This is a genomic window from Anaerococcus sp. NML200537 (assembly GCF_026131715.1).
Lineage (GTDB): Bacteria > Bacillota > Clostridia > Tissierellales > Peptoniphilaceae > Anaerococcus > Anaerococcus kampingae.
Map to the genome: position 1 here is coordinate 1 of NZ_JAMXSL010000009.1, position 57,671 is coordinate 57,671.

Genomic DNA, 57,671 nt, shown 5'->3' on the forward strand with positions numbered 1-57,671 from the left:
GTAGGAATAGTTTGTTATTTAATATATTATTTTATTAAAAATTATAAAAATAATCCTCTCATATTAAATGTAGCCCTTTCATTTATTATATCAGGAGCTTTGGGTAATTTTTATGATAGAGCCTTTAATGGTTATGTTGTAGATTTTATAGAGATCTCTTTTGTAAATTTCCCAATATTTAATATTGCAGATATCTTTGTCACAATAGGTTGTGGCTTATCAATAATATATATACTTTTTATTCATGAAGAGAATTAAAAACATTATAGGAAATGATTGGGATGAAATATTAGAAGCTGAATTTGCTAAGCCTTATTTTAAAGAAATAACTGATTTTTTAGAAGAATCTTATAAAGAGAACACTATAGTTCCTCCAAAAGATGAAATCTTTAATGCTCTTAGACTATCCTCTTATGAAGATACTAAGGTTCTTATTTTGGGCCAAGATCCTTACTATAATTTTGGCCAGGCAAATGGATTAGCTTTTTCAGTTAATGAAGGTGTAAAGATACCGCCTTCACTTAAAAATATTTATAAGGAATTAGAATCAGACTTAGGCATTCCAATCGCTGATACTGGTTCACTAGTTTCTTGGGCTAAACAAGGAGTGCTTTTACTTAATACAAGTCTAACAGTTGTGGAAAAGAAACCTAATTCTCATAAAAATATTGGTTGGCAAATTTTTACAGATGAAATTATTAAGATACTAAATAAGAAAGAAAGTCCATGTGTCTTCATTCTCTGGGGAAATAACGCCATAGCTAAAGAAAAATTCATAACGAATCCTAAACACTTAATTATAAAATCATCACATCCTTCGCCTTTATCAGCAAGGAGAGGATTTTTTGGATCAAAAGTTTTTTCAAGAACAAATCAATTTCTAAAAAAGAATAATGAAAAAGAGATTGATTGGAAAATAGAGACTCCAGATAGTTTATAGGCTATCGAGAGTCTCTATTATTTTTTTCGCTAAAGCTAAGAGATTTTTATAATTATATAAAAAATCTTGTCTGATAATTAAGAGATTTTCGTTAATTTCAGTATTTGAATTATTTGTAATATTTAAAGTATTAATTGCAACATGACCATTTGACCCATCTGGGAAATTTCCGTATAGGACGAATAGGTTGAGTCTTATCAAATTATCTTTTATTACTATTTGATAGTTGTCTTTAACCAAATATGTTTCATTCAGATTTTTATCTGATATAAATTCTATATTTGCTATGTCTTTATTAATATTAGCATTAGAGATGTAAATATTACCAAACTTTGTAGCAATTCCTAATTTTTCTTTAAGTATTTCTTTTATATCGGCAAGCTCGGCCGTAGCTATTAAATCATTCTCATTGTGCTTTAATATAGGATAAGGCTTATCTCTTTTTTTAAGGTCATCTTTTAGTTTAGAAATTACCTTGTATCTACTTGGATCATTTCTATTAATACCGATTAGTTTTTCTATATCGATAAGCTTCATAGAATCAAAATAGATAAATTTTGAACTTCTTTTAATTATCCTATAAATGTCGAAACTATCATCTACTATTATTGGAAATTTCTCATGAGCTAATAAACGTGAATTTAAAAATTCGAAGTCAAATATTTCCCCATTAAAGCTAATAACTCTTTTATCTTTAATTTCTCGTAAATATATGTTAAGTAATCTTTCTTCCTCACTATCATCTTCTGCAAAATATTGAAAGATATATGTTTTATTATTTATAAGTTTCACAAGACCAAGCAAAACAAGCTTATCCCTTTTAAAATCTAAGCCAGTAGTTTCAATATCCAAAACAAGGTCGTGACTTGTTATTTTATTTGATTTTAAATATTTTTTAATTGTAATCATAACATTATTATACTATAGATTTGTAATCTAACTTACTTCTAATATAATAGAAATATTAAGGAGTATGTATGATCTATTTAGATAATGCTGCGACTACAAAGATGTATGATGAGGCAATAAAAGCGTATGTAAAAGCTCAAGAAGAGACCTTTGCAAATCCAAGTGCCCTCCATTCATTTGGTATGGAAGCAGAAAATTTAATAAAAAAAAGTAGGAAATATATAGCTAGTGTTATCTCGTCTGCCGAGAGTGAAGTATTTTTTACAAAATCAGCTAGTGAATCAAATAATATAGCCATCAAATCTTTTGATGGGGTGGCGTTAACAAGTAAAATAGAGCATTCTTCAGTGTACGAAGCTTTTAAAAAATCTGATTTTGATAAAGTCATTTACCTAGATAACGATAAATATGGTTTTATTGACCTTAATGATTTAAAAAAACAATTAAACAATGATATCAGTTTTGTATCAATAATATATGTAAATAATGAAATAGGTTGTATTCAAGATATTAGAAAAATTTCTAAAATTATAAAATCTTATAACAAAAATATTATTTTACATGTTGACGCAACGCAAGCTCTAGGGAAGATAAACTGTGATGTTAAGTCACTAGGTGTTGATATGATGAGTTTCTCCGCCCATAAATTTCACGGTCCGAAACAAATGGGTGGACTTTATATAAAGAAGGATATAACCGCAAAGGTTAAACCTATTTTGGATGGAGGCTATCAAGAAATAATATCATCTGGAACAAGCGATGCCCCATCAATATATGCTATGGCGATTGCCCTAAGAAAACAAATTGAAGCTAATGAGTATGAATATATTAAAGAAATTAACTTATATTTTAGATCTTTAATAAAAGATAGTATTGATGATTACTATATAATTTCTCCAGAAGAAAATTGTTCTGCATATATTCTAGATGTTGCTTTTGCAAATATTAAGGCTGAGGTTTTACTCCATATGCTGGAAGAAGAGGAAATTTATGTATCAAGCGGCTCTGCCTGCTCAAAGGGTGATGATAGCAGGATTTTATCTGCTATAGATTTAGATGAAAAATATATGGATGGGGCAATTAGATTTTCTTTCAGTGGAGAAATAAGCAAAGAAGACCTTGATTTTACAATAGATATTCTAAAAAGAAGTATTGAACTAATAAGGATGGTAATATAATGGAATGGATGATTGCGGTTAGCTTTGGCGAAATATTTTTAAAGGGTAAAAATAGAAATATTTTCTACAAACAAGCAATTAATAATATAAAAAGAAATATAAGAGAAATCAAACACGGCAAGATTTATACAGAATCTTCAAAACTCTATATTGAAGCTGATAGGCAAGATTTCGACAAATTAAAGGAAAATATCTTAAAGGTATTTGGGATTTCTTATCTTGCCTATGTTTTAAAAACAAATAAAGATCTTGATTCTATATATGAAGCAGCAAAAGAGGTTGTTGAAAACTCATATGCTGACAATAAATACACTTTTAAGGTAGAAAGTAGAAGAACTGATAAAACTTTTAAGCTAAAAAGTCCTGAATTAAGTGCAAAAATAGGTGGATTTATGCTAAGGGATTTCCCAAACCTAAGGGTGGATGTTCATAATCCTGATTTTAAGCTTTATATAGATGTAAAAGAAAATGTTTATGTATATGCCGATAGGTTTGAGGGCTTAGGAGGCCTTCCAATTGGTTCTTCAGGAAAAGGTCTATTGCTCTTATCCGGAGGAATTGATTCACCAGTGGCTGGGTTTATGGTGGCAAAAAGAGGAATGAAGATTGACTGCTTACATTTCCATTCATATCCTTTTACTTCAAAAAGAGCCTTGCAAAAAGCGATTGACCTAGGAGAAATTTTATCTGCATATACAGGCAAAATGACAATATATTCGATAAATTTAGCTGATATTTATAAGGCAATAAATCAAAACTGTGATAGGAGGGAAACGACCATCTTATCTAGGAGGTTTATGATGAGGATTGCCAATAAAATTGCTGAAAATAAGGAGTATCAAGCTTTAATTACAGGTGAAAGCTTAGGCCAAGTAGCAAGTCAGACTATAGAATCTATTTCTGTAATAAATGATTCATCAGAAAGGCCGATTTTAAGACCACTAGTTGCTATGGATAAGAAGGATATTATTGATATATCATATAAGATAGGCTCCTATGAAAAGTCTATAGAACCATATGATGATTGTTGTTCAATATTTGCCCCTGATTCTCCACTCACAAAACCTAAGTTAAAATATATAAAGATGTCTGAAGAAAATCTAGATATAGAAAAGTTAGAGAATGAAGCTATTGAGAAGATGAAAATAATAGAAATATCTTGACAAAACTATTAAACAGAAGTAGTATATATGAGTAGACCGCTCAGCTAGGGCTCTGATCCCCGAATGCTGGCGAGAATTTAAGAAATAGGAGGATTTCCATGTACGCAATAATCAAAACAGGTGGAAAACAATATAAAGTATCAGAAGGTGACTTGGTAAGAGTTGAAAAACTTAATTACGAAGTTGGTGAAACTGTTGATTTTGAAGAAGTTTTATTAGTATCTAACGATGGAGATATCAAAGTTGGTAGCCCAGTTGTTGAAGGTGCAAAAGTATCTGCAACTGTTGAAGATCAAAATAAAGCTAAAAAAATCGTAGTGTTTAAATATAAACCTAAAAAACAATATAGAAAAAAACACGGTCACAGACAACCTTATACTTTAGTAAAAATTAATAGCATAAGTCTTTAATGATTAATGTTGATTTATTAATCGCTAATAAGGACGAAATAGTAGGATTTGAAATCAAAGGTCATGCTGAATATGATGAATATGGCAAAGACCTTGTATGTTCAGCTGTAACCATACTTGCCTATACTTGTGTAAATAGTCTTGATAAATATGCTGATGATGTGATTTTTACAGATGATGAAGTTATGATGTCTGTAAATATTACTAGTCCAAATAGGGATACAGATGTTATATTTGATTACTTTAAGACTGGTATAGAAACACTTTTAGGTAATTATAGCAGCTATGTAAAATTAAAATATAAGGAGAAATCATGATATTAAATATTAATTTACAAAGATTTTCAAGTAAAAAGGGAGTTTCATCTTCAAAGAACGGTAGAGACTCAAGAGCTAAAAGACTTGGCGTTAAAAGAGCAGATGGTCAATTTGTAAACGCTGGAACAATCATTGTTAGACAAAGAGGAACAAAAATCCACCCAGGTAACAATGTCAAAAGAGGTGCTGATGATACTCTTTATGCTTCATGTGAAGGTGTTGTAAAATTCGAAAGAAAAGGCAAAAGCAGAAAACAAGTATCTGTTTATGCACAATAGTTAAGAAAAATTAAGCTTGCCTTTGGCAAGCCTTTTTTTATGAAAGGATAAATATGATAGATTTAGCAAAAGTAAGCTTAAAGGCAGGCGATGGTGGTAATGGCGCAGTAGCCTGGAGAAGGGAAAAATATGAACCAACTGGCGGACCAGCTGGTGGTGATGGAGGAAATGGTGGCTCAATAATTATAAAAGCCACAAGGAACCTCTCAACCCTTGATGAATTTAGATATAAGAAAAAATTCCATGCAGAAAATGGTGAACAAGGCGGAAAAAATAAGAAATTTGGGAAAAAGGGTGAAAATTTAATAATCCCAGTTCCAGTAGGAACCATTATAAGAGAAGAAGAATCAAATATTATAATAAAAGATTTAAACAAAGATGGTGAAGAATTTTTAATTGCCAAAGGTGGTAGAGGTGGTAGAGGTAACGTCCACTTTAAAAACTCTATTAGACAAGCTCCAAGGTTTGCTGAGTCAGGAAGAAAAGGTCAAGAAATCAATGTAATCTTTGAGTTAAAAGTACTAGCTGATGTAGGACTTGTAGGCTTACCAAATGTAGGTAAATCAACTCTTTTATCCGTAATAAGTAAAGCAAAACCAAAGATTGCTAATTATCATTTTACAACAATTGATCCTAATCTTGGGGTAGTCCAAGTTGATAGTGAGAGAAGTTTTATAGTTGCAGATATTGCTGGTCTAATCGAAGGTGCAAATGAAGGACAAGGTCTAGGTCATGATTTTTTAAAGCATGTAGAAAGATGCAGGATACTAATTCATGTTGTAGATATAGCAGGACTTGAAGGAAGAAATCCAATTGATGATTTTAAGCTAATTAATAAAGAATTAGAACTTTATAATGACGATTTAGCTAAAAAACCAATGATAATCGCCCTTAATAAATCAGAATTAGATTCTAATAATAATGCCGAAGAGTTTATAAAAGAATTTGGAAATTCTTATAAAATTTTCAAAATATCAGCTGCTACCACTCAAGGTATAAAAGATATGATTGATTATGTAGCTTTTGATCTAGATAAGAGAAAAGAAGAAGAGTTTGCTCTTATGGAAGAAGTAGACGAAAACTTCTTAGATGAATTTTATAATAAAGAAATTGATTATGATCTAAACTTTACAAAAGAAGATGATATTTATATAGTTTATGGAAAAAGAATTGATAATCTAATAAAAAAAATAGATATAGATGATTATGATTCTAGAATGTACTTTGAGTCAACTTTAAGAGAGATGGAAGTATTTGATAAACTAAAAGAAATGGGAATAAAAGATGGAGACAGTGTTGCAGTAGGCGATATTGTTTTTGAGTACTATGAATAGGAGGAAAAATGTTAACAGGAAAGCAAAGAGCTATGCTTAAGCAAGAAGCTCATGATTTTAAACCAGTGATAAATATAGGTAAATTTTCAGTGACAGATCAATTACTAGAAGCAATTGATGAAGCTTTAGAAGCTAGAGAATTAATAAAAATTAAAATATTAAATAATAATCTAGATGATGCTGATGAAATTATTGATACTATAATTAACAAATTAAATTGTGAGTTTATTTCACATATAGGATCAATAATTACAATTTACAGAAAAAACGAATCAAATTCTTATAACTTATAATGAGGATAGGACTTTATGGAGGAACATTTGACCCAATACATTTAGGTCATCTAATAGTGATGGAAAATGTGATTAATTATATGAATCTTGATAGAATTATCATATTACCTTCATCTAATCCTCCTCATAAAAAAGATAAGAAGATTACAGAAGTCAATACTAGAGTTGAAATGGTAAGCGAGGCTATTAAAGACAATGATAAGATAATCTTATCTACCTTTGAATCTACTGATCAGGTAATCAGGTACACCCACGATACAATAAAATATTTTACAGATTCTCTAAAGGAACATGAAATATTTTATATAATGGGCGAGGACTCATTTATGACTATAGATACTTGGAAGAATTATAAATATATATTAGACTCCAATATAATTGTTTTTTCCAGGGAGGGTATAGATCCACATAGCAAACTTGTTGACAAAGTAAAAAAAATCAGGAAAGATAATCCGAATATATCCTTAGTAAATAGTTTAAGTATCAATATATCCTCAACTCTAATAAGGTCTTTAGTAAAGGATGAGAAAAGTATTAAATATCTTGTAAAAGATGAAGTTGACTACATTATAAAACAGAGGAATTTGTATGCATAATCTTGATTATATTAAAGAAAAAATATTAGAAGATATAGGCGAAAAAAGATACAACCACAGTCTAAGAGTAGCTAAAACAGCAAGTAATTTAGCAAGGGTCTTTGGAGTAGATGAAAACAAAGCTTATCTTGCAGGAATCCTACATGATTGTGCAAAATACAATGAAAAGAGAATTATAAATAAGCTAGGAATTGATATTAAAAAGTATCCAGTTAGTTCAGAAAATGACCCAGTTCTTCATTCGTTTTTAGGAGCGGAATTAGCAAAAAAAGTGTATAATATTAACGATGAGGATTTATTATCAGCAATAAGTTTTCATACTACTGGCAAGAAAAATATGACCAAATTAGAGAAAATAGTATTTATTGCTGATGCTATAGAACCTAATAGGGATTTTAAAGGAATTGAAGATATTAGAAGAAAATCGGTTGTTGATTTAAACGACACTATGCTTATGCTGCTTGACAGCAGTATAAAGTTTTTAATATCAAAAAAATCAATTATAAATCCACTAAGTATTGAAGCAAGAAATTACTTAATAGAGGAGAAAAATGCAAAAACTAGACATAATAGTTAAAACACTTGAAGACAAATTAGCCGATGATATAAATGTAATAAAATTAGAGGACTCTTCTGTAGCTGATTATTTTGTTGTAGCCACAGGTAACTCTGTAAATCAAACTAGAGCCTTAGCTGATTATATAGAAGAAGCCTTGGCAAAAGAAGGCTATGACGTCTTATCGAACGAAGGATTAAGAGAAGGTGAATGGATTTTAATAGATGTAAGTGATGTTATTGTCCATATCTTCACTCATAAACAAAGAGAGTTCTATGATATAGATAATCTATGGGAGAATTAACCCCATAGATTATTAGGAGTAAGTATGCCTAAAGATAGAAAAGACAAATTTATATTTGCAGCTATCATAGCTTTAGCCTTTTTAGTAGCCAATGTTTTTTCAGATAATAGTATAATTGATAAATTTACTAAAAAGGAAGAAAGCATAATTGTAGAAGAACCTGACCAGAAAAATAAAGAACAAAAAGAAAATGCAAATGAAAAAGATGTAGACTCAGATTTAGAAAATCTTGATAAAAAAGTATACATATCTGGAGAAGTATTACATTCTGGTGTTTATGCTATAGAAGATGGTGATAGATTAGATGATTTAGTAAAAAAGGCAGGTGGGCTAACAGAAAGGGCAGATATAAATGCGATAAATCTAGCCTTAAGGTTAGAAGATCAGATGAAAATATACATACCTAATATTGATGAGAATCAAAACATAAATGCTGATAACCCACAAACATTAGGGCAAAGTCAATCTATTTCCAATCAAAGATTACAGGCTAAAATTAATATAAATATTGCCAGTAAAGAAGAACTTATGACCCTACCTAACATAGGTGAAAAAAGGGCGGATGCTATTATAGAATATAGGAAGCAGAAGCGATTTGAGAAGATTGAAGAGATAAAAAATGTTAGTGGCATAGGTGATAAATATTTTGAGGCAATGAAAGATTTGATAACAGTATAGGGGTATATATGAAATTATCAACAAGAGGCAGGTATGGGCTTAGAGCAATATTCTATATAGCAGAAAATGAAAATAAGGGCTATGTACCTGTTTCTGAAATTAGTGAGAATTTAAACTTATCAGAAAATTATTTAGAACAATTAGTAAGAATGCTAAGAAAAGATGACTTGATAAAATCAAGCCGTGGCCCAAAGGGCGGATACAAGATAAGTAAGCCACTTAAAGAAATTTCCATTGGTCAAATTCTAAGGAGCTTAGAGGGAGACTTAACAATGAGTGAATGCGTAAGTGGAAAAGTTGAGTGCGCTGAAAAATGTGATGCATATGATGTATTTACAAAATTAGACAGTCTAATAAATGAGGCTGTCGATTCCATAACTTTGGATAATATTGTCAAACATGAAATTTAAGGAGAACAGATGAAAAACTTAGGAATGAATGAGCTTAGGAAAAGCTACTTAGAATTTTTTGCAAATGAAAAAAAACATACACTTTTAAAATCATTTCCATTAACACCAATTGATGATGATACTCTTTTATTAATAAATGCTGGTATGGCACCTCTAAAGAAATACTTTACAGGTGAAAAAAAGATGAAGAACAACAGAGCCACTTCATCTCAAAGATGTGTTCGTACTGGTGACATAGAAAGAGTAGGAAAAACTGAGCGTCACGGTACATTTTTTGAGATGCTAGGTAACTTCTCTTTTGGTGATTATTTTAAGAGAGAAGCAATTAGCTGGGCTTATGAATTTCTAACTGATAGATTAGGTATAGACAAAAATGATTTATGGGTAACTGTGTATAAAGACGATGATGAAGCCTATAATATTTGGCATGACGAAATAAAAATGCCAGCTGAAAGAATTCTTAGACAAGGAAAAGAGGATAACTTCTGGGAATTAGAAGTAGGACCTTGTGGACCATGCTCAGAAATCTTTGTTGATAGGGGAGTTGAAAGAGCTATTGATGAAAATGACAACATGCCTGGCAACGATGATTCAGATAGATTTATGGAAGTATGGAATCTTGTATTTACACAATTTAATAAAGATAACCAAGGCAATTATACAAATTTAGCACATCCAAATATCGATACAGGCATGGGTCTAGAAAGAATTGCAATGGTTCTTCAAGGAAAAGATAATATTTTTGAAATTGATGTAATGACAGAGATAATATCTGAAATTGAGAAATTATCTAACAAAAAATATAAAGAAAATAAAAAAGACGATGTATCAATCAGAGTTATAGCAGATCATGCTAAGGCAATGACATTTTTAGTTTCAGATGGGGTTATTCCATCAAATGAAAAACGTGGATATGTTCTAAGAAGACTTATAAGAAGAGCTTACAGACATGGTAAATTATTAGGTATTGAAGGCTCATTCTTAAATAAAATTGTTGACAAGGTAGTAGAAACATATAAGGCTGAATATGATGAATTAGTAGATAATCAAGATAATATTCATAAAGTTATAAGTGATGAAGAAAATAGATTCCAAAAAACAATAAACCAAGGATTGGATATACTTAATGATCTTATAGCTACAACAAAAGCAAACGGACAAAAGGTATTAGATGGGTCAGATGCTTTCAAATTATATGATACTTATGGATTCCCACTTGATCTTACAAAGGAAATACTTGAGGAAGAAAATCTTGAAGTAGATGAAAAGAAATTTGAAGAAGAGATGGAAAAGCAAAGAAATCTTGCAAGAAATGCTCGTAAGGTTGACAAGGGTTCAAACCATGATAATCTAATTACAGATCATATTGAAAAGACAGAATTTGTTGGTTATGATGAATTTGACGTCAATGCTAAAATAATAGCAATATTTGTAGATAATGAAGAAAAAGAATCGATAAAAAATTCTAACAAAGGTATAGTAATAAGTAATAAAACTTCGTTTTATCCAGAAGGTGGCGGACAAGTAGCTGATACCGGATATATATTAACAGATAATGGTAAGGCAAAAGTCATAGATGTACAAAAGAAAAATGATATAATTTTCCACTATGTTGAAATTGTAGAGGGTGAGCTTGTTGTTAATGACGATGCAGAATTCAAAATTAATTTGGAAAGAAGATATGATATTCAAAGAAATCACTCTGCAACACACTTACTTGATCAGGCATTAATCGATGTTTTAGGAAAGGATATAAAACAAGCGGGTTCTTTAGTTGATCAAAATAAACTTAGATTTGATTTTTCACATAATAAAGCATTAAGCAATGAGGAAATTTTACAAATAGAAAAAATAGTTAACGAAAAAATTAGAGCTGAACTTCCTGTTAAGAAGGAATACATGGATTATAAAAAATCAGAAGAAATCGGTGCTATTGGACTATTTGAAGATAAGTATAAAGAAACCGTAAGAGTTGTATCTATGGGTGATTATTCTAAAGAGCTATGTGGTGGTTGTCATGTTAATAACACATCTGAAGTCTTAATCTTTAAGATAGAATCTGAATCATCTGCAGCAGCTGGTGTTAGAAGAATCGAAGCTATCACAGGAAGAGCTGTTTATGATTTAATATTAGCTCAAGAAAATAAATTAAAGAGTATTGCTGATAGCTTAGATACTAAGGTTAATAATATTGAATCTAAAATAAAATCTATTAAAAATGCTCTGGATAACAAAGATGATGAGATTAAGAGATTAAAATCTCAATCAAATAAAGATTTATTTGGAGAGTTAAAAGAAAAAATCGAAGAAGTAAATGGCATTAACCTATTAGTAGCTAAATTTGATAATGTAAGCGTAGATGAATTAAGAGATTTGGAAAATAGGATTAAAAACCAATATTCTAATTTAGTCATTGTATTTGCAACTGTTACAGATAAGATCATATTCACTGTATCAGTAGATGATAATTTAACAGACAAATATAATGCAGGTCAAATTGTAAAAGAAATGGCAAAAGTTGCCGGCGGTAATGGTGGAGGAAGGAAAAACTTCGCACAAGCTGGTGGAAATGACATATCTGCATTAGATAAAGCCTTAGACAAGGCTTGTGAATTAATCAAGGAGTAATTTTATGACTGATAATAATAAGTTTAATGAAACTATGCTCTTTAAGAGAGAAGATGTAGAGAAAAATGATATTAGAGAAATATTAACTACAGTATATAAAGCTCTTGAAGAAAAGGGTTATAAGCCAAATTCTCAAATAGTTGGATACCTATTATCTGGTGATCCTACTTATATAACAGCACACAACGGCGCTAGAAAGCTTATTAGAGCAGTTGATAGAGATAAGATATTAGAAGAATTATTGAATAATTACATCAATGACTAGAATAATGGCTTTAGATGTTGGAGATAAGACCATTGGGATTGCTCTAAGTGACCCAATGCTTATTACTAGCCAACCATTAGAAACAATAAAAAGAACAAAAGTAAAATTCGATATCGATAGGATAGAAGAGCTTGTTAACGAAAATGAAGTTTCTACGTTAATAGTAGGACTTCCTAAAAATATGAACAATACTATTGGCCCTCAGGCTATGCGAGTTATAAGCTTTGTTGATCTTATCAAGAAAAGATTAGATATAGAGATAATATATCAAGATGAAAGAATGACAACGTTAGAATCTGAGGCAGTTCTTATTGATATGTCTGTAAGACGTGAGAATAGAAAGAAACATATTGATAAAATCGCTGCTAGCTTTATCTTACAAAGCTATTTGGATAGGAGAAATAATGGATAGCATCTTTTTACTGGATGAAAATAATAATGAAGTTGAATTTAATATAGAAGACACTTTCGGAATTGATGATAATAATTATGCAGCTTTAAAAAATCCAATAGACGATATGATATTAATTGTAGAAGTAATAAATGAAGCTGATGAAGTTATATTTAAATCCATAGAAGATCAGAATCAATTAAATGAAATAATTGAATTTTATGAAGAGATGAAAAGAGAAATTAATGAACATTGAACAAGTAAAGAAGATTTTTGAGAATAACAACCAAAAATTTACTAAACAAAGACAGCTGATATTTACTGTTTTGAAAAATTCTTCACAAAAGCATTTAACACCCGAAGAACTTTTCTCTATTGTTCATCAAGACCATAAGCAGGTTGGAATTGCAACTATTTATAGAACTTTAAATATATTTGAAGAGTTGGGTATAGTTAATAAACAAGAATTTACCGACCAAGCTTATACTTATGAATTAATAGACCCAGAAAGTGATCACCATGATCATATCATTTGTACAAAATGTGGGAAAATATTAGAAGATGAGTTTTTATCCGTGGATGAAGTAAAAAACTCATTGAAAGAAAATTATGACTTTGATTTGTCTTATTATTCTTTGAGGATTTATGGAGTATGTTCCGATTGTCAGAAAAATGAGGAGAAATAATGACAAATGAAAAGAAATTAAGAATAATCCCAATGGGGGGATTACACGAAATAGGAAAAAACTGCACAGTGGTAGAATATGGAAATGACATGATTATGATTGACTGCGGTCTAACATTCCCAGACAGCGAAATGTTAGGTGTTGACATAGTTATTCCAGACTTTACCTATGTAGAAGAAAATAAAAATAAATTACGAGGTATATTTGTAACCCATGGTCACGAAGACCATATAGGTGCAATCCCATACTTTCTTAAAAATGTTGATACAAATGTCTATTGTTCTAAGTTGACTAAAGGACTTTTAGGAAACAAATTTAAAGAGCACGGCTTAAATACAAACAAGATTAAAATGGTAAATGTAAATAATACAGTTAAGGCAGGAAGCCTAAGTGTAGAATTTATAAGAGTAAGTCACTCTATACCAGATGCTTGCGCTATAGCTGTTAAGTCACCAGTAGGAACAGTAATCTTTACAGGGGACTTCAAGATGGATTTCACTCCAATTGATAACGATCCAACAGATATACAAAGGCTTGCTGAACTTGGAAGAAAAGGTGTATTAGCCCTATTTGCTGACTCAACAAATGTTGAAAGAGAAGGATTTTCTGTAAGTGAAAAGACAGTAGGAGAAACCTTTATAAAAATATTTGGCCAAGCTAAGTCAAGAATTATAGTGGCTACCTTTGCATCAAACCTTCACAGAGTCCAACAAATCATTACAGCAGCAGAAAAATACAATAGAAAAGTTGCCCTATCAGGTAGGTCAATGTTAAATAACGTCAAGATTGCAACTGAGTTAGGTTTCCTTAAGATTAAAAAGAACACCTTAATAGATATGAAAGCAATTAAAAAATATGCTGATGATGAGCTTGTAATCCTATCTACAGGAACCCAAGGTGAACCTCTCAGTGCCCTAACAAGAATGGCAAATAAAGAACACAGACAGATTAGTTTAAACGAAACTGACACAGTTATTCTATCTTCATCACCTATTCCAGGCAATGAGATGGCAATTAATACAACAATTAACAACCTTACAAAAATTGGGTGTAAGATAATATATTCTTCTCTAGCTCAAGTCCATGCATCTGGGCACGCTTGCCAAGAAGAAATTAAACTTATGTACCAGTTAGTTACACCAAAGTATTTAATCCCTGCTCACGGTGAGATAAGAATGCTTAAAAAACATGCTGATATCGCAGTAGATATGGGCCAACCAAGGGAGAACATCTTTATAGTTGAAAATGGGGATGTAATCGAATTTAGTAAAAAATCTGCCCAAATAAAAGGTAAGGTTCAAGCAGGAAATGTACTTGTTGACGGATCAGGTATAGGTGATGTTGGAAATATTGTATTGAAAGATAGAAAGCATCTATCTGAAGATGGGCTAATGGTTGTATCCATAACCTTTGATAAACATACACAAGAATTACTGGCAGGACCTGAGATAGTATCACGTGGTTTTGTTTATGTAAAAGAAAACCAAGATATAATCGAAAATGCAAGAGATATCGTGTTAAGATCTATAGACAAATGTAAAAAAGACGATATTAAGGCCTTAAGTCAAATAAAATATCAGATTAGAGAAGACCTAAAATCATATATTTACAATGAACTAGGTAGGGATCCAATGATATTACCCGTAATATCTGGAATAGAAAATGGGAAATATTAACTATAAATACAGCTCCCAATTTATAGAAGATTTGCTTGAAGATGTAGATTTTATTGAATTAAGAAAATATGCCAAGGAAAATAGAGTTCCTATTATGAATAGCCAGACAAAAGAATTACTGGTAAGTCTAATAAAAATTGCTAAGCCTAAAAAAATACTTGAAATAGGTACAGCTATAGGATATTCTTCCTTAATATTTTCTAAGTATTCTGATGCACAGATTACAACAATAGAAATAGATGAAGAGACTGCAAAAATAGCAAATAATAATTTTAAGAAATATAAAACAAGCATCAACTTGATAAATAATGATGCTATGAAAGCCTTGAGAAGTATTGATCAAGGCTTTGATTTTGTTTTCATAGATGCTAATAAGTCTAGATACCTAGACTATTTTAAAATAACAAGCAAATTATTAAATGAGGGAGGGATCATTGTTGCAGATAATGTACTTTTTAGAGGTGAAGTTTGTAATGATGATCTGATAGAAAAACGAAAGATAACTTTAGTTAAAAATTTAAGAAAATTTTTAGCCTATATAACAAATAACGAGGATTTCATAAGTTCAATTATCCCCATAGGTGATGGACTTACAATCAGCGTAAGGAGATAAAATGGAAAATAAAAAAGTAGAACTACTTGCCCCCGCGGGAGATTTTGAAAAACTACAGACTGCTATAAAATTTGGGGCGGATGCAGTTTATCTTGCCGGAGATAACTTTGGTTTAAGGGCAAATGCAAAAAACTTTAATGATGAAGAATTAAAAAAAGCTGTAGAATATGCTCATTCTAAGAATGTCAGAGTGCATGTTACTATGAATATAATGCCCCATGATGGTGATATGACAGGTATTGTCCAATACCTTGAACACTTAAATACAATCGGTATTGATGCCTTAATAATATCTGACCCAGGTATATTTAATTTAGCTAAAAAACATACAGATATTGATTTACACATTTCAACCCAGGCTTCTGTAACAAACTCAGCTACTGTTAATTTTTGGTACGAAATGGGTGCTAAAAGAGTAATTTTAGCTAGAGAACTATCTTTAAAAGAAATAACTGAGATTAGAGCGAATACTCCAAAAGATATGGAAATTGAATGTTTCATACATGGGGCAATGTGTATATCTTATTCGGGAAGATGCTTATTATCATCATATATGACTGGAAGAGATGCTAATAGGGGAGATTGCGCCCAACCATGTAGGTGGAAATACTCTCTTCAAGAAGAAACCAGACCTGGTGAATATTATCCAATAGAAGAAGATGGTAATGGTGGTACTTTTATCATGAATTCTAAAGACCTATGCCTAATTGAGGAAGTAGATAAATTAATAGAAGCTGGTATAGATAGCTTTAAAATAGAAGGAAGAATGAAGACGCCTTTTTATGTTGCAACCGTAATTAGGTCATATAGACAGGTAATTGATGCATATTATGATGGCAATTTTTCAAAAGAATTAGCAGAAAAATATTTTAAAGAAATAAACAAAGCAAGCCATAGGCACTTCACTAAAGGATTTTTCTATAATAAACCAGATGAAAATGATCAAATTTATGGTACATCTTCTTATATAAGAAATTATGATTTTATAGGTCTTGTCAAAGCTTATGATAAGGATACTAAAATTGCAACAATTGAACAAAGAAATAGGTTTTTCAAAGGTGATCATATAGAAATATTTGGTAATAGTAAGGATTTCTATGATTTTGAAATTGATTATATGGAAGATGAAAATGGCGAAGAAATTGAAGTTGCAAACAAGCCAAAACAGTTAATTAGAATTAAAATCGACTTACCTTTAGAAGTAGGAGATATTTTAAGAAAAGAGATAGAAAAATAAGATAATTTTCATATAAACATTAAAAAAGACGAGGTTTTGTTTCCTCGTCTTTTTAATAATAAGTATCCGCTATTAATCTTCAGAAGGATTTTCTGAAAAATCTGCTCTTGTTCTTCTTGCTTCAACACCAACGTTTGAATTTTCATCAGCTTCATCAGAAATTGATCTAAGATTTTCTTGGTCAGGACTTAGTTTTTTATCTAAAGATTCACCACCGGTTTCTTTGTTTTCTTCTCTAACTTTTTTATCTAGTTCTTTGTTGCCTTTGTATTGGTTGTCATTTGTAACTTTGTTATCTGCCATAATATCTCCTTTTTTATCTACATTAAGCATTCTTATATTAATATGATAACACATTTAAGAAAATTTTACAATCATTTTCCTAATATGACTTCTCTATTAATTTAATAATTTCGACTATAACATCACTTGCTTTTTGCATATGTTCAATTGGTATATGCTCATAAATGCCGTGAAAATTCATGCCACCAGTGAAAATATTAGGTGTTGGTAGTCCCATAAAAGAAAGTTTAGATCCATCCGTACCGCCTCTTATTGGACTAACAAGTGGAATGATATCTAGATTTTCCATGGCATTTTTAGCAATATCTACTATATCCATATGATTTTTTATAACATCACCCATATTATAATAAGAGTCTGATAGATTTACATCGATAATATTACCATATTTCTTGTTTAGGTAAGAAGCATTATCTTTAATTTCTTCCTTCATTTTTTCAAAAGTATCTCTATCGTGATCACGAATAATATAGTGCAGTTTAGTAATTTCTGTTTCACCCTTTATATCTAATAAATGGAAGAAGCCCTCATATCCTTCAGTATGCTCAGGACGTCTAACATCACCTAATAGTCTATCAAATTCATTTGCAACGCTTATAGAGTTAATCATAGTGTTTTTAGCAGAACCAGGATGTATAGATTTACCTCTTATAGTAATTTTTGCGTCTGCAGCATTAAATGATTCGTATTCTAATTCACCTAAAATTCCACCATCAATAGTATAGGCAAAATCAGCTCCAAACTTTTCTACATCAAAAGAATCACAACCAGTACCTATTTCTTCATCTGGAGTAAAGGCGATTTTTATATCACCATGTTTAATATCAGGGTTACTTAAAATATAATCAATAGCATGCATTATTGCAGCAATTCCCGCCTTATCATCAGCACCTAAAAGAGATTCACCCCTAGTTGTAATTAGGGTAGTACCTACTAAGTCATTTAAGTAAGGGAAATCTTCAACTTTTATAGATTTTTCTTCATTTAGTTTTATATCTCCACCTTCATATTTGATAATTTGTGGATTGTCAATTTTTCCATACATTTCTGGTGATGTATCCATATGTGATATGAAACCAACTTTTGGTAGATCTTTCTCTGAATTGGATTTTATCTCAGAAAATACAAAACCTTCTTCATTAATTTCTGCAACAAGACCCAAGTCTTCAAGTTCTTTTTTTAATTGCCTTGCTAAAACTAATTGGCCTTCTGTAGAAGGTTTTTGAATTTCTCCTTTTTCTGGGTCGCTTTTGGTATCAAAACTTATATAATTTAAAAATCTTTCTTCTATTTTTTTCATAGCATCTCCTTTGTCACTATTATACTTGCAATTGTAAAATGAGCTAAAATTGGTATACTAAATAAGGAAGGTGATAGGATGAAATTAAAGATTATAACAGACAATCAAGTACCAGCTTATGCTACAGAACATGCCGCTGGTATTGACTTATATTGTAAGACTAAGGATGACATTACCATTAAACCTAATGAAACTGTTAAGGTACATACTGGGTTAAAAGTAGAGATACCTGAAGGATTTTTTGGTGCAGTTTATCCAAGATCATCTACAGGAGTAAAAAGACAGCTTATGCTCGCCAATACATTGGGTGTAATTGACTCTGACTATAGGGGAGAATTAATGATGTTTTTTTATAATTATGGTAAGGAAGAACAAATTATTAAAAACGGAGAAAGACTTGCTCAGTTAGTAATTCAGCCTTATTTAAGATGTGAAATTGAAGAAGTAGAAAATTTATCAGCAAGCCAAAGAAATGAAGGCGGATTTGGTTCTACAGGAAGATGATGAATAAGTATTATAAATTATTTAAAAAGAATAAATACAAACTCTTTCTATTGGGATTATTTGCTATAGTACTAGCCTTTGTTGCCGTATTTATTAAGAAAAAGTATGAAGATATGACAATGTCAAAATACAATAATAATATTGTAATAATAAAGGGAAATGGCGATGAACTAAAGTCTTTTTCGATCAAAGAATTGAAATCTTTAGGCTCAAATAAGACAGAAGTATACATTAATAACGGTTTAGAGAAAGTCGAAATTGAAGGAATATCATTAGAAAAGCTAATAGGAAATTTAGATTATAACTTCAGGGATAGACCAACTATAGAAATAGAAGACACTAATGGAAGTGCAACAAGATATCCTATGTCAGTAGCGCTTGAAGTAGATAGAATATATTTAGTTTATAAAATAGAGGGACAACCTCTGCTTGAATTTAATCCTTCATATGGCACTTTAGCAATAATCGATACAAACTCTAAGAGTGCAAGTAGCTGGATAACAAATGTTAAAACCTTAAACTTACAATAACTAAGCTCATGATAATTCATGAGTCTTTTTTCTTAAGAGGTATAGTAGAATAGAGAGGTATAAGATGAAAAGCAAGTTTAAATATGAAAAGTTAACTCCAATGTTAAAGCACTATGTAGATATGAAAAAAGATTTTAAAGATGCCTTACTCCTTTATAGAGTGGGTGATTTTTATGAAACTTTTTTTGATGATGCTATAATAACTGCTAAAGTATTGTCTTTGACCTTGACAGGAAAAGAATGTGGTCACGAGGATAGGGCGCCTATGTGTGGTGTACCTCATCATGTAGTCGATACTTATGTAAATAAACTTGTGAAAAAAGGATATAAGGTAGCCTTATGTGATCAGGTAGAAGATCCAAAAGAGGCTAAGGGCCTTGTAAAGAGAGCTATAACTAAGGTAATAACTCCAGGAACTTTAACCGATATAGAATCTCTTGATAGGAAAGAAAACAACTATCTTTTATCAATTTTTGAAAATGAATATGGTATAGCCATGTCTTATTGTGATATATCTACAGGAAAGCTTGTATGTCTTGAAATAAAAGCCTTAAGCAAGAGCTTAGGTAAAAAAGCGATTGATCAAATTGAAAAGATAAATCCAGCTGAACTAGTTATAAATTCAAATTATTCCAATCAAGATTTAAAACAATACTTTAATTTAAATAACAATATTTTTCTTAACTACATTAATTTTACTAGTGATTTTGAAAATAGGATAAAAACCATAGTCAAATATTTGGGTAAGGAAAATTTAGAAAAGATATCAGATAAGAGACTTGCAATAATTTCTTTAGCAAATCTACTTGACTATATATATAAGTACTACAATGAAAAATTAGAACATATTAATAATATTGAACTTTTAAAGATCAATGAATATATGGAAATAGAAGCTAATACGAGAAAAAACCTCGAGCTTACAAGGAATTTAAACAACAATAGTAAGGAAAACACACTAATTTCTTTATTAGATGAGGCAGATACAGTAATGGGATCTAGGTTAATTCACGATTGGTTAGAAAGACCCTTAATAGATAGGGATAAGATACAACGAAGGCTTGACTTAGTGGGTGGATTTTATAAGGATAATATTTTATCTAGGAATGTGTCTAATATTTTTGATAGCATATATGATTTAGAAAGAATACTTGCTAAAATCTCTTATAAAAGAGCAAATGCAAGGGATTTAATTTCCCTAAAAAATTCCTTGAAGGACATTCCCAAGCTAAAAGAAATACTAAAAAATTCCAATAATAAGTTAATATCAGCTCTAGGTATTAATCTACCAGATATTGGTGATATTTATGATTTAATTGATAAATCAATAGTAATTGAACCTCCTATAACAATAACTGAGGGAAATTTAATAAAAGAAAACTATAACAAAGACCTTGATGAATTGAAAAACCTATCTAATAACGCGGAAGAAAGGCTTTTAACCTATGAAAAGGAACAAAGAGATCTTACCGGAATTAAGAGTCTAAAAATCATCTATAACAAAAATAATGGTTATTCTATCGAGGTTACAAAATCTAACACTGATAAGGTTGATAAGACATATATAAGAAAACAAACGCTTAAAAATCAGGAAAGATATACTACAGAAGAGCTAGAAAATATTAGCTCACTTATCCTAAACGGTAAGGATAAGATTAATATCCTTGAATATGAGCTTTTTAATAATATTGTAGATAAAATATTAGAATCAACATCAAGACTTCAAGCCCTATCAAAAATGATAGCTAATATTGATTCAATCAATTCTTTAGCTAAAATAGCAGTAAAACATAATTATGTTAAACCAATAATAAATGACGAGCCTGTAATAAAGATAGAATCGGGTAGACATCCTGTTATAGAAATAAATCTAAAAGAAAATGAATTTATAGCTAATGATACAGATATTGGACAGGATGAAAATCTAATACAGATTATTACTGGTCCTAATATGGCAGGTAAATCAACATATATGAGGCAAACTGCACTTATAATAATAATGGCTCAAATCGGTTCATTTGTGCCTGCAAAGAGTGCCCAAATAGGGATTTGCGATAAGATATTTACAAGGATTGGTGCAAGTGATAATATATCAAAAGGTCAGTCTACCTTTATGCTTGAGATGAATGAAGTTTCTAATATTTTGGAAAATTCCACAGATAAATCTTTTGTTATTCTGGATGAAGTTGGTAGGGGAACAAGCTCTGATGATGGCCTAAGCATTGCTATGGCCTTGGTTGAATACTTGTCAAAGCATAAAAAGGTTAAAACTGTTTTTGCTACTCATTTTCATGAATTAACTATTCTAGAAAATGAACTTGATAATGTAACAAATCTTAAAATAGAAATACTTGAAGAAAATAATAACTTAGTGTTTTTAAGAAAGATAAGTAAGGGAAAATCTGACAGGTCCTATGGTATAGAAGTCGCTAAACTAAGCGGGTTACCTGATGAGATAATAGATAATGCAAATAATATAATGAATAGATTATCAAATGAGGATTTCTACGAGGTAGACAAGCAAAAAGAGCTTAAAAATTCAATTGATGAAATAAAGGATAAAAGATTAGAGGATTTAAGAAATTTATCAGAGGAGATAAATATTAACGAGCTTACTCCCCTTGAAGCCCTAAATAAACTTAATATATTAATAGAAAGAATAGGTGAATTATAGTGCCTATAATTAGACTTGATAAAGATACAATTGAAAAAATAGCTGCAGGAGAGGTAATAGAATCTCCTCTTTCTGTTGTCAAAGAACTAGTTGAAAATTCGATTGATGCAAATAGTAAAAATATAACCATTGAAATAAGAAATGGTGGCAAGTCATATATAAGGGTTACTGATGATGGTTCTGGTATCGAAAGTGATCAGATGGAACTTGCCTTTAAAAAACATGCTACAAGTAAAATTACTGCTTTTGACGATTTGTATAAGATTTCCTCATTGGGTTTTAGAGGTGAAGCACTTCCAAGCATAGCAGCCGTGAGTAAGCTTACCGCTATTTCTAAGACTGAAGATTCACCTATAGGTAGTAAGCTTGTGATAAACTCAAAAGATGCCAGCAAGAGCTCGATTGCTACAAATAAAGGTACAAGTATTATAGTAGAAGACTTATTTTATAATATACCTGCTAGGAGAAAATTCTTAAAATCTGACCTAGCAGAGTCGAATAAAATTACAAAGCTTCTATATGCTTTTGCTATAGGTTATCAAGATATATCATTTAAATATATAAAAGATGATAGATTACAATTTAGATCAAGTTCAAATACATCATTCAAGTTAAGTATTGCAGACCTTTTAGATAGTTTACTTGAAGAAAATTTGATAGAATTAAGTGATAATAATGATATTTTTAAGATAAAAGCATATATATCAAACTCAAACTATTATCGTGGAAACAGATCGATGCAATATATATTTGCAAATAAAAGGTTAATTGAAAATGATGAAATAAATTGGGCAATAGAATATCAATATCAAGGCTTGATTCCAAGTGGAAGGTACCCAGCCTTCTTCTTATTTATAGATACCAATCCCAAAAATATAGATGTAAATATTCATCCTAATAAAAAAATAGTTAAATTCTCCTACGAGGCAGAACTTATTGATCTCATAACTAATTCAATTAATAAGACTTTTCAAAAAAATAAAGATATAAAAACCATTAGACAGGAAAGTCCCAAGGAAAATAAAAGTCTTGATTTTAGTGATTATAAGGCTATACTTGACAAATACTCTCCAGTTGAAAATTTAATTAGAGAAAGTCCGAGGGATTATTCGACTGAATATTCTGATAACTTTTTTGATGAATCTTTACCATTGGATTTAGAGGATTTAGAAGAAAATAATGATTTTCATGAAGAAGTTATCGAAGAGAAATTTATAGACGATATACCAACTTATAAGACAAGTTTATTTTCAAGGTATTCAATCTTTGAAGAAAAAGGTAAAGCCTATATACTCGATCATAGAAGAGCGGATGAGAAAGTTAGGATGTCTAAATATATTAGGGAATTTAAAGAAGGGAATATAGCAAAACAGGTTCTCACAGATCCAATAGTCATAGAACTTAAAGTCGATGATGTAAAAAGAGTTAAAGATAAGGTCCAACTTTTTGAGAATATGGGTTTTGATTTAGATTTTATTACGAATAGTAAATTAATAATAAGAGAAATGCCTTTGATATTTGATTTGCCAGAAAATGGAGATTTCTTTTATGATTTGCTAGATATAGATTATGATGACTCAAATAAATTTTTATATAAAAAATTTAGAAAATTAGCAAAGGCTTTATCATTTAGAAAAGGCCACACAATAAACGAAGAAGAGGCTTTATCACTTTATAAAAAGCTTATGGACGAGGAAAATCCATATAAAAATTACGATGGACAAGCTACTTTAATTATGATAGAAAGTAAAGATTTGGAGAAATATTTTGAAAGATAAACTTATAATAATAACAGGTCCTACTGCAAGTGGAAAGAGTGATATAGCTATAAATTTAGCTAGAAAAATAAACAGCCAAATAATTTCTTCTGATAGTCAACAAGTCTACAGATATATGGATATAGGAACAAACAAGGTTGATGATTTCACGGTGGATCATCATCTAATAAATCTTGTTAATCCAGATGAGAATTTTACAGTTGAAGATTTTAGAAATGAGGCCCTTAACATTATTAGAAAATTAAATGATAATGGTCTTACCCCGATTATGACAGGTGGAACTGGATTTTATATAGATTCTATTTTATTTGATATGAATTATGGGAATGTTAGTAAAAATCAAGAATTAAGAGATAAGTTAGATTCTGAAGCAGATGAATTTGGAAATGATTATTTATTTGAGAAACTAAAGGAGGTTGATCCAGAAAGTGCAAGTAAATATCATCCGAATGAGAGGAATAGAATAATAAGAGCTCTTGAAATTTATAAGGAAACAGGTGTAAAGGCTTCAGTTCAAAGGACTGGAGAAAGAGTCCTAAATAATGATATAGACCCTATTTTGTTTTTCTTAAATTACGAGAGTAGAGATATATTGTATAAAAAAATCAACATTAGAGTTGAGCAAATGATTGACCAAGGCCTTATTGAAGAATTTAAATATTTGATTGAAAGGTTTAATCTTACACCTGATAACCAGTCTATGTCTGCAATAGGATACAAGGAAATATTTCCATATATAAATGAAGAAATAAATAAGGATGAGTTAATAGAAACTATCGCTCAAAATACAAGACGATACGCAAAAAGACAAATAACATGGATGAAAAGATATAAGAATTATCCATTTTGCCACGAGATACTAATGGACAAACTTAGTAAAGAAGACGCAGGAATGATAATAGAAAGCATAATAAAGGATGTTTATGGACTATAATGATATTTACGATAATTATAATTTAGATGATTCTTTTGATAAAATTATAGAAGACTCAGAGAAAGAATTAAGAGAAATATTTGAAAAGCACGAGGCTATTAGTGAATTTAACCAAGCTAAGGTTCTGAGTGCTTTTAATAAGAATGCTTTGCAAACAAGTGATTTTAACTCTTCCACAGGTTATGGATATGCAGATACTGGTAGGGATACTATAGAAAATATCTTTTCAAGTATCTTTAAGTCTGAGGATAGTTTGGTAAGACCCTCTATTGTATCAGGTACTCATGCTCTTTCTATCGTTTTATTTTCACTATTAAACTATGGTGATAAACTTCTATCTATAACTGATGATCCATATGATACAATGCAGCAAGTAATAGGTATAGCTGGAAATAAAAAAGGAACCTTGCTTGAAAAGGGAATCTTGTATGATAAACTTGACTTAAATGATGATGGATCAATCAAATATGAAGAGATTAAAGATAAAATAGATGATAAGACTAAGGTCATTCTAATTCAAAGATCGACTGGTTACAGCCAAAGAAGAGCCTTTACAATAGAAGAGATAAAAAAGGCTATAGATGAGATTAGAATAGACAACAAAGATGTTATTATTTTTATTGATAATTGTTATGGAGAATTTACTGAAGATAAGGAACCTATAGAAGTTGGCGCTGATATAATAGCAGGATCATTAATTAAAAATCTTGGTGGGGGAATAGCGGTGACAGGAGGTTATATAACGGGTAAAAGCGATCTCATAGAATATTGTTCAAACACCCTTACAGCTCCAGGTATTGGCAAGGATGAAGGATTAAGCTTTGGAACAAATAGATTGGTAGCAGAAGGATTGTATTTTGCTCCGCATGTTGTTAAAGAATCAATAAAAGTAGCACTTTTATTTGCATCTGTGTTTACAAAATTAGGTTATGAAGTAACCCCGAGCTTAGAAGATCCAAGGTCAGATATAATATTGGCTATAAAACTAGAAGATCCAGATAAACTTAAAACTTTTTGTAAGTCAATCCAAGAAGCTTGTACTGTCGACTCAACTTTCATTCCTGAAGCATACCCAATGCCAGGATATGAAGACCCTGTAATAATGGCTGCTGGAGGGTTTGTAGAAGGTGCTACATCTGAACTATCAGCAGATGGACCATTAAGAGAGCCATATATGGCTTATTTGCAAGGTGGACTTAATTACTATCATGGGAAATTAGCTCTAAAGATAGTCTTAAACAGATTAAAAAATAATAATTTAATATAAATTTTATCGCCCAAAGAGCTTCTTGCTTATAAGGGCGATTTTTATTATAAGTTCAGTTTAGATAAAGGGTTCTTATTAATTGCATTCTTAAGATCTTCATCATCTAGGTGGGTGTAAATTTGTGTGGTAGATACTGAGACATGTCCTAAAATATCTTTTAGGGCTCTTATGTCAACATCTCCATACTTATACATTAGAGTTGCAGCGGTGTGTCTTAACTTATGGGTTGAGTATATACTTGTGTCAAAGCCGGATTTCTTGAGGTATTTGTCTATTGTAGCCTGGACAGCTCTATTTGAAATTCTCTTTTTCCTAGTAGATATAAATAGTGCATTTATATTATCGTCTTTAAGATAATCAGACCTAATTATAATATAGGAATTGATGAGGTCTAAGCAATTTTTGGTTAAATAAACCGTGCGCTCTTTATTCCCTTTTCCTATAATATTGAAACTATCTTTATTAACATCAGATAAGTCTATACTTACTAACTCTGATAGACGCATGCCGGTGGTTAAGAAGGTAAAAACCATAGCAAGATCTCTAGATCTTAAAAATTCATTCTTTTCTTTATTTATTTCGTTAAGTAAGACCTCAGTCTCTGCAAGAGTTAAATAAACAGGTTGTCTTTGGCTGATTTTAGGGTTTGTGAGTTTGGTGGCGTTGTTAGTATCTATGATTTCAATTTCATTGTACATATATTTATAGAAAGATTTGATAGCTGAAATTTTTCTTGACCTAGTTGTAGCTGAATCATTTTTATCATTGTCTAGATAAGAGAGAAATGCATAGAAATCTTGCATGGACATCTGTTCAAAAAACTTACTATCTATATAGGAATTTATTTTGGTAAAATTAAAATTTTTAATGTAAGAGTCTTTGTCTCCAGAATATATTTTTCTTATAATTTCAAATTCAATAAACGTTATAAGATCATATTCGTATTCTTTAATAGTAGATGAAGAAAGACCTTTAATGGATTTTAAATAGTTTAGATAGTCTATAAGTATAAGGGGTTTTACAAATTTTTCCATAATTACTCCTGATAATATTTATAAAAATCTTTAAAATGACTTCACATTAATATTTATATAGATATTATACTCAAAGATTAATCAATAACAAATTATTGCACAAAATTGTTATTTTGTGCAATAATTTTATAGTTGACGTACATCCTGTTCTCAGACTTTTTTCGAAGAAATATTTCGTTGGATAAGATGATTATCATGATGTACTTCTACGGATTTTTTTAGTATGATTGTATCATTTGTAATTTAAACTTTGGTCAAGTTGGAACTTAGATTTGAATTTTTTATTTTTATAAGTTAAAATCCTTAAAACTAATTTTCATTAGAGATTGAAAATATACACGCTCTATTTTGACTTCTAAGCGATTTTAAATTTTTAATGGTGTATTTATACCTTTAAAATTCCACTAAAAAACTGCCAAATTACTTGGCAGTTTGTTTAAATAATTAATTAAACATTATTTTGCAAAATCTATCGCTTTGGACTCTCTTAATAAGTTCACTTTGATTTCACCTGGATACTCTAATTCATTTTCGATTTTCTTTGCAATATCTCTAGCAATTACAACCATTTCGTCATCTGATACCTTGTCTGGTTTGACTAATATTCTTAGCTCTCTACCAGCTTGTAGAGCAAATGATTTTTCAACACCATCGAATGAATTTGCAATTTTTTCTAGATTCTCAAGTCTCTTGATATAATTTTCAAGACTTTCACGTCTAGCACCTGGTCTAGCAGCGCTTATTGCGTCTGCTGTTTGAACTAGGATTGATTCAACACAATTTGGTTCAACATCTCCATGATGTGATTCTATAGCGTTAACTACATATTTGTTTTCGCCGTATTTTACAGCTGCTTCTACACCCAGTGTTATGTGTGTACCTTCTTGTTCTTGGTCTATCGCTTTACCAAGATCGTGTAGCAACCCACCACGTCTAGCTAATTGGGCGTCAGCACCTATTTCTTCGGCTAGCATTCCAGCTAAGAGCGCTACTTCTACAGAGTGATTCAAGATATTTTGACCGTAGGATGTTCTAAATTTCATCTTACCCACCAGCCTTATTAACTGTGGATGAAGATTCATTATTCCTACTTTTTCTGCAGCTGCCTCACCATCTTCTATGATTCTAGCTTCTACTTCGTCTGTAGCCTTTTGAAGCATTTCTTCAATTCTAGATGGATTTATTCTTCCATCTTGAATTAACTTCTCTAGTGCAACTTTGGCTATTTCGCGTCTTACAGGTTCAAAACATGATATCACTACTGCTTCTGGAGTATCATCTATTATAAGGTCTACTCCTGATGCTTGTTCGAAAGCTCTTATATTTCTACCTTCACGACCTATAATTCTACCTTTCATTTCATCTTTTGGAAGGGAGATTACAGATACTGTATTCTCTGAAACTTGCTCTGGGGCGAATCTTTGGATAGTGGTAGCTAATATTTCTGTTGCAATCTTTTTACTTTCAGATTTAATTCTTTCTTCAGCTTCCTTTATCATTCTAGCTGATTCATGAATTGTCTCTGATTTTACTCTAGCTAATATAATTTCTTTAGCTTCGTTGTTGGTTAGTCCAGCGATATTTTGTAGCTCCAACTCTTGTTGTTCTATTAACTTGTCAATTCTTTCTTCTTTTTGTTTCAATTTTTTCTGATCACTAGAGATTTGATCAGACTTCTTGTCAATCAATAAAGATCTATTGTCTAAACTTTCTTCTTTCTTTATCAAACGTGCTTCTCTTTTGTTAAGTTCGGCTCTTGTTTGATTTAGCATTTCTTCATTTTCAGATTTCAACTTTGATATTTCATCTTTAGCATCGATTAGAGTTTCTCTTCTTAATGCTTCTGCTTGTTTATTAGCGTCATCTATGATTTGCCTACTTAAATTTTCGGCACTACCAATCTTAGATTCACCAATTTTCTTACGATAAAGATAGCCAAAATAAAAAGCTAACAATACGAAGGCGACAACTATGATGAGAACAACTATTGGATTTAAATTATCAAACATCATATCACCTCCAATAATATGGAAAATTCATTCCAATAATTATTATACCCGATTTTTATAATTATACGAAATAGTTTTCATTTGAAATAAAAAAAGCAGCCTAAGCTACTTTTTGTGAGGTATTATTCTTGCTGGAGAGCCAACTGCAGTTGAATCACTTGGAACATCAGAAAGAACAACAGAGTTTGCTCCAATCATGCTGTTATCTCCTATGTGAATATTGCCTAGCAATACAGCACCAGCTCCTATCATTACATTGTTACCGATAGTTGGATGCCTTTTAACTTTTTTATTTGTAATTGCGCCTAGAGTTACTGAATGATATATTAAGACATCATCACCAATTTCAGCTGTTTCTCCAATAACTGTTGCCATTCCATGGTCTATGTAACATCTGCGTCCTATTTTAGCTCCTGGATGGATTTCAATACCAGTTTCCATTCTAGCTTTATAGGCAGTTTCCTCTGCCTCATACAATTTACCCTCTAGAAATAATTTATGGGCAATATAATGGGCTAGTAGAGCCTTAATTCCAGCAGAGAAGAGGACTGCCTCCTCTTTACTCTTTAATGCTGGATCTTTTTTTAGGGCGTTTTCTATTAATTCTTCTTTATATTGGTTATAATTCAACATTTCCGTATAACTCAGTTGATAGATATCTCTCACCTGTATCAGGTAGAACAGTTACCACAACTTTCCCCTCTCCTAATTTATCTGCTATCTCTATAGCGCCTTTAACATTGGCACCCGATGATATACCAACAGCTAATCCTTCGTTATTTGCTAAAAATCTAGACATTTCTATTGCATCATCACCTTTTACATCTACTATTCCATCGACTATATCAAAATCAAGGTTCTTTGGTATGAAGTTACCACCTATACCTTGGATCTTATGGCCACTGGCCTTGCCTCCTGATAAAAGTGGACTTTCAGCAGGTTCGATAGCAAATATTTTGGTATTTGGGTTAGCTTCTTTTAATTTTCTACCAACACCTGTTACAGTTCCTCCTGTACCTACTCCAGCTATAAAGGCATCTGGACTAATTTCTGCTAGAATTTCAGGTCCGGTTGTTTCGTAGTGCGCTTTAATATTAGCAGGATTTGAAAATTGGTCCGGCATGAAATAGCCGTTTTCTTCAGCTAATTCTTTAGCTTTATCAACGGATCCTTGTAAGGCGCCTTCTGTAGTTCTTATGACTTTAGCGCCATATGCCATAGCAAGTTTTGCTCTTTCTATACTCATAGATGCAGGCATAGTTAGGATTAAGTTGTAACCTTTTGCAGCTGCTAGAGCAGCAAGGGCTACACCAGTGTTACCGCTAGTAGGTTCTACAATTGTTCCGCCTTTTTTTAATTCTCCACTTTTTTCTGCTTCTTCTATCATGTAAAGAGCAATCCTATCCTTGATAGAACCAGCTATATTGTTTTTTTCTACCTTTACATAAATATCAGCTCTTCCCTCTTTTTTAAGAGAATTAAGCTTTAGTAATGGTGTGTTACCTATTAGTTCTGTTGGATGATTTTTAATAGTCATAAATATCCTTTCTTTTTATATATAATCATTAACAAATGATTTAAAGTGTTATTTCTTACATTTTTACTATACTTTAAAAAGCAATCTTTTAAAATTTTTATAAAAAAAGAGAGCACAAGGCTCTCTACATTAAGTATTTTAATTTAATTGAGGTGCTTTCCCAGTTTTTCTTAATTTATCTAACTGTTCCAAGGCGAATTTTAATGAGTCTTCAGGTGCTTTTGCTATTTTTTTCATTTTTGTTTTACCAAATAGGTTTGTATAAGAACCATCTGCCCAAAAGATATTTCTTTTAAACATTGCTGTAATTAGAGCATAAATTGGATTTAGAAGATTTACAAATGCAAAAGGGAAGAATTTTATAGGGCTTACACCTAGTGTTTTCATTTGGTATGCGCCGCAAGCAGTCCAAGGAAACATTACAGCCCATAGGGTGCCTGCATCTTCTAGAGTTCTTGATAACATATTACGAGAAAGTCCAAGTTCATCGTACTTATCTTCGTATAAAGGAGCTGGTACTCCAATTCCTAAAAATTGGTCGCACATGGTAGCATCACAGAAAATTGATGTAAGCATGGTTAAACCTACTAGACCACCAACTGTATCAATTCTTTCTTTTAAGTGAGAGAAAAGTTTTTTAATTATACCAGCTTTTTCTAATGCTCCTCCAAATGAAACTGCCAGGAGTATGAGATTAACTGTCCACATTTGATTATCCATTCCACCCTTCGCTAGCGCTTTATCTACAAAATCATTCCTTGTCTCAATACTTGGTCCGTAGTGGAGAATTGCAAATATTTCAGCTAGAGATCTTTGCTTTTGAAAAATGATTGAAAATACCAAGCCAACGCATACAGAAATAATTACTCCAGCAAGACCTTCAATTCTTAAAACACAAAGTAAAATAATTAATAATATTGGCAAAAGAACTAGTGGATTTAAATTAAAATTGCTTACGAGTGCACTTTTTATTCCTTCAGCTATATTTGGATCATAGTTTACAATATTAGCCCTTAGCCCTATCAGAGTGTAAAGGATTAACGATATAATAAAGGTAGGCCCAGTTGTAGAAACCATTGCTGTTACATGATCAAATAAACCTGTCTTAGCAACACCGGCTGCAAGGTTAGTTGTATCTGATAAAGGAGAGAATTTATCACCTATGTAAGCTCCTGAGATTACCATACCAGCAGTTATGGCAGGATTTATTCCAAGACCCTGTCCTATAGTCATAAAAGCTATACCTATTGTCGCTGTTGCAGTCCATGATGACCCGCATGATAGACTGACTATAGATGTTATTATGCATCCAATTGGTAGAAAAAGTTTTGGATTTAACAACTCTAAACCATAGTAGATTAGGGCAGGTATTTTTCCAGAAATCATAAAGGATGATATTAATAAACCAACAGTTAATAATATTAAAATGGCATCGAGAGTTGTTCTAATTCTATCTATCATTCCATCAAGCATTTCTCTAAAGCTTCTTCCACACATAAGCCCTACAAGAGAAGCTACCATAATTCCGCAAATAAGTGGAAGGTGAGCTGCATCATAAATATTTTCCTCACCATTTTTGGCGATTACAAAGACATAAATCATTAGACTTACCATGGTAAATATTGGAAGAACTGCTTCAAATAAATTTGGTAGTCTAATTTTAGTTTCATTTTTCATAATAACTCCTTAAATACATTATTGTAATAAATTATATCTATATATACTACACTTTATTGATAAAAAAATCAACTATCAATTTAATTTATTATTTAAATAACTCATTACTTAGATTAGTGAACATCAATAGTCATTAGCTTCTCCTACTATATAGGCTGAATTTAGAGGCCTAAGTTTATATTTTTTAATAAAAAAATCTCTCACAAGGCATTACTCTACACCTTATGAGAGATTTATTAGAGATATAATCTCCTAATATTAAATTATAGGTTCATTTGACCTGCTACTTCTGCTGCGAAGTCTTCTTCTTTCTTTTCAAGACCTTCGCCTACTTCAAATCTAGCAAATCTTCTAATTTTGATGTTTTCTCCAACACCATTAGCTGTATCTCTTAGTAATTGTTCTATTGTTTGATCAGGATTTTTAATGAATGCTTGATCTAATAGGCATACTTCAGAGAACCATTTTTTAAGTCTTCCTTCAACCTTTTTCTCAGCTATCATTTGTTTTTTATCTTCTGGCATATTTTCATTTGCCTCATTCATAGCTTGTTTGATTAGGATTTCTTTTTGTTCAGCTACATCTGCTTCATCAGCATCTGCTTCTGATATATATTTAGGATTGCTTGCAGCAATGTGCATAGCAAGGTCTTTAGCAAATTGCTTAACAGAATCTGTGTTTGCTGAGAAATCTGTTTCAGTATTGATTTCTACAATTACACCAATTTTATCATTGTGGATGTAAGAACCAATTACACCTTCTGCAGCAATTCTACCTGCTTTTTTATCTAGTGTAGCTTGACCTTTTTCTCTAAGGATTTTTTGAGCCTTATCGATATCACCGCCGGCTTCTTCAAGGGCCTTTTTACAGTCCATCATTCCAGCGCCAGATCTTTCTCTTAATTCTTTTACTAATTTTGCACTAATTGCCATCTTTTACCCCTTTATTATTCTGCTTCGTTTTCTTCGAATGCTTGTGTCTCGATTTCTTCAGCTGCTTCTTTTAGTTCTTCTTCAGAAACTTCTTCTTCTTCAGTTTCTATAGAATCATCAGCTTCTTCAGTATCTTCTTCAAATGCCTCTTCATCTGCTGATGGGTCAAATTCGTTACCTTGATTAGCTTCTATTACAGCATCTGCCATAACTGATGTTATAAGCTTTACAGCTCTTATTGCATCATCGTTTCCTGGTATTGCAATATCAACTAAATCTGGGTCACAGTTTGTATCGACAATTGCAACTACTGGGATTCCAAGAATTTTAGCTTCATGTACAGCTATAGATTCTTCACCTGGATCAACTACAAATAATACATCTGGTAGTTCAACCATATCTTTGATACCGCCAAGGTTTCTTTCTAGTTTATCCATTTCTTTTTGATATTGTAGAACTTCTTTTTTAGGTAGAAGATCAAATGTTCCATCTTCTTCCATCTTTTCATATCTTTGAAGTTTTTCTACACTTTTTCTTATTGTTTTGAAGTTTGTAAGCATTCCACCTAACCATCTGTGAGATACATAGTATTGACCAGATCTCTTTGCTTCAGTTTGGATAGAGTCTTGTGCTTGTTTTTTTGTACCTACAAATAGAACCTTACCTCCATCAGCTACTATATCTCTAATAGCTTTGTAAGCATCTTCTATTTGGTTAGCTGTCTTTTGAAGATCAACTATATAGATACCGTTTCTTTCTGTGAAGATGTATTTTGCCATTTTAGGGTTCCATCTTCTAGTTTGGTGTCCAAAGTGTACACCGGCTTCTAATAATTTTTTCATTGAAACTACTGCCATATTTACCTCCGTTTGTTCTTCCACTTACTTCAACTGCTTATATAACCTGATAGGCAACGATATAAGCATCCCTAAGTGTGATTGTTGTAGTACTGATATAGTATACCCCTAAAAACCTATATTTCAACATTAAAACATAGCTTCTACAAAAGATTTTGAATCAAATTTTTGTAAGTGGTCTATTCCTTCACCAACTCCTATATATTTGACTGGTACTTTAACTTCTACTTGTAGAGGAAATATTACTCCTCCTTTGGCTGTACCATCAAGTTTTGTTAGGATAAGACCAGTTATATCCGTAACATTTTTAAATTCTCTTAGCTGACTTACTGCGTTTTGGCCAGTTGCTGCATCTAGAACCAAAAGATTTTCCCTATGGGCATTGACCGCGTGGGTGTCAATAGTTCTATTTATTTTATCAAGCTCCTGCATAAGATTTTTCTTATTATGAAGCCTACCAGCTGTATCGCATATAAGAACATCCACATCATTGCTTCTTGCAGATTTAATAGCATCAAATATTACTGCAGATGGATCAGCCCCTTCTTTATCAGCAATCATCTCTACATTAGCTCTTTGAGCCCATTCACCCAATTGCTCAATTGCAGCTGCTCTAAATGTATCAGCAGCGGCAAGCATTACGTTTTTGCCTTCTTTTTTGAAATTATTAGCGAGTTTGCCTATTGTTGTTGTTTTACCTACTCCATTTACTCCTATGACTAGGATAACAGTTAAATCACCTTCCTTATAGGTGATTGAATTATCAAGATTGTTCTCATCTAGTTTGCTAATCATTATTTCTTTAAGAAGAGGATAGATTTGCTCACTTTCTTTTATTGATCTTTTCTTTATTTCATCCCTTAGTGTATCAACAATATCAACTGTTGATGTCATTCCAATGTCAGCAGATATTAAAATTTCTTCTAGTTCATCATATAAATCATCGTCGATTTTAACATTCCTTGTGAATAAATTCTTAAGATTTGATGTGAAATTATCTCTTGTTTTTGTAAGACCTTTTTTTAGCCTTTCAAAGATTGATTCACTTTTTTCTGTAGGTTCATTATCTCCTATAGAATCTGATACTTTCTCATCTTCGTTGGAATCTGAGATGGATTCTGATGTTTTCTCATCTTTTGTTAGATCAATGAATCTTCCTGATTTTTCTTTATTCTCAGTCTTTTTCTCTTGATTTTGAATTTCTTCTTCAGTATTGAATTTGTTGTATTCATTATAAGAATTATAGGTATTGAAATCATCATTATCTAGATTATTATCAATGGTTTCAGATTCTTCATTATCAGATTTATCCTCAATGGATTCTAACTCTGATTTTTCATCTATTATTTCTTCTTTTTTTTCAATTTCATCTTTTTTCTTTTTTCTTCTTAAAAAATCAAACATTTATACTCCTTAATTCATATTAGCCGGATTGATAGAAACTATAAAAGATGTATCTTTATATTCGTTTATAAAATCATTTCTTATCCACTTTATATGGTCTCTAACTTCATCAAGGTCCTTATCTGAGGCCTTTATAAGAATATTATACCTGAATTTATTATTTATTCTTGATATCTTACATGGGTTAGGTCCGATTATTTCAACATCTAAAAGTTCTTTGTTTACAACCCTTAGTGTATCAGTCATTTGTTTTGAAATTTCTACTGCTCTTACCCTATCGCTATTTACTACCCTAATAGATATCAAATTTTTATAGGGTGGGTAGGCAAAGGCATTTCTTATATTTAGCTCGCTTTTTAAAAAGCTTGAATAGTCATTATTTTTAACAGCTTGTATAACGAAATTATCTGGTTTATAGGTTTGAATTATCGCTCGTCCTAATTTAGATGACCTTCCTGCCCTTCCAGATACCTGGGTTAGGAGCTGGAAGGCTGTTTCCTGGGCAGAAAAATCTCCTACATTTAAGGAAAGATCAGCTGCTATTATTCCTACTAAGGTTACATTTTCAAAGTCAAGACCTTTAGCTATCATTTGCGTTCCAAGAAGTATATCAATATTACCATTTTTCATATTTTTATACATTTGATCGTATTTGGCTCTGTTGGTTGCAACCATAGAGTCCATTCTGAGGATATTTGCCCCCTTAAATAAGGACCTTACTTCCTCTTCTAGTTTTTCGGTACCAGCTCCAAATTCTTTGATTTTTTTTGAGTGGCAATTTGGGCAAATAGTAACTTGGTTTTTTGTTCGACCGCAATAATGGCAGACAAGTTTATTAACATTTTTATGATATGTCATTGCGACATCGCAGGCTTCACACTTTACGACATAACCGCAAGATCTACAAAAAGTAAAGGAATCATGTCCTATTTTATTTAGAAATAAAATTGTTTGTTCATGGTTTTCTAGATTTTTTCTTATTTCTTCTTGTAATCTCAATGAAAGCATAGAATAATTAGAATTTTTAAGCTCTTCCCTCATATCAATAATTGATAATTCAGGCATGACTTTATTTACCCTTTGTTTGAGAGTTAAGATTTCATATTTTCCATCCATAGCATCTTTCATCGTATTTATCGATGGTGTAGCTGATGCTAGTATTAGTTTGGCTTTTTGGTAGTTTGCTCTAAAGTTTGCTATATCACTTGTATGATACTTTGGATCTTGGGCTGATATATATGATTTGTCATGTTCTTCATCTATTATTATGGCGCCCAAATTTTTAAATGGAGCAAAGATTGCTGATCTGGCTCCTATGGCTATTTTTACTTCACCATTTTTTATCATTCGCCATTGGTTAAATCTTTCTTTTGGAGTTAGCCTTGAGTGCATAATTGCTATTTTTTGTTTAAATCTACCCACAAATCTCTCTATGGTTTGAGGTGTTAGGGAAATTTCCGGGACCAAAATGATGGCTTCTTTACCTTCATTAATAGTTTCTTCTACAACTTGTAAAAATATTTCTGTTTTACCAGATCCTGTTACACCGAATAACAAATATTTACCACTATCTTTTGACTCTATTTTGTTAAAAGCCTTTGCTTGCTCTTCATTTAAAACATGGCTTTTGTAGTCTTTGTGGTCGACTATTAGGGATTTTTCACTTTCTTTTTCAAATTTTTCAATAATATTTTTATCTTCTAGAGATTTTATTGATGAAGTACTTGCAGAGGTGGCTTGTAAAAGGATTTTTTGTTCACTTGTACCATTTTCCTTAAGATATGATACAATTTCTATTTGTTTTTTAGCATTTTTAGGCAGTGAAGCTTTATTATCTATAAGCTTAATAAAGGTATCGTAGGATACTTTATGTTTATCTTTAGCATCATATATAAGCTTTACCATATCTTTTTCTAAATAGGAGTAAAGTTTATCTAATTTATCTGGAAACTTTTTGACAAATTCTTCTTTAGATTTTTTACGGGATAAGAATTGTAGTATTTCGTCATCGCTTTTTATTTTACTCTGATAATAAGTATTGATTTTATCAATGCTAGTTGGTGGCAAAACTTGCTTTAAAGATAGCTGAATTGGAGAAAGATATGTCTTTGACATATAGAATGCTAGGTCGATTAATTCATTATCAATTAGCTTATTTTCATCAATTATAGATATAATATCTTTTGTTTTAAAATCTTCATCAAGTTCATCAATTATTTCATAAACAAAAGCAACGCTAGTCTTATTGCCCTTACCGAATGGCACTAAAACTCTCATTGCTCTTTTTAATTTATTATTTAATTTTTCTGGTATATGATAGGTAAAAGACCTATTTAAAAATCGGCTCTTACTATCAATAATTACTTTTGCGTACAATATATCACCTTAACAAATCCAATATTTTATTTGCTAGCTCACTTTTTGGCATTATATCTAAATTTTTGACTTCATCCTTAGATATAATAGATGCAACATTAGTATCTACATCAAATCCTGCCCCCCATTTTGTTAAGTCATTAGCTATTATATAATCAAGATTTTTCTCATTTAATTTTTTATTAGCATTTTCAATTAAATTATCTGTTTCTGCTGCAAAACCTATAATTGCTTGTTTATTCTTAATTGACCCAAAATATTTTATGATGTCTTGATTTTCAACCAATTCAAGATTGAGGCTATTACCAGTTTTCTTTAATTTTTTATTGATTACATACTTAGACCTATAATCTACTGGAGCAGCTGACATTATTAAAGCATCAGAATCTTTAAATTCTCTTTCGATAGCCTTCTTCATTTCTAAATTTGTTTTTACTTCTATTCTCTTTATGTCATTAACTTTAAATGGATTTACGGGTCCTGATATAAGTACTACATAGGCTCCACGTTTTCTAGCTTCATTTGCTATATTATAGCCCATTTTACCACTAGAATTATTCGATATGTACCTTACAAAATCTATTGGTTCGATGGTAGGTCCTGCCGTAACTATTATTTTTTTACCTGCTAGATCCTTGTTTGTAAAATAGGAATCTAAGTAGTCAACGATTTCGGATGGCTCTTCCATTCTACCATCTCCTACAGTATTACAGGCTAGTAGACCTGGTTCAGGTTTAATTATCTTTACTCCATCATCTTCTAAGGTCTTTAGATTTCGCTGTGTAGCCTTTGCCTTAAGCATATTGGTGTTCATTGCTGGTGCAATAATTACATCCTTATCACAAGCTAAATAAGATGAGGTGAGAAAATTATCAGCAACACCATTTACCATTTTTGCTATAGTATTTGCACTTGCAGGAGCTATGAGCATTAAATCAGCCCATTTTACTAATTCGATGTGGTGGACAATTTCGTGGTGGCCTTCAAATAAATCGGTATATACCAAGCATCTTCCCATTGTTTCGAAAGACAAGGGACTTATAAACTCAGTAGCAGATTTTGTCATTATTATTTTAAGATTTACATCTCTTTTTTTTAGCTTTGAGCAGAGGTCTAAAACTTTATACGCTGCTATTCCTCCGCTTACTCCTAAAAGTATATTTTTGCCCTTAAGCATCTTATCTATTTTTCTTAGTAACTTTGCCTTCAATTATTTCATGAAGTGCTTGGGTAACTGGTTTTGCTTCGACTTCTTTTGTAAGTGGAGCAGAACCGTTTACTATTCTTCTTGCTCTTTTTGCGCACATCATACAAATTTCATATCTACTTGGGCTTACTTCTGATAATGTTTTAAATGATGGGTTTTTCATTAATTCTCCTCAAATTCAATATTTTCTTCTCTAAAAACTTTGTGTTTTTCAGCATTGATTATTTCATTTACTGAAGTAATTGCTGAGTTTAAGTGATCGTTTACTACTAAGTAGTCGTAATCTTTGATATGTTCAAGTTCTTTTCTTGCATTAGTCATTCTGATATTTATATCTTCGTCTGTCTCTGTACCTCTACCTACAATTCTTCTTTTAAGTTCTTGCAAGCTAGGCGGTGCCAAAAAAATAAAGACTCCATTATCAGTATTCTTCTTGACATTAAGAGCTCCCTGGACATCTATTTCTAATATTACTATTTTTCCTTCGTTAATTTTATTTTCCACAAATTCTCTGGGAGTACCATAGTAATTGTTATGGACATGAGCGTATTCAAGGAAAGCACCTTTTGAAATCATATCTTCGAATTCTTCATGCGTCTTATAAAAGTAGCTGACTCCTTCAATTTCACCATCTCTTTTTTTTCTTGTGGTTGCTGATACTGAATAAACTAAATTACTTTGTGTATTCATCAAGTCATGAAGGACAGTTCCCTTTCCTACTCCTGACGGACCTGATATTACCAATAAAAATCCCTTTTTCATCGCTCCCCCTTGTTTAAATTATTTTACTTTTATATAGATTTACTTCAAGTATGATGTTATCTTAGTGTATAATATAAATGAGGTGAAAATATGAGTTTTGATGGAATAGTTACAAGAAAAATTGTAAACGAATTAAAAAAAGAGATTCTAGGAGGAAAGATTCAAAAAATTTCTCAGCCTTCTAGATATGATTTAGTTTTAGATATATATTCAATGGGTAAATCTTATAAATTATTGATAAGTGCTAATAATAATGAGGCAAGAATTAATTTTACAAATAAAAAATATGAGAATCCCGAAGTTCCTGATAATTTTTGCATGGTTTTAAGAAAACACCTAAAACAAGGCAAGATTCTAGATATTAAACAAATAGGTCTTGATAGAATTGTAGAAATATCTGTAGGATCTATTGATGAAATGGGATTTGACACTAGCAAGAAGATTATTATTGAAATTATGGGTAGACACTCAAATATTATTTTGACTAACGAATCCTATAAGATAATTGATGCAATAAAAAGAGTAAACCAGGAAATGTCTTCTATTAGAGAGATATTCCCGTCTTTAGAATATCAAAGAATACCAAGTGACAAGATTGATATAACCGATGATAACTTTAATCTAGATATCCTTAGCCTAGATAAAAATATTCCTGATAGCCAAGTACCTTTTAAATTATTTTATCAAAACTACGAGGGTTTTTCTCCTATAGTTGGAAAAGAATTAATTTATAGGGCGGGTATTGACCCTAGAATAAATTGGGGTCTTGTAAGTGAAGATGAGAAAAGTAGGCTAAACACATTGTTTTTAGAGCTTAGAGATGATATTATTAAGGGAAATTTGTTAGCTTTTGATTATAGGGATGATAAAAAAATTAAAGAATTTCATTGTCTGAAATTAACACAATTAAATTTTAAAGAAAATGAATATGAATTTATGAGCCAAGCTATAGATGATTTTTATTCTTTAAATAAAGCGAATGATAGGTTAGATCAGATGAAGTCTGAATTGTTAAAGAAAGTTTCTAGTCATAAAAAATCAGTCAATAAAAAAATTAATATTCTGAATAATAATATCTCAAAGTTACAAAGTGCTGATGAAGCTAGGAAAAAAGCTGACTTACTAGCAGCTAACCAATATAGGATTGAAGAAAAATCTAAAGAAGTAGTCTTGCAGGATTTTTATAACGATAATAAAGCTATTAAAATTAGTTTAGATCCTATGAGATCTCCATGGGATAATATTAATGATTATTATAATAGAGCTAAGAAAATAAAATCGTCTGTAAGCTATGCAAAAAAAGATTTACCAAAACAAGAAGAATTATTAAATTATCTAGAACAACTTTATGATTTCATTAATAGAACTAGCTCAATATCTGACTTAAATGAAATCAGAGAAGAAATGATTGATAATAAACTTATTAAAAGAAAGACTAAAAAGAAGAACAAAGTTAAGTTGTCAAAACCTATGCATTTTAAGACTATAATTGGATCTGATATATATGTTGGTAAAAACTCTAAACAAAATGATTATATAACTCTTAAACTTGCTAGAAAAGATGACTTATGGTTCCACGTAAAAGACCTTCCAGGTTCTCATGTGATTTTAAAAGCTGATAAGATCAAACAAGAGGATATAATAGTTGCTTCCTATCTAGCTGCACTAAACTCCTCGGTTGCTAGTGAAAATAAGGTGGATGTAGACTATACTGAGAAGAAAAATGTTAATAAAGCTAAAGGTGCTAAAGAAGGAATGGTTTATTATGAAAACTTTAAAACTATAACAGTAGACATGAGTTTTGACATAAGTCAAAAAGTTGAAAAATTGGCATAAAAAAAGCGGTTCTTTATTTCAAGGACCGCTTTTTTAATATTAGATTTAATTAATTAACTGCTTCTTTAAGAGTTTTACCAGCTTTGAAAACTGGAGCTTTTGAAGCTGGGATTTGAATTACTTCATCAGGTTTTCTTGGGTTTCTACCTTCTCTAGCTTTTCTGTCTCTTACTTCGAATGTACCAAAACCAACTAATTGAACTTTGTCTCCTGCTACTAAAGCTTCTTGAACTGATTCTAAGAATGCGTTAAGTGCTTTTTCAGCTTCGACTTTTTTAAGCCCACTTTTTTCTGATATACTATTTAATAATTCTGATTTATTCATATTTCCTCCTATAAATCAACATGATATCTGTTTAACTCTAAGAATGATTATACATAACAAATTAAATAATTTCAAGCATTCATCAAATAAAAAGCTTTATTTTACTAGATTTAATTAATTTGTTTAGATATTTTCTGTATGCATCTTTTAAATAAATTTCTTTTGCTTGAATCAAGAGTTCATTTTCGTTCTCATTATATGAGTTAATCATTAAAATATTGTATTTTCCGTCATATTCAAATATTTCACTTACTTTATCTTTTTCTTTTACTTTGGATGCTAAAAGAATGGGATCATCTTCATATACAAAATCTGAGTTAAAAACATCGTAGGATTTTATAGAGTTTGTAAGAAGCTTTCTAAAATCTAACTGTGATTTTATTATAGATTTTATCCTTTCAGCTTCGATTTTATCATCAAATTTAAGCATATTATACTTATACATTTTGTGAAGTTGTTCATTCTCTTTGTAATGTTTAAGAATCTCAGAATCTTTAATACCGCTATTTGAAAGAAAGAAATCATAATGCATCCTTCTAATTGAATCATTAAAGATAATGTCAGAAAACTCACTATCACTCACATTTAAAGCTTTAATATTAGCTTTTAGTGAATCCTTATCTCCAAGTTTTTTCTCCATTTCACTTCTTATTTTATTTGCGGTATTATCATCTATTTCAATTTTATGTTTTTCAAGATCATTTAGCATTACCTGATCTTTGATCATTGATTCCAGAAGCTTTTCTTGAAGTGATTCCTTTTTTGTTTTACCAGCTTTATCTTTACTTTCAAGATAATTTGGACCGTATTTGTTGCTATAGTAATTTAAATAAAACTCAAGTTCACTATTATAAGTATCTTTATCAATAGCCTTATTATCAACAAGGGCAACTGCACTTGAAGTATCAGGGCCCTTGTTGCAAGAAGCTAATAAAAATGATATACAAGTTAGGTATAAAAAACTAGTTATTATCTTTCTTATCAGCTTCATCTTCTTTTGTTTCAGCTTCTTTTTCGTCTGAATTTGAGTCTTCTTTATTACTTTCTTCTGTAGCTTCTTCAGTATCTTTCTTATCTTCTTTGTTAGCTTTATCTAGCTTTTCTTCTGTAGATTTATCTTTAGCTAGGCTTGTCTCTGTTACAACATTTGCCTTTTCATTTAACTCTTTGATGTAATCGGAATACTTTTTATCTTCAAGGGTTTTCTTAATAGCTTCTTTGTTATCTTCTAGAGAATCTGCAATTTTGTTTAGTTTTATTATGTGATATCCAAATTGAGTCTTTACAGGATCAGAGATTTCACCTTCTTTTAGTGCAAAAACAGCATCTTCAAATTCTTTTACCATTTGACCTTTAGAAAAAGTTCCAAGTTCTCCGCCATTTGCTGCATTAGCAGTATCTGTTGAGTATTCTTTAGCAAGAGCTGCGAAATCTTCACCATTGTTTAGTTTTTCTTTGATTTCTTTGGCTGTGTTTTCATCTGCTACTAGGATATGAGCGGCATCTCTTTTTGCAAATTGATCCTTATTATCTTCATAATATTTCTTAATTTCATCATCTGTAACAGGGTGTTCTTTATTAAACCATTCTCTATGTTTTTGGTACATTAAATCTTTTTTTACAGTTTCTTTGAATTTTTCAACGTCCATATTATAGTCATCGAGCATTTTATCAAATTGTTCTTGACCACCAAATTGTTTTACAGAGTTCATAAATGAGTCATTTACATCCTTATCAGCAACTTCAATTTTATTTTTCTTCATATCGTCCGCTATAAGTTTATCTTGAACCATCATCTGAACTATTGAATTTTTAAGGTTTTGTCTGCTTGCTAGCATTGCTCCATAAAATTGCATTTCTTTTTTATAGTCGTCTTTGCTAATTTTTTCGCCATTTACGATAGCTATGTTATCTTTACCTAATTCTTTAGCTGCTTCTTGGCTACTTACTTTTTGATCTGCATTCTTTTCATTACTTGCTTGATTTCCGCAAGCTCCTAGCACCATTGTTGATGCTAACATAATTGTTAATAATTTCTTTTTCATTTAATTTCTCCTTATTTTGTTAATTGTATCTAAAAGTTCATATGTGTCAAGTAATTTACTTCTGCTTGATGGAATTTTGAAGGCTGGCTTATTTGATAAATCAAGACTCATTTTACCCTTATATCCTTCGTTAATTAACTTCAATTCATCAAAACTATAGTAATCTCTTGATTGGAAATACAAATTGATTTCGTTATTAACTTCCCTAATCTCTGTTATACCATTGTATGATGCTAAAGATTTAATCAAAGATACATACATTATATTATCCACTATTAATGGAATATCTCCATATACATCTATTAATTCTTCAACTAAAAGTTCATAATCTTCCTTATCAGAAATATTTGCTATTCTGTTATAAATTTCAATTTTTTGGCTGGGATCGCTTATATAGGAATTAGGTAGGTAAGCGTCGATTTTTATGTCTATATAAGTTTGGTTTATTTCTTTGATTTTTACTTCTTTACCACTTGCTTTTTCTACAGCTTCTTGTAAAAATTTAACATATAGGTCATAACCAACCGCTTCAACATGACCTGATTGGCTTTCCCCTAGTAGGTTTCCAGCACCTCTTAGTTCTAGGTCTTTCATTGCAATTTTATAACCAGAACCAAAATCAGAAAAGTCTTTAATTGATTTGAGACGCTTTTCACCAATTTCTGTTAAGACTTTCCCCTGCCTATAAGTAAAATAAGCGTAGGATGACCTATATCCCCTACCTATTCTCCCCTTTAGCTGATAAAGCTGAGATAGACCCATTAGGTCAGAATCATATATTATTATGGTATTTACATTTTTTATATCCATACCAGTCTCAATTATTGTAGTTGAGAGCAATATATCAGTTTTACCCTCTAAGAAATCAAGCATAATATTTTCAATTTGTCTTGGACTCATTTGTCCATGGATGATGTCAATACTTGCTTCAGGAACTAAGTCCTTGAGCATTAAGTAAATTTTTTCTATATCATTTACTCTATTGTATACGAAAAATACTTGGCCATCTCTATTGATTTCTCTCAAAATTGAGTCTCTTATGATACTAGGGTCAAATTCTAAAACATAAGTATTGACTGGTAGTCTTTCCTCTGGAGGTTCATCAAGGGTCGATAAATCTCTAATTCCAGATAAAGACATTTGTAGGGTTCTTGGGATTGGGGTTGCTGATAAGGTTAAGACATCTATAGATGATTTAAACTTCTTAAATTGTTCCTTGTGCTTGACACCAAACCTCTGCTCCTCATCTATTATCAAAAGACCTAATTTTTTAAATTTAATGTCTTTTGACAAAAGCCTATGGGTACCGACAACTATATCAATTTTTCCAGTTTTTATACCCTTTAATATTTCCTCATCTTTAGTTTTTGTATTAAATCTTGATAGGACTGCAGATGTGACTGGAAAGTCTTTAAACCTCTCGATCATTGTATGGTAGTGTTGGTTGGCAAGTATTGTAGTTGGGACTAAGAATGCTACTTGATAGCCATCCATAATAGCCTTAAATGCAGCTCTTAAAGCAACTTCAGTTTTTCCATAGCCTACATCACCGCATAATAGTCTATCCATCGGTAAGTCGCTTTCCATATCGGCCTTTATTTCATCTATACTTCTTAATTGAGAATAGGTTTCATCATAGGCAAATGAATTTTCAAATTCCTCTTGCCAGGTTGTATCCTTAGAAAAAGCATGTCCTTTTTGCTTAGCTCTTTCAGCGTATAATTTAACTAAGTCATCAGCTATCTCGTCAACAGCTTTTTTAGCTTTTAGCTTTGATTTCTGCCACTGGGTAGATCCAAGAGCGGATAATTTAGGTTTTTCTCCCCTATTTCCTATATATTTGCTAACAAGGTTCATCTGATCGACTGGGATATATAGCTTATCATTACCCCTATACTCTATTAGAATGAAGTCTTTTTCAACTTCATTTCTTTCGATTTTTGTAAGACCCTTATAAATCCCTATACCGTTATTTTCATGGACAACATAATCCCCTATTTCAAGATCTGAGTAATTTATAATACTTTTAGAAGTGGTCTTTTTATTTGCTTTCTTCTTAGATAGGTTTGATTTGCCGAATATTTCCTTGCTAGTAAATACGTTTAGATTTATATCTTTAACGTAATATCCTTCACTAGCCTTTTTTTCTGATACTATAATCGGAATAGTATCAAAGTTAGGGTTGTTATTTTCATCACCAACTAGAGCGAATGAGTTTTCAATAAATGCTTTTAAAATATTATCTTTTTTAGTTTCAGATCCAGAAAATATGAAGACTTTGTTATCCATATTGACAAGCTCAATACAAGTATCTATAAAAGATTTAATATTTTTATTGAAACTTTCTGCTTCGATTGACTTCAATTCTATAATTTTTCGTGGTGAAAAAAGTTTTGATCTTTTTAAAATTGATGTGAAGTTAACTATTTCAAAATCTTCAATTTGCTTGTAAATGTCATTCGTACTAATTGAATACTTTTCAAAAGTTCTAAAAACTTCACCATTTTCCATTTGATAGGCAAGATCGTAATCAAATTTTTCATCTAACTTTAATGTAGATTCATATACTCTTGATACATCATCAAAGATAAAAACTGTATCCTTATCTAAATAATCAAGCATAGAAGAATAACTATTATCTCTATAGGCAGTGATTAAATCTTTATTTGCGATATACATGCTTTGATCTAGATATGAGATAATTTGTTTATATTTATCTACAAGCTTTTGATCTCTACTATCTTTTATTTTTTTATTTTTGATATCGGAATTGATAAGATTTATTACTGATTGATAGTCATCTTTATCATAAAGAAGCTCACTAGCTGGGTAAATTTTTACTGATTCTAGCTTATTTATTGTCCTTTGGCTGTCATTATCAAAAACTCTTATAGAATCAATCTCATCGTCGAATAGCTCAATTCTAACTGGTTTTTCGTAATTTATTGGCCATAAATCTATAATCGATCCTCTTTTTGCAAAATCTCCCTTATCCTCTACAAAATCACTAGGATTATAGTTGAGCTTTATAAGTTTATTTATTAAATCATTTACACCAATTATAGATTCCTCGTTAATTATAACAAATGACTCATTAAATTTGTCTAAAGGTGTTAGTTTATTTTTTAAAGCTTCAATTGTTGTTGCAGTGATAAATTTTTCTTTATTAGCTAAGCTAATTAAGACATCAAGTCTTTTGTCTAGCTTTGAATCATCAATACTTTTTATATTATAAAAGTTAGTCTCAAGTCCTGGGTAGTTTTTAGCTATATTTTTTATTTCATTGATACTTGAGACAAATTTTTCGCTTGTTTTGTTATTTTCACATATGATTACTATATTTTTATCTAATAATTCAAACAAAGCTAGGGCCAGGTGAGTTTTTATACCTTCACTTAGGCCCTGAATATATATTGGACTATTAAATCCTATATTGTCTTTTATGTTTTTTACTTGATCGAGATTAATTAATTTTTCAATTAATTTATTCATTATCTTCTTCCAATAGTTTAATAGAATTGAATTTATTCATGGACTTGTTAATGCTGTCAGCTAAGATAGTTTCGATTGCATCAGATGCAAGTCTTATCTCATCTTCTATTACACTTACTTCTTTTTGGCTAAATCCTGATAGGACAAAATTAGCCAGATTCATATACTCAGGTTTTTTACCAACTGCTATCTTAATTCTTGGAAAATTATCATCTTGAATTTGGTAAATTATAGATTTCATTCCATTATGGGTACCTGCAGAACCTTTTTTTCTAATTCTAATCGTGCCAAATTCTATATCAATATCATCATATATTACAATTAGCTTGTCACTATCAAATTTATAAAAGTTTTTAATTTCTCTTACGGCTTCCCCAGAGTTGTTCATGAAAGTTTGGGGCTTAACGAGCATAACTTTTTGGCCAGAGATTTCTCCCTGACCATATAAAGATTTAAATTTAGACCTTCTTACGTCTATATTGTATTTCGATGCAATATAATCTATTGTTAAAAATCCTGCATTATGCCTGGTATTTTCATATTGTAAACCTGGATTGCCTAGTCCTACTATAAAATACATTATTCAAGAACCGAAAATAGTCCGCTTATAGATTCGTAGGTGTTTATCCTATGAATGGCTTCTGCAAGCAAAGGCGCTATTGATAATTGAACTATTTTATCTATTTTCTTCTCTTCAGGTAATTCTATTGTATCTGTTATTATTACCTCTTTGACTGATGGTTTTTGAAGCTTCTTGATTGCATCTCCTGAAAATACCCCGTGAGTTGCAACTAAGTATACATCTTTTGCACCATGCTCAACTAAGAAGTCTGCAGCGTTTGTAATTGTTCCTGCTGTATCAATCATATCGTCAACAATTATAGCGTGTTTTCCTTCAAAGTCACCGATTACAGACATTACTTCAGAAACATTTGGCATTGGTCTTCTTTTTTCTATGATTGCTATAGGAAGTTTGAGATAATCAGCAAATTCTCTAGCACGTCTAACTCCTCCTAAGTCAGGGCTTACCACAACAAATTCTTCTGGTTTATCATATGCAAAAGATTTAAAGTGAGTAGATAATAGCCTGATTGCTGAAAAATGGTCAACAGGTATATCAAAGTATCCTTGGATTTGTCCAGCGTGAAGGTCCATAGTTATTACCCTGTTAGCACCTGCTACTGTTAATAAATTTGCGACTAGTTTGGCTGTAATTGGTTCTCTTCCTCTGGTTTTTCTATCTTGTCTTGCATAGCCATAGTATGGTATAACAGCGTTGATATAACCAGCAGAGGCCCTTCTACAAGCATCTATCATAATTAACAATTCCATGATATTATCGTTTGTTGGCGCTGATGTAGGCTGCATTATAAACACATCTTTGCCCCTTATAGATTCATTAATTTTGATGCTTATTTCTCCATCTTTGAATTTGTTAATATCTGCTTCAGTTAGATTTATTCCAAGATTTTTTGCAACACTTTGTGCTAGTTTAATATTAGAATTTCCAGATAATAGCTTTAGTTCTCCCCTTTGAACGTAGGTGTTTCTTGTTAGTGTCATTTCTACTCCTTATGATTTTTATCCCTTTGTTTCTTTTTTTCGACGTAGCCTTTTACATGCTTTTGTTCAGCTCTTTCAATTATTAGTTCTCCAGAATCAACATCTTCAGTTATTGTAGAACCAGCCGCTACAAAGCCTTCTTTTTTGACATGGACAGGTGCTACAATGTTTGCATTAGATCCTATAAAAGCATCATCTTCTATTATTGACCTATGTTTATATTTACCGTCATAATTAACAAATACAACCCCGCAGCCAATATTTATATTTGATCCTAAATCACTGTCACCTATGTAAGCTAAGTGTCCAGCTTTTGTGCCCTTACCAAGGCTTGAATTTTTAACTTCTACGAAATTACCAATGTGTACAGCTTCCCCTATATGAGCATTTGGTCTTAATCTTGCAAATGGTCCGATGTTGCTATCTTTTTCCATATAAGCATCATCTAATATGGCATTATCAATTCTAACATTGTCTTCAATTATAGAATTAGTAATTCTTGAAGTTCCGTCTATATAGCAATTTTCACCGATTTTACTTTTGCCATATATTTTTACAAAACCAGATATTATAGTGTCCTTACCAATTTCAACTCCTGGCTCAATAAAAGTTGTTTCTGGAGATTCAATTATTACTCCATCAAGCATGTAGGCCTTGTTAATTCTTCTTTGAAGGATTTTGTTTGCCTGATTTAGCTCAAATTTGTTATTTATGCCATAAAATTGATCGGTATCAGAATTTACATATGCACTTACTTTTTTACCAGCTGATTTTAAAATCCCTATACAATCTGTTAAGTATAGCTCGTTTTGATCGTTGTTTGAATCTATTTTTGCAAGAGATTCTTTTAAATCTTTTGCTTTAAAGATGTATATACCAACATTTATTTCTTTGATATCTCTTTGCTTATCTTCAAGGTCCCTATCTTCTATAATTGCAGTAAACTCATTATTATCATTTCTAATTATACGACCATAACCTTTTGGATTATCTATGGTTGTAGATAGGATAGTACAAGCACTTTTATTTTGCTTGTGATAGGAAACAAATTCTTCTAAAGAATTTTTTTTGATTAATGGGATATCACCATTAAGTATTAATACTTGGTCATTATCCTCTATTAGGTTCATAGCTAGGCTTACAGCGTAGCCTGTGCCATAAGGTATACCAGGACCGATTTTTTGTTCAACAATTTTAAAATCTGGAAAGAGACTTTCTAGTTTGGGCTTATTTTTACCTGCTATCAATATTGTTTCTGAGTCTTCAAAATTACTAGCATCTGTTACATATTTTATTATTTCTTTATTGAGCAGTTTGTGAAGTACCTTAGAAGTATTTGACTTCATCCTGGTACCTTCTCCTGCTGCCATTATTATTGTTTTAATCATTATTAATCTTCTGCTACTTCTAGGGCTAGTTCCATCATATTTGTATAAGATTTTTGTCTATTTTCTGCACTGTCTGCTACATTTTCTATTAAGGAGTCAGATATTGTAAATATTCCAAGACCTTTTTTTCCATGTTTTCTAGCGGCCATAAACAAACCATATGATTCCATTTCTACACAAAGAATACCGTATTTTCTAAGGTTTTCAAAAACTTTTGGTTCCATTTCAGAATAGAATTGGTCTGAAGAATGCACTTGACCACAATGGGTTGTGTATCCAAGATCGATTGATTTATTATAAGCTTTCATTAGAAGCTCAAAATCAGGGGTTGATGAAAAATGTATGTTGCCAAATAAGTTATCATTTATGGATGATTCTGAACAAGCAGAGGTAGCAATTACAATGTCATGTAGTTTTACATCTTCTTGCATAGAACCAGCAGTTCCTACCCTAATGATGCAATCTACATCATAGAAATTGAATAATTCGTTGTAATAAATCATTGATGATGGTATACCCATACCTGAGCCCATCACAGAAACTCTTTTTCCCTTATAATAGCCAGTATATCCTAGCATTCCACGAGTTTCATTAAATTGTTCAACATTTTCTAAGAAGTTATCAGCTATAAACTTGGCTCTTAGAGGATCTCCAGGCATAAGCACTGTTTTTGCAATTTGGTCTTTGCTTGTTGCTGAAATATGAGGTGTTGGTATTGTCATTAATCTCTCCTTTATTAATAAAAATAGAGACTTCAAAAGTCTCAGTTATTCTCTTCTATTTTACTTATTTTATCTATACGTCTTTGGTGGCGCTCGCCCTCAAAATCTGTAGTAGCAAATTCTTCTACTATCATCTTACATAATTCAGAACCTATTACTCTAGCACCTAAGCATAATACGTTTGCATTATTGTGTGCTCTAGACATTTTAGCTGAAAATGGTTCAGAAACACATGCAGCTCTTATTCCTTTGATTTTATTGGCAGAAATACTCATTCCTAGACCTGTTCCACATATAAGTACGCCAAAATCAGCCTCGCCGGCTTTGATTTTTCCGCAAGCTTTTACAGCAAAGTCACTGTAATCACAAGAATTTTTATCGAAAGTTCCAACATGAATGACTTCATGGCCTAGATCTTCAAGCTTTTCTTTAACCACTGGCTCTAAATCAATTCCCCCATGGTCATTGGCTAAAACAAATTTCATGAACCCTCCTTTTTTACTTTATATTCTATAATAAATATACGTCATCCTTTGATATATTCAAAGTATTACTTGACAAGATATCAAGATTAAATATGGTATAATATGATAAAATTACTTATGATTAGACTACTATAAGGAGAATATATGTTTGAATTTAATTTAAATGAACATGATTATAATCGTGTTCATTTTATCGGTATAGGTGGAATATCAATGAGTGGACTAGCTCACTTACTACTTGAAAAAGGATATGAAGTCACTGGTTCTGATAGAAGCCTTTCTGATTCTGTAAAGGGTCTCATTAAACTTGGAATAGAGGTTTATATAGGACAAAAAAAAGAAAATATCCAAAACCCTGATTTAGTTGTATACACTGATGCTATCGCAGATGATAACGAGGAATTAATAGCGGCAAAAAAGCTTGATGTTCCGGTAGTTACTAGAGGAGTTTTCCTTGGAGCTCTAATGAGAAATTACAAAAACTCTATAGCTGTATCTGGTTCGCATGGCAAGTCAACAACAACTTCTATGATTTCTAAGATCTTGCTTCATTCTGATGAAGATGCCACAATTTTATTAGGTGGAAATTTGGATGAAATGAAGGGTAATGTTAAAGTTGGTAGTGAAGATTATCTAGTAACAGAAGCTTGTGAATATAAGGGTAATATTAGATACTACTTTCCTCAAACTGTTATAATTTTAAATATAGATGAAGATCATTTAGATTATTATAAAGATTTGGATGATATAGTAAATACATTTAAGGAATATCTTAGAAATCAAGACAAAAACTCTAAAACAATACTCAACTTAAATGAAGAGAATAATAAGCTTATCCTAGATGCTGTTCAAGGTCAGCTTATAACTTATGGTCAAGAAAATCCAAACGCAGATTATAATGCAACAAATATAGTATTTGATGATATAGGAAGACCAAGCTTTGATCTTAAGCTAAGAAATGGTTCTGTTGAACATTTCTCCTTAGGTGTAATAGGTAGACATAACATAAACAATGCAATGGCAGCTATAATTTCAACATATGAAAATGGAATTGATATAGAGACTATTAAAGAAAATATTAAAAAATACAAGGGCCTTGATAGAAGGATGCAGATAATTGGACATGTAAATAATGTTACCATCATGACTGATTACGGTCACCACCCTTCTGAAATTCTAGTAACCCTAAATGCTATAGCAGAGCATACAAAAGGAAGGTTGATTTGTGTGTGGCAGCCTCACACTTATTCAAGAACAAAAACTTTATTTAATGATTTTTTAAATAGTTTTGATGCAGCAGATGAAGTTATTGTCACAGATATTTACGCTGCAAGGGAAAAATTTGATCCTAGTATACATTCAAAGGATGTCGTAGATGCCATGGTAAAAAAAGGCTTAAATGCTAAATATCTATCTACATTTGAAGAAGCAAGAGATTATATTTATGAGATTATAAGAGATGATGATCTAGTTATAACAACAGGATGCGGTAATCCAGACGAACTTGCTAAGATGATAGTGAATGACTTTAAAAATAAATAAGAGATAAAAAAAGGACTTATGTTTATATAGCTATAAATTCTTTATAGCGTCATTTACAAAAGTCCTTTTTATGTATTAATCATTTTCTAAAGCTAAAGAAATAGATATCGCTTCATTTATTTTATTCATTATGTCATTTGAGAAGCTTCCAATTTTTTCCCTTAGTCTTTTCTTATCTATGGTCCTTAATTGCTCCATAAGGGCTACAGAATTTTTAGGAAGCCCATATTTATTTCCCTTAATTTTAACATGGGTTGGAAGTTTAGCCTTATTCATTTGACTTGTAACTGGTGCAACAATAATTGTCGGCGAATATTTATTGCCAACATCATTTTGCACTACAATAACAGGTCTAACGCCACCCTGTTCACTTCCTACGACAGGAGATAAGTCAGCGTAATATAGATCACCTCTTCTAACTTTCATAAATTTCTCCTAAATCAATGTGCGTATTTAACTCTTTACCATTCCTAATATAGATTCTATTAACTCTTAGAGAGATATTAGTCATAAGCTCATAAGAAATTGTAGATGCCTTACTTGCTTCAAGGTCTATATCTTTGTATATTTCTACCCTATCACCAATCTTAACATCCAAACCACTTACATCAACCATAATTTGGTCCATACAAACTCTACCAAGAACCCTACATGGCTTACCATTAATATAAACTTCTCCTACATTGGAAAATGATCTTAAATATCCATCTGCATAACCAATTGTAGTAGTCGCTATTGTCATATCTTTTTCTGAAATGAAAGTTCTACCATAACTTACTGCAGTCCCTTTTCTTATATTTTTTACAAAGGATACGGTTGAATAAAGATTAAATGATCTAGATAATTTTATAGTAGTATCTTTTTTCACAACATCCGATGGATATAAGCCGTACATGGCAAGACCTACCCTTATCATATTCTTATAGATATGATGTTTAATAGCTCCTGCAGAATTTGAAATATGTACAAAATCGAAATTTAAATCAATAGCATCCAGCATTTGGTTAAATACCTTATATTGTTCATCTGTATAGTTGGTGTCTTCTTCATCTGCTGTGGAGAAATGACTGAAGGCAGCTATTATATTAAGATTTTTTAAGTATTTTAGCTTATTAATTTTATCGATTTCAAACTCTCTAAATCCAAGCCTACTATGACCTGTATCTAGAGCTAGATGGCAATTAACTTTATAATCTAAGTTGTTAATTTCCTTAGCAAAATCTAAGTCATATATCGTTATATCAATATTATAGTCATGGCAAAGTTTAATATCATCAATTCCTACATAGCCTAGAACTAGTATTGGTTTAGTAATATTGTTTTTTCTTAATTTTAAAGCTTCTTGTAATCTAGCGACAGCAAAATAATCAACAAGATCTTCGATGTTTTGGCTAATTTTGACAGCTCCTAAGCCATAGGCATTAGCCTTTACAACAGCACAAAACAAAGAACCAGACTCATTTTTTATGTTAATTATATTTTCTCTTATTTTATCTATGTTAACAACTAAATAATTTTCTAGCATTATTACCTCATAAGCCTTATAGCCTTTGGTAAATAAGCTATTATGTCTCTAGCAATCAGGGAGTCTTGGCATAAATCTTCTGCTGCTAAATCTCCTGCTAGGGAATGAAGATAGACGCCAAGCTTTGCAGCATCAAAAGCTTCTAGTTTATGTAATATGCCGCTGATTATGCCAGTAAGGACATCTCCACTACCAGCTGTAGCCATGCCTGGGTTTCCTATTTCGTTTATATATAGTTTATTACCATCAGTTACAAGGGTATTTTCAGACTTAAGAACCAATATAACTTTATGTTCTTTGGCAAAGTTTTTTGCAATATTGACTCTGTCTTCATTTATTTTATTTATTGTTAGCCCAGTAAGTCTAGAAAATTCCTTTAAATGAGGAGTTAGTATAATATTTTTCTTATTCTTCAAAATACTCAAATCCTTGCTTAAGGCATTTAAACCATCTGCATCGATTATTATTTTCCCATTGAAATTATCTATCACTTCTGAAATTAATTTATTAAGAGACTCATCTCTTCCCATACCTGGGCCAATAGCAAGTACATCCTTATCTTCAAGTGAAGATAAGATTTGCTTAATTATGTTTTTATTATACTTTAATATATTAGAATCAATAGTTTTTATTATTTGCTCAACCGATTTTATCTCTAAGATATTAGAAATAGATTGTGGGACTAAAAGATAAACAAGTCCTGCTCCTGCTCTTAAACATGCAAGGGATGTAAGATAGCAAGACCCAGCCATTCCGGGAGATCCTCCTAAAATTGCTATTTTTCCATAGTCTCCCTTATGACTTTGGTGGGGTCTATTTGGTAATAAGTTCTTCATTTTATTATCTATAGATATCATATTTTCTTTTTTATAGCAGACTCCAATTGCATATTCACCGTCGTGTGATATCGATAAATCTGAATTAAGTTTATTGCCATCAAGGTATGCAATTGGATTATTATTGCTTACAATTTCTATTCTTTTTTTAATAATGTAGGACAATTTTAGGTCGTAAGCCTTGATAATTGCTTCTTTCAGAGCGAAAATACCTGCAAGGGTTTGGTAGGGATTTTTCTTGCTATAAGCATAGGTAATTTCATTTTCTGTAAAAACTTTCCTTAGGAAATTACTTCTACTTTTATTTTTTATTTTTTTTATTGAAAGAATATCTATCCCAATCATTAGTCCATAATCCTTTGGGAAGTTTTTAATATATCATTTGATACTGTAGCTTGATCAATATTTAATATCTTTCCATCTCTTGCTACTATGTTTCCATTTACAATAGTACATTTAATGTCTTTTTCATAGGTTGAATATATTAGAGATGACAAAATATTGTTTGTAGGTGTGTGATTTACATTAGATAAATCTATTAGTATTAGATCAGCTTCTTTACCCACTTTTATACTTCCAATTTTATCATCTAAGCCTAGGGCCTTTGCACCATTTATAGTTGCCATCTCCAGTATTTCTCTTGCTGTAACTATCCTAGATGAATATAGCTTTGATACTAGTGCCGCAAGCTCCATCTCTCTAAGGATAGAAAGTTTGTTGTTACTAGCGGATGAATCAGTACCTAGACATACATTTATCCCCTTATCAAGTAATCTAGATAAGTTCATGAATCCTGATTTTAATTTTAGATTGGAAGAAGGGTTGTGAACTACTGATACCTTGTTTTCTTTTATTATATCTAGGTCATTATCTGTTAGGTAAATGCCATGGGCTGCAATGGTTTTATGCTTAAATATCCCAGCTTTTTCAAAGACTTCAGTTGGTGTCATACCAAAGCGCTCTATACAATCCTCATTTTCTTTTTTAGTTTCTGATAGGTGGATGTGGATAGGCATCCTATACTTATAGGCTAGATCAGATATCTTTTTAAGGTAGTCAAGATTTGATGTGTAGATGGCGTGTGGCCCAAGTCCAATATCTATTAGATCATAATCTTTATATTTCTTATATAGGTATATATTTTCTTTTAACCTATAATCATCATCATCTGGTACAGATAAGCCTCTTGAGATCTGGGCCCTAAGTCCAATTTCCTTGCAAGCTTTGATAGTTGCTTCAGAGAAAAAGTACATGTCAGCAAAGGTTCCTATGCCATTATTAGCCATTTCAATTAGAGAAATCATTGATGCAAGATAGGTTTGTCTATTATCAAGCCTTTCTTCTAGTGGCCATATATAATCATTTAACCAGGTATAAAGGTCTACCTCTTCTCCATAATTTCTAAATAGACTCATTCCAACATGACTATGGCTGTTGATAAAGGCAGGCATAAGAACCATGTTACTTGCATCTATTGTTTGGTCGGCTTCATCGCTTATATTTTTTTCTATTTTTTTTATGTATTTACCTTCAATGAATAAGTCTGATGTAAATATATCAGCCCCATCCATTGGAAGTATTTTCGCATTTTTAATTAATATAGTCATTTGAAAAAAAGAAAGTGCTTTAACACTTTCTATTCTCCTATCTTTTCTTTTAGTAATTTGTTGATTTCTTGAGGATTACCCTTACCCTTGGTTTTTTTCATAGCTTGACCTACTAAAAATCCAAAGGCTCTATCTTTACCATTTTTGATATCTTCGATAGATTCTGGGTTTTCACTAAGAACCTCATCTACTATTTCTTCTAGGTATGAAGAATCAGATATCTGTAATAGATTTCTTTCTTGGGCAAGAACTTCAGGATCTTCATTAGAAAGGTAGATTTCACGCAACAATTTTTTTGCTACGTTGTTATTTATCTTATTGTCTTTAGCAAGATTTATTAATTTTGCAAAGTTTTCTA

General features: G+C 31.2%; 59 protein-coding genes (1 of these 59 running past the window's edge). 30 read left to right on the top strand and 29 right to left on the bottom strand.

All coding sequences use genetic code 11. The features are described from left to right. Both NH288_RS03675 and NH288_RS03680 read left to right on the top strand, forming a co-directional pair. Positions 1–258 (top strand): signal peptidase II (locus NH288_RS03675; protein ID WP_265213173.1); only part of this gene is annotated, 258 nt, incomplete at its 5' end. Then, a complete protein-coding gene (locus NH288_RS03680; protein WP_414731748.1) occupies positions 245–940 on the top strand; it encodes a uracil-DNA glycosylase in 696 nt (231 codons plus the stop codon). The genes NH288_RS03675 and NH288_RS03680, both read left to right, overlap by 14 nt. Here the strand turns inward: NH288_RS03680 and NH288_RS03685 are convergent. Further along, positions 935–1,849, bottom strand: coding sequence for a ribonuclease H-like domain-containing protein (locus NH288_RS03685; protein ID WP_265213174.1), 915 nt, complete (start codon positions 1,847–1,849; stop codon positions 935–937). The two genes, NH288_RS03680 and NH288_RS03685, sit on opposite strands and share 6 nt — an antisense overlap. Before the next feature lie 68 nt (positions 1,850–1,917). Between NH288_RS03685 and NH288_RS03690 the strand changes: the two genes are divergently transcribed. The 20 genes from NH288_RS03690 (at position 1,918) to NH288_RS03785 (ending at position 16,862) form a co-directional block, all read left to right on the top strand. After that, positions 1,918–3,027 carry a cysteine desulfurase family protein gene (locus NH288_RS03690; RefSeq protein ID WP_265213175.1) on the top strand — a complete coding sequence of 370 codons (1,110 nt, stop codon included), beginning with the start codon at positions 1,918–1,920 and terminating at the stop codon, positions 3,025–3,027. Next, positions 3,027–4,190 (top strand): tRNA uracil 4-sulfurtransferase ThiI, encoded by a 1,164-nt coding sequence (thiI, locus tag NH288_RS03695; protein WP_265213176.1) that lies wholly within the window; start codon positions 3,027–3,029, stop codon positions 4,188–4,190. The genes NH288_RS03690 and thiI overlap by 1 nt, the downstream gene beginning before the upstream one ends. 98 nt (positions 4,191–4,288) lie before the next feature. Then, a complete protein-coding gene (gene rplU, locus NH288_RS03700) occupies positions 4,289–4,600 on the top strand; it encodes a 50S ribosomal protein L21 (RefSeq protein WP_265213177.1) in 312 nt (103 codons plus the stop codon). Continuing rightward, on the top strand, positions 4,600–4,917 hold the full coding sequence (locus NH288_RS03705; RefSeq protein WP_265213178.1) for a ribosomal-processing cysteine protease Prp: 318 nt from the start codon (positions 4,600–4,602) through the stop codon (positions 4,915–4,917). The genes rplU and NH288_RS03705 overlap by 1 nt, the downstream gene beginning before the upstream one ends. After that, complete coding sequence (gene rpmA, locus NH288_RS03710; RefSeq protein WP_072537410.1) at positions 4,914–5,195, top strand: 50S ribosomal protein L27; 282 nt, start codon at positions 4,914–4,916, stop codon at positions 5,193–5,195. Before NH288_RS03705 ends, rpmA begins: the two co-directional genes overlap by 4 nt. A 53-nt stretch (positions 5,196–5,248) precedes the next feature. Continuing rightward, positions 5,249–6,529 (top strand): GTPase ObgE, encoded by a 1,281-nt coding sequence (obgE, locus tag NH288_RS03715; protein WP_265213180.1) that lies wholly within the window; start codon positions 5,249–5,251, stop codon positions 6,527–6,529. A gap of 8 nt (positions 6,530–6,537) precedes the next feature. Beyond that, on the top strand, positions 6,538–6,822 hold the full coding sequence (yhbY, locus tag NH288_RS03720) for a ribosome assembly RNA-binding protein YhbY (protein ID WP_106460238.1): 285 nt from the start codon (positions 6,538–6,540) through the stop codon (positions 6,820–6,822). After that, positions 6,822–7,418 (top strand): nicotinate (nicotinamide) nucleotide adenylyltransferase, encoded by a 597-nt coding sequence (gene nadD, locus NH288_RS03725; RefSeq protein ID WP_265213182.1) that lies wholly within the window; start codon positions 6,822–6,824, stop codon positions 7,416–7,418. Before yhbY ends, nadD begins: the two co-directional genes overlap by 1 nt. Next, positions 7,411–7,995: a bis(5'-nucleosyl)-tetraphosphatase (symmetrical) YqeK gene (yqeK, locus tag NH288_RS03730; RefSeq protein ID WP_265213184.1), complete on the top strand. Its 585-nt coding sequence runs from the start codon at positions 7,411–7,413 to the stop codon at positions 7,993–7,995. The genes nadD and yqeK overlap by 8 nt, the downstream gene beginning before the upstream one ends. Beyond that, a complete protein-coding gene (gene rsfS, locus NH288_RS03735) occupies positions 7,970–8,278 on the top strand; it encodes a ribosome silencing factor (protein WP_265213186.1) in 309 nt (102 codons plus the stop codon). Before yqeK ends, rsfS begins: the two co-directional genes overlap by 26 nt. Before the next feature lie 24 nt (positions 8,279–8,302). Then, positions 8,303–8,956 (top strand): DUF655 domain-containing protein, encoded by a 654-nt coding sequence (locus tag NH288_RS03740; protein ID WP_265213188.1) that lies wholly within the window; start codon positions 8,303–8,305, stop codon positions 8,954–8,956. 8 nt (positions 8,957–8,964) lie between these two features. Continuing rightward, on the top strand, positions 8,965–9,366 hold the full coding sequence (locus NH288_RS03745) for an RrF2 family transcriptional regulator (protein WP_265213190.1): 402 nt from the start codon (positions 8,965–8,967) through the stop codon (positions 9,364–9,366). Positions 9,367–9,375: 9 nt separating this feature from the next. After that, on the top strand, positions 9,376–11,994 hold the full coding sequence (gene alaS, locus NH288_RS03750) for an alanine--tRNA ligase (RefSeq protein ID WP_265213192.1): 2,619 nt from the start codon (positions 9,376–9,378) through the stop codon (positions 11,992–11,994). 4 nt (positions 11,995–11,998) lie between these two features. Beyond that, entirely contained in the window at positions 11,999–12,259 is a 261-nt protein-coding gene (locus tag NH288_RS03755) for an IreB family regulatory phosphoprotein (RefSeq protein WP_106460245.1), read from the top strand. Beyond that, the gene (gene ruvX / locus NH288_RS03760) at positions 12,252–12,671 is read left to right on the top strand and encodes a Holliday junction resolvase RuvX (RefSeq protein WP_265213194.1); all 420 of its coding nucleotides are present in this window, start codon (positions 12,252–12,254) and stop codon (positions 12,669–12,671) included. The genes NH288_RS03755 and ruvX overlap by 8 nt, the downstream gene beginning before the upstream one ends. Next, positions 12,664–12,906, top strand: coding sequence for a DUF1292 domain-containing protein (locus NH288_RS03765; protein WP_265213196.1), 243 nt, complete (start codon positions 12,664–12,666; stop codon positions 12,904–12,906). The genes ruvX and NH288_RS03765 overlap by 8 nt, the downstream gene beginning before the upstream one ends. After that, the gene (locus tag NH288_RS03770; protein ID WP_106460248.1) at positions 12,896–13,336 is read left to right on the top strand and encodes a Fur family transcriptional regulator; all 441 of its coding nucleotides are present in this window, start codon (positions 12,896–12,898) and stop codon (positions 13,334–13,336) included. Before NH288_RS03765 ends, NH288_RS03770 begins: the two co-directional genes overlap by 11 nt. Beyond that, complete coding sequence (locus tag NH288_RS03775) at positions 13,336–15,012, top strand: ribonuclease J (protein ID WP_265213199.1); 1,677 nt, start codon at positions 13,336–13,338, stop codon at positions 15,010–15,012. The genes NH288_RS03770 and NH288_RS03775 overlap by 1 nt, the downstream gene beginning before the upstream one ends. Then, positions 14,999–15,625: an O-methyltransferase gene (locus NH288_RS03780; protein WP_265213201.1), complete on the top strand. Its 627-nt coding sequence runs from the start codon at positions 14,999–15,001 to the stop codon at positions 15,623–15,625. The genes NH288_RS03775 and NH288_RS03780 overlap by 14 nt, the downstream gene beginning before the upstream one ends. A gap of 1 nt (position 15,626) precedes the next feature. After that, positions 15,627–16,862 carry a peptidase U32 family protein gene (locus NH288_RS03785; protein WP_265213202.1) on the top strand — a complete coding sequence of 412 codons (1,236 nt, stop codon included), beginning with the start codon at positions 15,627–15,629 and terminating at the stop codon, positions 16,860–16,862. A 72-nt stretch (positions 16,863–16,934) separates the two neighbouring features. On the opposite strand, the gene NH288_RS03790 is transcribed toward NH288_RS03785, so the two are convergent. Together NH288_RS03790 and pepT are read right to left on the bottom strand one after the other, a co-directional pair. Beyond that, complete coding sequence (locus tag NH288_RS03790; protein WP_265213204.1) at positions 16,935–17,165, bottom strand: elastin-binding protein EbpS; 231 nt, start codon at positions 17,163–17,165, stop codon at positions 16,935–16,937. Between the two features lie 79 nt (positions 17,166–17,244). Continuing rightward, on the bottom strand, positions 17,245–18,465 hold the full coding sequence (gene pepT, locus NH288_RS03795) for a peptidase T (protein WP_265213205.1): 1,221 nt from the start codon (positions 18,463–18,465) through the stop codon (positions 17,245–17,247). A gap of 78 nt (positions 18,466–18,543) precedes the next feature. On the opposite strand from pepT, the gene dut reads away from it, so the two are divergent. From dut to NH288_RS03825, 6 genes are all read left to right on the top strand, one after another. Further along, positions 18,544–18,969: a dUTP diphosphatase gene (dut, locus tag NH288_RS03800; protein WP_265213207.1), complete on the top strand. Its 426-nt coding sequence runs from the start codon at positions 18,544–18,546 to the stop codon at positions 18,967–18,969. Next, complete coding sequence (locus tag NH288_RS03805) at positions 18,969–19,499, top strand: hypothetical protein (RefSeq protein WP_265213209.1); 531 nt, start codon at positions 18,969–18,971, stop codon at positions 19,497–19,499. The genes dut and NH288_RS03805 overlap by 1 nt, the downstream gene beginning before the upstream one ends. A gap of 64 nt (positions 19,500–19,563) precedes the next feature. Then, positions 19,564–22,173, top strand: coding sequence for a DNA mismatch repair protein MutS (mutS, locus tag NH288_RS03810; protein ID WP_265213211.1), 2,610 nt, complete (start codon positions 19,564–19,566; stop codon positions 22,171–22,173). Then, positions 22,173–23,951: a DNA mismatch repair endonuclease MutL gene (gene mutL / locus NH288_RS03815; protein WP_265213213.1), complete on the top strand. Its 1,779-nt coding sequence runs from the start codon at positions 22,173–22,175 to the stop codon at positions 23,949–23,951. The genes mutS and mutL overlap by 1 nt, the downstream gene beginning before the upstream one ends. After that, complete coding sequence (miaA, locus tag NH288_RS03820; RefSeq protein ID WP_265213215.1) at positions 23,941–24,885, top strand: tRNA (adenosine(37)-N6)-dimethylallyltransferase MiaA; 945 nt, start codon at positions 23,941–23,943, stop codon at positions 24,883–24,885. Before mutL ends, miaA begins: the two co-directional genes overlap by 11 nt. After that, positions 24,875–26,152 (top strand): aminotransferase class I/II-fold pyridoxal phosphate-dependent enzyme, encoded by a 1,278-nt coding sequence (locus tag NH288_RS03825; RefSeq protein WP_265213216.1) that lies wholly within the window; start codon positions 24,875–24,877, stop codon positions 26,150–26,152. Before miaA ends, NH288_RS03825 begins: the two co-directional genes overlap by 11 nt. Before the next feature lie 44 nt (positions 26,153–26,196). Here NH288_RS03825 and NH288_RS03830 read toward each other — a convergent pair whose 3' ends face one another. The 12 genes from NH288_RS03830 to gmk all read right to left on the bottom strand — a co-directional run bounded on the left by NH288_RS03830 (position 26,197) and on the right by gmk (position 39,947). Continuing rightward, positions 26,197–27,186, bottom strand: a complete 990-nt coding sequence (locus tag NH288_RS03830; protein ID WP_265213218.1) for a tyrosine recombinase XerC — start codon at positions 27,184–27,186, stop codon at positions 26,197–26,199. A gap of 455 nt (positions 27,187–27,641) precedes the next feature. Next, entirely contained in the window at positions 27,642–29,198 is a 1,557-nt protein-coding gene (gene rny, locus NH288_RS03835; RefSeq protein WP_265213220.1) for a ribonuclease Y, read from the bottom strand. A gap of 102 nt (positions 29,199–29,300) precedes the next feature. Then, entirely contained in the window at positions 29,301–29,828 is a 528-nt protein-coding gene (gene epsC, locus NH288_RS03840) for a serine O-acetyltransferase EpsC (RefSeq protein ID WP_265213222.1), read from the bottom strand. Then, a complete protein-coding gene (cysK, locus tag NH288_RS03845; RefSeq protein WP_265213223.1) occupies positions 29,815–30,732 on the bottom strand; it encodes a cysteine synthase A in 918 nt (305 codons plus the stop codon). The genes epsC and cysK overlap by 14 nt, the downstream gene beginning before the upstream one ends. Positions 30,733–30,870: 138 nt before the next feature. After that, positions 30,871–32,409: a Na+/H+ antiporter NhaC gene (gene nhaC / locus NH288_RS03850; protein WP_265213224.1), complete on the bottom strand. Its 1,539-nt coding sequence runs from the start codon at positions 32,407–32,409 to the stop codon at positions 30,871–30,873. A 263-nt stretch (positions 32,410–32,672) separates the two neighbouring features. After that, positions 32,673–33,341 (bottom strand): translation elongation factor Ts, encoded by a 669-nt coding sequence (tsf, locus tag NH288_RS03855; RefSeq protein ID WP_265213226.1) that lies wholly within the window; start codon positions 33,339–33,341, stop codon positions 32,673–32,675. Between the two features lie 14 nt (positions 33,342–33,355). Continuing rightward, complete coding sequence (rpsB, locus tag NH288_RS03860; protein WP_265213228.1) at positions 33,356–34,198, bottom strand: 30S ribosomal protein S2; 843 nt, start codon at positions 34,196–34,198, stop codon at positions 33,356–33,358. 129 nt (positions 34,199–34,327) lie between these two features. Beyond that, on the bottom strand, positions 34,328–35,602 hold the full coding sequence (gene ftsY / locus NH288_RS03865) for a signal recognition particle-docking protein FtsY (RefSeq protein WP_265213229.1): 1,275 nt from the start codon (positions 35,600–35,602) through the stop codon (positions 34,328–34,330). Between the two features lie 9 nt (positions 35,603–35,611). Further along, entirely contained in the window at positions 35,612–37,978 is a 2,367-nt protein-coding gene (priA, locus tag NH288_RS03870; RefSeq protein WP_265213231.1) for a primosomal protein N', read from the bottom strand. Between the two features lie 4 nt (positions 37,979–37,982). Continuing rightward, complete coding sequence (gene coaBC, locus NH288_RS03875; protein ID WP_265213273.1) at positions 37,983–39,155, bottom strand: bifunctional phosphopantothenoylcysteine decarboxylase/phosphopantothenate--cysteine ligase CoaBC; 1,173 nt, start codon at positions 39,153–39,155, stop codon at positions 37,983–37,985. Between the two features lies 1 nt (position 39,156). Further along, a complete protein-coding gene (gene rpoZ / locus NH288_RS03880; RefSeq protein ID WP_106460269.1) occupies positions 39,157–39,348 on the bottom strand; it encodes a DNA-directed RNA polymerase subunit omega in 192 nt (63 codons plus the stop codon). Next, a complete protein-coding gene (gmk, locus tag NH288_RS03885) occupies positions 39,348–39,947 on the bottom strand; it encodes a guanylate kinase (RefSeq protein ID WP_106460270.1) in 600 nt (199 codons plus the stop codon). Before gmk ends, rpoZ begins: the two co-directional genes overlap by 1 nt. A 90-nt stretch (positions 39,948–40,037) precedes the next feature. Here gmk and NH288_RS03890 point away from each other — a divergent pair, with 90 nt between their 5' ends. Continuing rightward, positions 40,038–41,783, top strand: a complete 1,746-nt coding sequence (locus NH288_RS03890) for an NFACT family protein (protein WP_265213233.1) — start codon at positions 40,038–40,040, stop codon at positions 41,781–41,783. 49 nt (positions 41,784–41,832) lie between these two features. Here the strand turns inward: NH288_RS03890 and NH288_RS03895 are convergent, their stop codons facing one another. The 9 genes from NH288_RS03895 to rpiB all read right to left on the bottom strand — a co-directional run bounded on the left by NH288_RS03895 (position 41,833) and on the right by rpiB (position 51,803). Beyond that, entirely contained in the window at positions 41,833–42,108 is a 276-nt protein-coding gene (locus tag NH288_RS03895; protein WP_106460272.1) for an HU family DNA-binding protein, read from the bottom strand. An 82-nt stretch (positions 42,109–42,190) separates the two neighbouring features. Next, a complete protein-coding gene (locus tag NH288_RS03900; protein ID WP_265213235.1) occupies positions 42,191–43,099 on the bottom strand; it encodes a SurA N-terminal domain-containing protein in 909 nt (302 codons plus the stop codon). Next, complete coding sequence (locus NH288_RS03905; RefSeq protein WP_265213237.1) at positions 43,071–44,153, bottom strand: peptidylprolyl isomerase; 1,083 nt, start codon at positions 44,151–44,153, stop codon at positions 43,071–43,073. The genes NH288_RS03900 and NH288_RS03905 overlap by 29 nt, the downstream gene beginning before the upstream one ends. Further along, positions 44,154–47,645 (bottom strand): transcription-repair coupling factor, encoded by a 3,492-nt coding sequence (gene mfd / locus NH288_RS03910; protein ID WP_265213238.1) that lies wholly within the window; start codon positions 47,643–47,645, stop codon positions 44,154–44,156. Further along, positions 47,638–48,225 carry an aminoacyl-tRNA hydrolase gene (pth, locus tag NH288_RS03915; RefSeq protein WP_265213239.1) on the bottom strand — a complete coding sequence of 196 codons (588 nt, stop codon included), beginning with the start codon at positions 48,223–48,225 and terminating at the stop codon, positions 47,638–47,640. Before pth ends, mfd begins: the two co-directional genes overlap by 8 nt. Beyond that, a complete protein-coding gene (locus NH288_RS03920) occupies positions 48,225–49,208 on the bottom strand; it encodes a ribose-phosphate diphosphokinase (RefSeq protein ID WP_106460277.1) in 984 nt (327 codons plus the stop codon). The genes pth and NH288_RS03920 overlap by 1 nt, the downstream gene beginning before the upstream one ends. Before the next feature lie 2 nt (positions 49,209–49,210). Further along, the gene (gene glmU / locus NH288_RS03925) at positions 49,211–50,596 is read right to left on the bottom strand and encodes a bifunctional UDP-N-acetylglucosamine diphosphorylase/glucosamine-1-phosphate N-acetyltransferase GlmU (RefSeq protein WP_265213240.1); all 1,386 of its coding nucleotides are present in this window, start codon (positions 50,594–50,596) and stop codon (positions 49,211–49,213) included. 2 nt (positions 50,597–50,598) lie between these two features. Then, complete coding sequence (gene deoD, locus NH288_RS03930; RefSeq protein ID WP_265213241.1) at positions 50,599–51,318, bottom strand: purine-nucleoside phosphorylase; 720 nt, start codon at positions 51,316–51,318, stop codon at positions 50,599–50,601. A 41-nt stretch (positions 51,319–51,359) separates the two neighbouring features. Further along, on the bottom strand, positions 51,360–51,803 hold the full coding sequence (gene rpiB, locus NH288_RS03935) for a ribose 5-phosphate isomerase B (protein ID WP_265213243.1): 444 nt from the start codon (positions 51,801–51,803) through the stop codon (positions 51,360–51,362). Between the two features lie 144 nt (positions 51,804–51,947). On the opposite strand from rpiB, the gene murC reads away from it, so the two are divergent. Further along, positions 51,948–53,345: a UDP-N-acetylmuramate--L-alanine ligase gene (gene murC, locus NH288_RS03940; RefSeq protein ID WP_265213245.1), complete on the top strand. Its 1,398-nt coding sequence runs from the start codon at positions 51,948–51,950 to the stop codon at positions 53,343–53,345. A gap of 75 nt (positions 53,346–53,420) precedes the next feature. Here the strand turns inward: murC and NH288_RS03945 are convergent, their stop codons facing one another. The 5 genes in view from NH288_RS03945 to gatB are tightly spaced (at most 29 nt apart) and all read right to left on the bottom strand, a layout consistent with a single transcriptional unit that may run on beyond the window. Continuing rightward, positions 53,421–53,771 carry a type II toxin-antitoxin system PemK/MazF family toxin gene (locus NH288_RS03945; RefSeq protein WP_106460282.1) on the bottom strand — a complete coding sequence of 117 codons (351 nt, stop codon included), beginning with the start codon at positions 53,769–53,771 and terminating at the stop codon, positions 53,421–53,423. Beyond that, on the bottom strand, positions 53,761–54,870 hold the full coding sequence (gene alr / locus NH288_RS03950; RefSeq protein ID WP_265213247.1) for an alanine racemase: 1,110 nt from the start codon (positions 54,868–54,870) through the stop codon (positions 53,761–53,763). Before alr ends, NH288_RS03945 begins: the two co-directional genes overlap by 11 nt. Before the next feature lie 2 nt (positions 54,871–54,872). Continuing rightward, a complete protein-coding gene (locus NH288_RS03955) occupies positions 54,873–56,051 on the bottom strand; it encodes an NAD(P)H-hydrate dehydratase (protein ID WP_265213249.1) in 1,179 nt (392 codons plus the stop codon). Then, positions 56,051–57,313: an amidohydrolase gene (locus NH288_RS03960; RefSeq protein WP_265213250.1), complete on the bottom strand. Its 1,263-nt coding sequence runs from the start codon at positions 57,311–57,313 to the stop codon at positions 56,051–56,053. The genes NH288_RS03955 and NH288_RS03960 overlap by 1 nt, the downstream gene beginning before the upstream one ends. Positions 57,314–57,342: 29 nt before the next feature. Continuing rightward, on the bottom strand, positions 57,343–57,671 hold the final stretch of the coding sequence (gene gatB / locus NH288_RS03965) for an Asp-tRNA(Asn)/Glu-tRNA(Gln) amidotransferase subunit GatB (RefSeq protein WP_265213251.1). The gene runs 1,090 nt beyond the window's last position; only the last 329 of its 1,419 coding nucleotides appear in the window; its start codon lies beyond the right edge, outside the window — the gene reads right to left on this strand; its stop codon occupies positions 57,343–57,345.

Bases quoted from the DNA above. Each gene is read 5' to 3' on its own strand.
- NH288_RS03680 (WP_414731748.1), top strand. From the start codon at position 245: ATGAAGAGAATTAAAAACATTATAGGAAATGATTGGGATGAAATATTA.
- NH288_RS03685 (WP_265213174.1), bottom strand. From the start codon at position 1,849: ATGATTACAATTAAAAAATATTTAAAATCAAATAAAATAACAAGTCAC.
- NH288_RS03690 (WP_265213175.1), top strand. From the start codon at position 1,918: ATGATCTATTTAGATAATGCTGCGACTACAAAGATGTATGATGAGGCA.
- thiI (WP_265213176.1), top strand. From the start codon at position 3,027: ATGGAATGGATGATTGCGGTTAGCTTTGGCGAAATATTTTTAAAGGGT.
- rplU (WP_265213177.1), top strand. From the start codon at position 4,289: ATGTACGCAATAATCAAAACAGGTGGAAAACAATATAAAGTATCAGAA.
- NH288_RS03705 (WP_265213178.1), top strand. From the start codon at position 4,600: ATGATTAATGTTGATTTATTAATCGCTAATAAGGACGAAATAGTAGGA.
- rpmA (WP_072537410.1), top strand. From the start codon at position 4,914: ATGATATTAAATATTAATTTACAAAGATTTTCAAGTAAAAAGGGAGTT.
- obgE (WP_265213180.1), top strand. From the start codon at position 5,249: ATGATAGATTTAGCAAAAGTAAGCTTAAAGGCAGGCGATGGTGGTAAT.
- yhbY (WP_106460238.1), top strand. From the start codon at position 6,538: ATGTTAACAGGAAAGCAAAGAGCTATGCTTAAGCAAGAAGCTCATGAT.
- nadD (WP_265213182.1), top strand. From the start codon at position 6,822: ATGAGGATAGGACTTTATGGAGGAACATTTGACCCAATACATTTAGGT.
- yqeK (WP_265213184.1), top strand. From the start codon at position 7,411: ATGCATAATCTTGATTATATTAAAGAAAAAATATTAGAAGATATAGGC.
- rsfS (WP_265213186.1), top strand. From the start codon at position 7,970: ATGCAAAAACTAGACATAATAGTTAAAACACTTGAAGACAAATTAGCC.
- NH288_RS03740 (WP_265213188.1), top strand. From the start codon at position 8,303: ATGCCTAAAGATAGAAAAGACAAATTTATATTTGCAGCTATCATAGCT.
- NH288_RS03745 (WP_265213190.1), top strand. From the start codon at position 8,965: ATGAAATTATCAACAAGAGGCAGGTATGGGCTTAGAGCAATATTCTAT.
- alaS (WP_265213192.1), top strand. From the start codon at position 9,376: ATGAAAAACTTAGGAATGAATGAGCTTAGGAAAAGCTACTTAGAATTT.
- NH288_RS03755 (WP_106460245.1), top strand. From the start codon at position 11,999: ATGACTGATAATAATAAGTTTAATGAAACTATGCTCTTTAAGAGAGAA.
- ruvX (WP_265213194.1), top strand. From the start codon at position 12,252: ATGACTAGAATAATGGCTTTAGATGTTGGAGATAAGACCATTGGGATT.
- NH288_RS03765 (WP_265213196.1), top strand. From the start codon at position 12,664: ATGGATAGCATCTTTTTACTGGATGAAAATAATAATGAAGTTGAATTT.
- NH288_RS03770 (WP_106460248.1), top strand. From the start codon at position 12,896: ATGAACATTGAACAAGTAAAGAAGATTTTTGAGAATAACAACCAAAAA.
- NH288_RS03775 (WP_265213199.1), top strand. From the start codon at position 13,336: ATGACAAATGAAAAGAAATTAAGAATAATCCCAATGGGGGGATTACAC.
- NH288_RS03780 (WP_265213201.1), top strand. From the start codon at position 14,999: ATGGGAAATATTAACTATAAATACAGCTCCCAATTTATAGAAGATTTG.
- NH288_RS03785 (WP_265213202.1), top strand. From the start codon at position 15,627: ATGGAAAATAAAAAAGTAGAACTACTTGCCCCCGCGGGAGATTTTGAA.
- NH288_RS03790 (WP_265213204.1), bottom strand. From the start codon at position 17,165: ATGGCAGATAACAAAGTTACAAATGACAACCAATACAAAGGCAACAAA.
- pepT (WP_265213205.1), bottom strand. From the start codon at position 18,465: ATGAAAAAAATAGAAGAAAGATTTTTAAATTATATAAGTTTTGATACC.
- dut (WP_265213207.1), top strand. From the start codon at position 18,544: ATGAAATTAAAGATTATAACAGACAATCAAGTACCAGCTTATGCTACA.
- NH288_RS03805 (WP_265213209.1), top strand. From the start codon at position 18,969: ATGAATAAGTATTATAAATTATTTAAAAAGAATAAATACAAACTCTTT.
- mutS (WP_265213211.1), top strand. From the start codon at position 19,564: ATGAAAAGCAAGTTTAAATATGAAAAGTTAACTCCAATGTTAAAGCAC.
- NH288_RS03825 (WP_265213216.1), top strand. From the start codon at position 24,875: ATGGACTATAATGATATTTACGATAATTATAATTTAGATGATTCTTTT.
- NH288_RS03830 (WP_265213218.1), bottom strand. From the start codon at position 27,186: ATGGAAAAATTTGTAAAACCCCTTATACTTATAGACTATCTAAACTAT.
- rny (WP_265213220.1), bottom strand. From the start codon at position 29,198: ATGATGTTTGATAATTTAAATCCAATAGTTGTTCTCATCATAGTTGTC.
- epsC (WP_265213222.1), bottom strand. From the start codon at position 29,828: ATGTTGAATTATAACCAATATAAAGAAGAATTAATAGAAAACGCCCTA.
- cysK (WP_265213223.1), bottom strand. From the start codon at position 30,732: ATGACTATTAAAAATCATCCAACAGAACTAATAGGTAACACACCATTA.
- nhaC (WP_265213224.1), bottom strand. From the start codon at position 32,409: ATGAAAAATGAAACTAAAATTAGACTACCAAATTTATTTGAAGCAGTT.
- tsf (WP_265213226.1), bottom strand. From the start codon at position 33,341: ATGGCAATTAGTGCAAAATTAGTAAAAGAATTAAGAGAAAGATCTGGC.
- rpsB (WP_265213228.1), bottom strand. From the start codon at position 34,198: ATGGCAGTAGTTTCAATGAAAAAATTATTAGAAGCCGGTGTACACTTT.
- ftsY (WP_265213229.1), bottom strand. From the start codon at position 35,602: ATGTTTGATTTTTTAAGAAGAAAAAAGAAAAAAGATGAAATTGAAAAA.
- coaBC (WP_265213273.1), bottom strand. From the start codon at position 39,155: ATGCTTAAGGGCAAAAATATACTTTTAGGAGTAAGCGGAGGAATAGCA.
- rpoZ (WP_106460269.1), bottom strand. From the start codon at position 39,348: ATGAAAAACCCATCATTTAAAACATTATCAGAAGTAAGCCCAAGTAGA.
- gmk (WP_106460270.1), bottom strand. From the start codon at position 39,947: ATGAAAAAGGGATTTTTATTGGTAATATCAGGTCCGTCAGGAGTAGGA.
- NH288_RS03890 (WP_265213233.1), top strand. From the start codon at position 40,038: ATGAGTTTTGATGGAATAGTTACAAGAAAAATTGTAAACGAATTAAAA.
- NH288_RS03895 (WP_106460272.1), bottom strand. From the start codon at position 42,108: ATGAATAAATCAGAATTATTAAATAGTATATCAGAAAAAAGTGGGCTT.
- NH288_RS03900 (WP_265213235.1), bottom strand. From the start codon at position 43,099: ATGAAGCTGATAAGAAAGATAATAACTAGTTTTTTATACCTAACTTGT.
- NH288_RS03905 (WP_265213237.1), bottom strand. From the start codon at position 44,153: ATGAAAAAGAAATTATTAACAATTATGTTAGCATCAACAATGGTGCTA.
- mfd (WP_265213238.1), bottom strand. From the start codon at position 47,645: ATGAATAAATTAATTGAAAAATTAATTAATCTCGATCAAGTAAAAAAC.
- pth (WP_265213239.1), bottom strand. From the start codon at position 48,225: ATGTATTTTATAGTAGGACTAGGCAATCCAGGTTTACAATATGAAAAT.
- NH288_RS03920 (WP_106460277.1), bottom strand. From the start codon at position 49,208: ATGACACTAACAAGAAACACCTACGTTCAAAGGGGAGAACTAAAGCTA.
- glmU (WP_265213240.1), bottom strand. From the start codon at position 50,596: ATGATTAAAACAATAATAATGGCAGCAGGAGAAGGTACCAGGATGAAG.
- deoD (WP_265213241.1), bottom strand. From the start codon at position 51,318: ATGACAATACCAACACCTCATATTTCAGCAACAAGCAAAGACCAAATT.
- rpiB (WP_265213243.1), bottom strand. From the start codon at position 51,803: ATGAAATTTGTTTTAGCCAATGACCATGGGGGAATTGATTTAGAGCCA.
- murC (WP_265213245.1), top strand. From the start codon at position 51,948: ATGTTTGAATTTAATTTAAATGAACATGATTATAATCGTGTTCATTTT.
- NH288_RS03945 (WP_106460282.1), bottom strand. From the start codon at position 53,771: ATGAAAGTTAGAAGAGGTGATCTATATTACGCTGACTTATCTCCTGTC.
- alr (WP_265213247.1), bottom strand. From the start codon at position 54,870: ATGCTAGAAAATTATTTAGTTGTTAACATAGATAAAATAAGAGAAAAT.
- NH288_RS03955 (WP_265213249.1), bottom strand. From the start codon at position 56,051: ATGATTGGGATAGATATTCTTTCAATAAAAAAAATAAAAAATAAAAGT.
- NH288_RS03960 (WP_265213250.1), bottom strand. From the start codon at position 57,313: ATGACTATATTAATTAAAAATGCGAAAATACTTCCAATGGATGGGGCT.